Source organism: Pseudomonas sp. S3_G06, from assembly GCF_054667565.1.
The window spans coordinates 521,413-578,237 of the sequence record NZ_CP162738.1; the positions used below are offsets into that span (position 1 = coordinate 521,413).

At 60.4% G+C, this 56,825-nt stretch carries 53 protein-coding genes and 1 pseudogene (2 of these 54 only partly in view); 24 read left to right on the plus strand and 30 right to left on the minus strand.

All coding sequences use genetic code 11. The annotated features are described in order from the left end of the window. Positions 1–127, plus strand: the end of a protein-coding gene (locus AB4N47_RS02425; RefSeq protein WP_016773406.1) for a flagellar protein MotY. Its footprint begins 788 nt before the window's first position; the window shows 127 of its 915 coding nt (coding positions 789–915); its start codon lies beyond the left edge, outside the window; the stop codon is at positions 125–127. Between the two features lie 129 nt (positions 128–256). Beyond that, positions 257–1,474, plus strand: coding sequence for an argininosuccinate synthase (locus tag AB4N47_RS02430; protein WP_011335737.1), 1,218 nt, complete (start codon positions 257–259; stop codon positions 1,472–1,474). Between the two features lie 124 nt (positions 1,475–1,598). Here AB4N47_RS02430 and AB4N47_RS02435 read toward each other — a convergent pair. Then, positions 1,599–2,311 (minus strand): annotated as a pseudogene (locus tag AB4N47_RS02435) (hypothetical protein). 432 nt (positions 2,312–2,743) lie between these two features. Between AB4N47_RS02435 and AB4N47_RS02440 the strand changes: the two are divergent. Continuing rightward, positions 2,744–3,370 carry a response regulator transcription factor gene (locus AB4N47_RS02440; protein WP_016773408.1) on the plus strand — a complete coding sequence of 209 codons (627 nt, stop codon included), beginning with the start codon at positions 2,744–2,746 and terminating at the stop codon, positions 3,368–3,370. A gap of 88 nt (positions 3,371–3,458) precedes the next feature. Here the strand turns inward: AB4N47_RS02440 and AB4N47_RS02445 are convergent, their stop codons facing one another. From AB4N47_RS02445 to metG, 8 genes are all read right to left on the minus strand, one after another. Then, entirely contained in the window at positions 3,459–3,638 is a 180-nt protein-coding gene (locus AB4N47_RS02445) for a PA3496 family putative envelope integrity protein (RefSeq protein ID WP_016773409.1), read from the minus strand. 107 nt (positions 3,639–3,745) lie between these two features. After that, positions 3,746–4,384, minus strand: a complete 639-nt coding sequence (nth, locus tag AB4N47_RS02450; RefSeq protein ID WP_016773410.1) for an endonuclease III — start codon at positions 4,382–4,384, stop codon at positions 3,746–3,748. Beyond that, positions 4,381–4,953: an Rnf-Nqr domain containing protein gene (locus tag AB4N47_RS02455; RefSeq protein ID WP_125917690.1), complete on the minus strand. Its 573-nt coding sequence runs from the start codon at positions 4,951–4,953 to the stop codon at positions 4,381–4,383. Before AB4N47_RS02455 ends, nth begins: the two co-directional genes overlap by 4 nt. Beyond that, positions 4,950–5,555, minus strand: a complete 606-nt coding sequence (locus AB4N47_RS02460) for an RnfABCDGE type electron transport complex subunit G (protein ID WP_341638891.1) — start codon at positions 5,553–5,555, stop codon at positions 4,950–4,952. The genes AB4N47_RS02455 and AB4N47_RS02460 overlap by 4 nt, the downstream gene beginning before the upstream one ends. Beyond that, positions 5,552–6,535 carry an RnfABCDGE type electron transport complex subunit D gene (locus AB4N47_RS02465; protein ID WP_341638892.1) on the minus strand — a complete coding sequence of 328 codons (984 nt, stop codon included), beginning with the start codon at positions 6,533–6,535 and terminating at the stop codon, positions 5,552–5,554. The genes AB4N47_RS02460 and AB4N47_RS02465 overlap by 4 nt, the downstream gene beginning before the upstream one ends. Next, positions 6,522–7,526 (minus strand): electron transport complex subunit RsxB, encoded by a 1,005-nt coding sequence (gene rsxB / locus AB4N47_RS02470; RefSeq protein WP_341638893.1) that lies wholly within the window; start codon positions 7,524–7,526, stop codon positions 6,522–6,524. Before rsxB ends, AB4N47_RS02465 begins: the two co-directional genes overlap by 14 nt. Then, positions 7,523–8,092, minus strand: coding sequence for an Rnf-Nqr domain containing protein (locus tag AB4N47_RS02475; protein ID WP_341638894.1), 570 nt, complete (start codon positions 8,090–8,092; stop codon positions 7,523–7,525). Before AB4N47_RS02475 ends, rsxB begins: the two co-directional genes overlap by 4 nt. Positions 8,093–8,206: 114 nt before the next feature. Further along, positions 8,207–10,258, minus strand: a complete 2,052-nt coding sequence (metG, locus tag AB4N47_RS02480) for a methionine--tRNA ligase (protein ID WP_160768452.1) — start codon at positions 10,256–10,258, stop codon at positions 8,207–8,209. Between the two features lie 320 nt (positions 10,259–10,578). Here metG and apbC point away from each other — a divergent pair, with 320 nt between their 5' ends. Beyond that, positions 10,579–11,673, plus strand: coding sequence for an iron-sulfur cluster carrier protein ApbC (apbC, locus tag AB4N47_RS02485; RefSeq protein ID WP_024014150.1), 1,095 nt, complete (start codon positions 10,579–10,581; stop codon positions 11,671–11,673). 131 nt (positions 11,674–11,804) lie between these two features. Here apbC and AB4N47_RS02490 read toward each other — a convergent pair whose 3' ends face one another. Then, positions 11,805–12,563 carry an SDR family oxidoreductase gene (locus AB4N47_RS02490; RefSeq protein WP_041479858.1) on the minus strand — a complete coding sequence of 253 codons (759 nt, stop codon included), beginning with the start codon at positions 12,561–12,563 and terminating at the stop codon, positions 11,805–11,807. Between the two features lie 163 nt (positions 12,564–12,726). Here AB4N47_RS02490 and AB4N47_RS02495 point away from each other — a divergent pair, with 163 nt between their 5' ends. The 4 genes from AB4N47_RS02495 to groL all read left to right on the plus strand — a co-directional run bounded on the left by AB4N47_RS02495 (position 12,727) and on the right by groL (position 16,250). Next, positions 12,727–13,452, plus strand: a complete 726-nt coding sequence (locus tag AB4N47_RS02495; protein ID WP_341638895.1) for a HugZ family pyridoxamine 5'-phosphate oxidase — start codon at positions 12,727–12,729, stop codon at positions 13,450–13,452. Between the two features lie 71 nt (positions 13,453–13,523). Further along, the gene (locus tag AB4N47_RS02500; RefSeq protein WP_016773418.1) at positions 13,524–14,000 is read left to right on the plus strand and encodes an FxsA family protein; all 477 of its coding nucleotides are present in this window, start codon (positions 13,524–13,526) and stop codon (positions 13,998–14,000) included. A 259-nt stretch (positions 14,001–14,259) separates the two neighbouring features. Continuing rightward, entirely contained in the window at positions 14,260–14,553 is a 294-nt protein-coding gene (locus AB4N47_RS02505; protein ID WP_007916610.1) for a co-chaperone GroES, read from the plus strand. Positions 14,554–14,603: 50 nt separating this feature from the next. Beyond that, positions 14,604–16,250, plus strand: coding sequence for a chaperonin GroEL (gene groL, locus AB4N47_RS02510; protein WP_016773419.1), 1,647 nt, complete (start codon positions 14,604–14,606; stop codon positions 16,248–16,250). A gap of 188 nt (positions 16,251–16,438) precedes the next feature. Here the strand turns inward: groL and AB4N47_RS02515 are convergent, their stop codons facing one another. Continuing rightward, on the minus strand, positions 16,439–17,182 hold the full coding sequence (locus AB4N47_RS02515; protein WP_341638896.1) for a phosphatase PAP2 family protein: 744 nt from the start codon (positions 17,180–17,182) through the stop codon (positions 16,439–16,441). Between the two features lie 209 nt (positions 17,183–17,391). Here AB4N47_RS02515 and colR point away from each other — a divergent pair, with 209 nt between their 5' ends. The 5 genes from colR to AB4N47_RS02540 all read left to right on the plus strand — a co-directional run bounded on the left by colR (position 17,392) and on the right by AB4N47_RS02540 (position 21,116). Next, a complete protein-coding gene (gene colR, locus AB4N47_RS02520; RefSeq protein WP_016773421.1) occupies positions 17,392–18,075 on the plus strand; it encodes a two-component system response regulator ColR in 684 nt (227 codons plus the stop codon). After that, complete coding sequence (locus tag AB4N47_RS02525) at positions 18,065–19,348, plus strand: sensor histidine kinase (RefSeq protein ID WP_341638897.1); 1,284 nt, start codon at positions 18,065–18,067, stop codon at positions 19,346–19,348. Before colR ends, AB4N47_RS02525 begins: the two co-directional genes overlap by 11 nt. Positions 19,349–19,497: 149 nt before the next feature. After that, a complete protein-coding gene (locus AB4N47_RS02530; protein WP_071173442.1) occupies positions 19,498–20,166 on the plus strand; it encodes a class I SAM-dependent methyltransferase in 669 nt (222 codons plus the stop codon). Positions 20,167–20,169: 3 nt separating this feature from the next. Then, complete coding sequence (locus AB4N47_RS02535) at positions 20,170–20,886, plus strand: lipopolysaccharide kinase InaA family protein (RefSeq protein ID WP_341638898.1); 717 nt, start codon at positions 20,170–20,172, stop codon at positions 20,884–20,886. Between the two features lie 2 nt (positions 20,887–20,888). Then, the gene (locus AB4N47_RS02540; protein ID WP_016773424.1) at positions 20,889–21,116 is read left to right on the plus strand and encodes a hypothetical protein; all 228 of its coding nucleotides are present in this window, start codon (positions 20,889–20,891) and stop codon (positions 21,114–21,116) included. Positions 21,117–21,294: 178 nt separating this feature from the next. Here the strand turns inward: AB4N47_RS02540 and AB4N47_RS02545 are convergent, their stop codons facing one another. From AB4N47_RS02545 to AB4N47_RS02585, 9 genes are all read right to left on the minus strand, one after another. After that, positions 21,295–24,321 (minus strand): multidrug efflux RND transporter permease subunit, encoded by a 3,027-nt coding sequence (locus AB4N47_RS02545; RefSeq protein ID WP_016773425.1) that lies wholly within the window; start codon positions 24,319–24,321, stop codon positions 21,295–21,297. A gap of 13 nt (positions 24,322–24,334) precedes the next feature. Beyond that, a complete protein-coding gene (locus AB4N47_RS02550) occupies positions 24,335–25,483 on the minus strand; it encodes an efflux RND transporter periplasmic adaptor subunit (RefSeq protein WP_341638899.1) in 1,149 nt (382 codons plus the stop codon). 252 nt (positions 25,484–25,735) lie between these two features. Then, positions 25,736–26,836 carry a DUF1513 domain-containing protein gene (locus AB4N47_RS02555; RefSeq protein ID WP_341638900.1) on the minus strand — a complete coding sequence of 367 codons (1,101 nt, stop codon included), beginning with the start codon at positions 26,834–26,836 and terminating at the stop codon, positions 25,736–25,738. A 14-nt stretch (positions 26,837–26,850) separates the two neighbouring features. Further along, positions 26,851–27,915 (minus strand): imelysin family protein, encoded by a 1,065-nt coding sequence (locus AB4N47_RS02560; RefSeq protein ID WP_024014143.1) that lies wholly within the window; start codon positions 27,913–27,915, stop codon positions 26,851–26,853. A gap of 27 nt (positions 27,916–27,942) precedes the next feature. Then, entirely contained in the window at positions 27,943–29,367 is a 1,425-nt protein-coding gene (locus tag AB4N47_RS02565) for a di-heme oxidoreductase family protein (protein WP_408005059.1), read from the minus strand. 279 nt (positions 29,368–29,646) lie between these two features. Next, on the minus strand, positions 29,647–31,005 hold the full coding sequence (locus AB4N47_RS02570) for an imelysin family protein (RefSeq protein ID WP_341638901.1): 1,359 nt from the start codon (positions 31,003–31,005) through the stop codon (positions 29,647–29,649). Between the two features lie 219 nt (positions 31,006–31,224). Next, entirely contained in the window at positions 31,225–33,276 is a 2,052-nt protein-coding gene (locus AB4N47_RS02575) for a putative bifunctional diguanylate cyclase/phosphodiesterase (protein ID WP_016773430.1), read from the minus strand. Positions 33,277–33,605: 329 nt separating this feature from the next. Then, positions 33,606–34,202, minus strand: a complete 597-nt coding sequence (locus tag AB4N47_RS02580; protein WP_016773431.1) for a superoxide dismutase — start codon at positions 34,200–34,202, stop codon at positions 33,606–33,608. A gap of 176 nt (positions 34,203–34,378) precedes the next feature. Next, the gene (locus AB4N47_RS02585) at positions 34,379–34,981 is read right to left on the minus strand and encodes a LysE/ArgO family amino acid transporter (protein ID WP_016773432.1); all 603 of its coding nucleotides are present in this window, start codon (positions 34,979–34,981) and stop codon (positions 34,379–34,381) included. A gap of 96 nt (positions 34,982–35,077) precedes the next feature. Here AB4N47_RS02585 and AB4N47_RS02590 point away from each other — a divergent pair, with 96 nt between their 5' ends. The 4 genes from AB4N47_RS02590 (at position 35,078) to AB4N47_RS02605 (ending at position 39,009) form a co-directional block, all read left to right on the plus strand. Next, on the plus strand, positions 35,078–35,965 hold the full coding sequence (locus AB4N47_RS02590; protein WP_341638902.1) for a LysR family transcriptional regulator ArgP: 888 nt from the start codon (positions 35,078–35,080) through the stop codon (positions 35,963–35,965). 99 nt (positions 35,966–36,064) lie between these two features. Next, a complete protein-coding gene (locus tag AB4N47_RS02595; protein ID WP_341638903.1) occupies positions 36,065–37,057 on the plus strand; it encodes an NAD-dependent epimerase/dehydratase family protein in 993 nt (330 codons plus the stop codon). A gap of 116 nt (positions 37,058–37,173) precedes the next feature. Next, positions 37,174–38,031: an ATPase gene (locus AB4N47_RS02600; protein WP_076563987.1), complete on the plus strand. Its 858-nt coding sequence runs from the start codon at positions 37,174–37,176 to the stop codon at positions 38,029–38,031. A gap of 129 nt (positions 38,032–38,160) precedes the next feature. Then, the gene (locus AB4N47_RS02605) at positions 38,161–39,009 is read left to right on the plus strand and encodes a cache domain-containing protein (RefSeq protein ID WP_341638904.1); all 849 of its coding nucleotides are present in this window, start codon (positions 38,161–38,163) and stop codon (positions 39,007–39,009) included. A gap of 123 nt (positions 39,010–39,132) precedes the next feature. Here the strand turns inward: AB4N47_RS02605 and AB4N47_RS02610 are convergent, their stop codons facing one another. Together AB4N47_RS02610 and pobA are read right to left on the minus strand one after the other, a co-directional pair. After that, complete coding sequence (locus tag AB4N47_RS02610; protein ID WP_341638905.1) at positions 39,133–40,650, minus strand: MDR family MFS transporter; 1,518 nt, start codon at positions 40,648–40,650, stop codon at positions 39,133–39,135. A gap of 77 nt (positions 40,651–40,727) precedes the next feature. Continuing rightward, complete coding sequence (gene pobA, locus AB4N47_RS02615; protein WP_460154406.1) at positions 40,728–41,921, minus strand: 4-hydroxybenzoate 3-monooxygenase; 1,194 nt, start codon at positions 41,919–41,921, stop codon at positions 40,728–40,730. 175 nt (positions 41,922–42,096) lie between these two features. On the opposite strand from pobA, the gene AB4N47_RS02620 reads away from it, so the two are divergent. Continuing rightward, positions 42,097–42,987: a helix-turn-helix domain-containing protein gene (locus AB4N47_RS02620; protein ID WP_110603224.1), complete on the plus strand. Its 891-nt coding sequence runs from the start codon at positions 42,097–42,099 to the stop codon at positions 42,985–42,987. Between the two features lie 131 nt (positions 42,988–43,118). Here the strand turns inward: AB4N47_RS02620 and AB4N47_RS02625 are convergent, their stop codons facing one another. Then, positions 43,119–43,295, minus strand: a complete 177-nt coding sequence (locus tag AB4N47_RS02625; RefSeq protein WP_016773438.1) for a hypothetical protein — start codon at positions 43,293–43,295, stop codon at positions 43,119–43,121. 112 nt (positions 43,296–43,407) lie between these two features. Beyond that, complete coding sequence (locus AB4N47_RS02630; RefSeq protein ID WP_341638907.1) at positions 43,408–44,337, minus strand: LysR family transcriptional regulator; 930 nt, start codon at positions 44,335–44,337, stop codon at positions 43,408–43,410. Between the two features lie 113 nt (positions 44,338–44,450). Between AB4N47_RS02630 and AB4N47_RS02635 the strand changes: the two genes are divergently transcribed. Together AB4N47_RS02635 and AB4N47_RS02640 are read left to right on the plus strand one after the other, a co-directional pair. Further along, on the plus strand, positions 44,451–45,329 hold the full coding sequence (locus tag AB4N47_RS02635; RefSeq protein ID WP_341638908.1) for an MBL fold metallo-hydrolase: 879 nt from the start codon (positions 44,451–44,453) through the stop codon (positions 45,327–45,329). A gap of 45 nt (positions 45,330–45,374) precedes the next feature. Beyond that, positions 45,375–45,989 (plus strand): NAD(P)-dependent oxidoreductase, encoded by a 615-nt coding sequence (locus tag AB4N47_RS02640; protein WP_460154407.1) that lies wholly within the window; start codon positions 45,375–45,377, stop codon positions 45,987–45,989. Positions 45,990–46,147: 158 nt separating this feature from the next. Here AB4N47_RS02640 and AB4N47_RS02645 read toward each other — a convergent pair whose 3' ends face one another. Further along, positions 46,148–47,029, minus strand: a complete 882-nt coding sequence (locus tag AB4N47_RS02645) for a LysR substrate-binding domain-containing protein (RefSeq protein ID WP_341638910.1) — start codon at positions 47,027–47,029, stop codon at positions 46,148–46,150. Between the two features lie 218 nt (positions 47,030–47,247). On the opposite strand from AB4N47_RS02645, the gene AB4N47_RS02650 reads away from it, so the two are divergent. Both AB4N47_RS02650 and AB4N47_RS02655 read left to right on the plus strand, forming a co-directional pair. Then, complete coding sequence (locus tag AB4N47_RS02650; protein ID WP_341639014.1) at positions 47,248–48,885, plus strand: 5-guanidino-2-oxopentanoate decarboxylase; 1,638 nt, start codon at positions 47,248–47,250, stop codon at positions 48,883–48,885. Further along, on the plus strand, positions 48,882–50,333 hold the full coding sequence (locus AB4N47_RS02655) for an aldehyde dehydrogenase family protein (RefSeq protein WP_341638911.1): 1,452 nt from the start codon (positions 48,882–48,884) through the stop codon (positions 50,331–50,333). Before AB4N47_RS02650 ends, AB4N47_RS02655 begins: the two co-directional genes overlap by 4 nt. Before the next feature lie 246 nt (positions 50,334–50,579). On the opposite strand, the gene AB4N47_RS02660 is transcribed toward AB4N47_RS02655, so the two are convergent. Then, entirely contained in the window at positions 50,580–51,509 is a 930-nt protein-coding gene (locus tag AB4N47_RS02660; RefSeq protein WP_016773445.1) for an AraC family transcriptional regulator, read from the minus strand. A gap of 369 nt (positions 51,510–51,878) precedes the next feature. Between AB4N47_RS02660 and AB4N47_RS02665 the strand changes: the two genes are divergently transcribed. Continuing rightward, positions 51,879–52,232, plus strand: coding sequence for a putative quinol monooxygenase (locus AB4N47_RS02665; RefSeq protein WP_341638912.1), 354 nt, complete (start codon positions 51,879–51,881; stop codon positions 52,230–52,232). A gap of 43 nt (positions 52,233–52,275) precedes the next feature. Beyond that, positions 52,276–52,518, plus strand: coding sequence for a hypothetical protein (locus tag AB4N47_RS02670; protein WP_341638913.1), 243 nt, complete (start codon positions 52,276–52,278; stop codon positions 52,516–52,518). On the opposite strand, the gene AB4N47_RS02675 is transcribed toward AB4N47_RS02670, so the two are convergent. The 4 genes from AB4N47_RS02675 to AB4N47_RS02690 form a co-directional block, all read right to left on the minus strand. After that, positions 52,519–53,148, minus strand: a complete 630-nt coding sequence (locus AB4N47_RS02675; RefSeq protein WP_341638914.1) for a flavin reductase family protein — start codon at positions 53,146–53,148, stop codon at positions 52,519–52,521. It abuts the gene before it with no gap. A gap of 135 nt (positions 53,149–53,283) precedes the next feature. After that, positions 53,284–54,603, minus strand: coding sequence for an MFS transporter (locus AB4N47_RS02680; protein WP_341638915.1), 1,320 nt, complete (start codon positions 54,601–54,603; stop codon positions 53,284–53,286). A gap of 377 nt (positions 54,604–54,980) precedes the next feature. Next, positions 54,981–56,309 carry a sigma-54-dependent transcriptional regulator gene (locus AB4N47_RS02685; RefSeq protein WP_341638916.1) on the minus strand — a complete coding sequence of 443 codons (1,329 nt, stop codon included), beginning with the start codon at positions 56,307–56,309 and terminating at the stop codon, positions 54,981–54,983. Further along, positions 56,309–56,825, minus strand: the final stretch of a protein-coding gene (locus AB4N47_RS02690; protein ID WP_460154408.1) for an ATP-binding protein. The gene runs 1,244 nt beyond the window's last position; only the last 517 of its 1,761 coding nucleotides appear in the window; the start codon falls outside the window, past its right edge — the gene reads right to left on this strand; it ends in the stop codon at positions 56,309–56,311. The genes AB4N47_RS02685 and AB4N47_RS02690 overlap by 1 nt, the downstream gene beginning before the upstream one ends.

A 56,825-nucleotide genomic window follows, 5' to 3' on the forward strand; every position in this document is an offset into this window, starting at 1 on the left:
CACCAGCAAGGCCAATCGTGCGAAGAACCGTCGGGTCAACGTGAAACTGTCGCGCGTCGCACCGACTACCGCCCCGGCTCCGGCGCCGCAAGCGAGTACGCCGGCCACGGCCGCAACGACTTCCTGACTCGCCGGTCATCGTCGCGCTCTCGACAGATTCTGTCGCTTTGTCGTCTTAAGCTGTCGCGCCTCTGTAAATTATCGCGTTTGAGCGGTAGACTCCCCGGCTTTCCGTAGAACCCCGTGGAGTGATGGCATGGCGGACGTAAACAAGGTCGTTCTGGCGTATTCCGGCGGCCTGGACACTTCGGTGATCCTCAAGTGGCTGCAGGATACTTATAACTGTGAAGTGGTGACCTTCACCGCTGATCTTGGTCAAGGCGAAGAGGTCGAGCCGGCCCGCGCCAAGGCTCAGGCCATGGGCGTCAAAGAAATCTACATCGACGACCTGCGCGAAGAATTCGTGCGTGATTTCGTGTTCCCGATGTTCCGCGCCAACACCGTTTACGAAGGCGAGTACCTGCTGGGTACTTCCATCGCCCGTCCGCTGATCGCCAAGCGCCTGATCGAAATCGCCAACGAAACCGGCGCCGACGCCATTTCCCATGGCGCCACCGGCAAGGGCAACGACCAGGTGCGTTTCGAACTGGGCGCCTACGCGCTCAAGCCAGGCGTAAAAGTTATTGCCCCTTGGCGCGAGTGGGACCTGCTGTCCCGCGAGAAGCTGATGGACTACGCCGAGAAGCACGCGATCCCGATCGAACGCCACGGCAAGAAAAAATCTCCGTACTCGATGGACGCCAACCTGCTGCACATCTCTTATGAAGGCGGCGTGCTGGAAGATACCTGGACCGAGCACGAAGAAGACATGTGGCGCTGGACCGTCTCCCCGGAGAAGGCTCCCGACACCCCGCAATACCTGGAACTGACCTACCGCAACGGCGACATCGTCGCACTGGACGGCGTCGAAATGACCCCGGCCACCGTACTGGCGACGCTGAACAGGATCGGCGGCGAGCACGGCATCGGTCGTCTCGACATCGTCGAAAACCGTTATGTCGGCATGAAGTCCCGCGGCTGCTACGAAACCCCGGGCGGCACCATCATGCTGCGCGCTCACCGCGCCATCGAATCGATCACTCTGGACCGCGAAGTCGCTCACCTCAAAGACGAGCTGATGCCCAAGTACGCCAGCCTGATCTACACCGGTTACTGGTGGAGCCCTGAGCGTCTGATGCTGCAACAGATGATCGATGCTTCGCAGGTCAACGTGAACGGCGTAGTGCGCCTGAAGCTGTACAAGGGCAACGTCATCGTCACCGGTCGCAAGTCCGACGATTCGCTGTTCGACGCCAACATCGCCACCTTCGAAGAAGATGGCGGCGCTTACAACCAGGCCGACGCGGCGGGCTTCATCAAGCTCAACGCGCTGCGCATGCGCATTGCTGCCAACAAGGGCCGCAAGTTGTTCTAAGCGGCTCAGACCCACGCGCAATAAAAAAGGCGGCCAGTTCAGGGCCGCCTTTTTTTTCGGAATTTTCATCGGGTTCATCAAGCCGTTTCTCTTGTCTGCCCGCTTGCGGGATGTGCCACGCCTGTCAGCTGGTTCGCCCCAGCAGGGTAACTGTCTGTGTGCACAGGTTGTAAACGACACACAGTGTTGCACCTGAGCTTTTTTTCGCTTGTTTGATCTGTTGCAGCGAAGTATGCGCCAGAGAGTCCGAAACATGATTCGACAGAAAAACCAGCACTCGCGGATTTTTTTTACCGGCGCTCCGAAGAGTGTCGAGAATCGCATCGAACTCCCTGGACGCATCAACGTCCCGGGCGTCGATGATGTTCAGTTCGCTTATCAGCGGTGACAGTTTGATCGTCTGCACCACGGGGTTCGCTTGGCCATCGATATCGGTTGGTGGGTCAGGCGCGTTGTGAATCCTGCATGGACGCTGGAATCCGCCGCTCCCAGTGTTGCTGGACACGACGCAGCTGGTTATCTCGAAAGCGCACGATCCATCGGTTTTTCGCAACGGTACTTTTCGTTCGCTGTCGCGTTCCGAATGTTCAGCCGCCTTCAGGAAATTTTTGTCCTTGCCGAAATCCGAGGGCGAGTAGAGTGAGCGGTGGTTGAAGTTCAGCGTGATAAAAAAAGAAATAACAAGTAAAACGGAAAGCTGATCAGAAACCAGACATAAATCTCCCGGTCCTTGTTGTCGAGAAACGGCAGCGATACCGCCGCTGAAGTTTCCGAGATAATGGCGAATATCGCGATGACGGTCATTGGGTTCGTGATCTTGTTCGTTATCTTGAGCATGATTCAAGTTCTATGCTGTTTGTTTGAGGTTGAATATTTCTATATATAGCAAAAGCCTTCATTGAAGTTTCAGGCTGTTGTTTCAAGTTTTATAGAAGGGCTGCCGGTGCGTCGAATATGCAGTAGCGGCGGTTCGTTACGTCATATGTCGAATCGGCAGCCGGCAAAAGTGGTCCAGGAAATTTCAGATGGCTCGATTGGAATTCGCAGCTGCGTAGGACGTGTGCGCAGTAAACGGAAATTCGCTGCGGTCTTGAAGGACGGGAAGCAGTTGCGATGGATGCGACGGGACCTATTTGTGGGAATTATCCTCAATGCCTGTAGGGAATGTCTCTCGATGCAAATGCGTGTAAAAGTTGCCATCCCTTGAAGCAAGTGACTGGGATATCGTGCGTGTTCTAAAAATTCGAACAGCGAAAACTGGACTTGCCCATGAATAAAGTGCTGATCGTGGATGACCACCCCGTCATTCGACTTGCGGTACGTATGCTGATGGAACGGCATGGCTACGAAGTCATTGCAGAAACGGATAATGGCGTTGATGCACTACAAATTGCTCGTGAACAAATACCGGATCTTGTCATTCTGGATATTGGAATACCCAAACTCGATGGACTGGAAGTTATTGCTCGCCTGACTTCCACCGCCATGCCGGTGAAAGTGCTGGTGCTGACTTCCCAGGCTCCCGGACATTTTTCAATGCGTTGCATGCAATCGGGGGCAGCGGGTTATGTGTGCAAGCAGCAGGATCTGACCGAACTGCTGAGTGCGATCAAGGCAGTTCTGTCCGGCTACAGCTATTTCCCCAATCAGGCCCTGCACACTGTGCGTACCAGTCTGGGCAATGCGAGTGAGGCGGACATGGTTGATCGTCTGTCCGGGCGGGAAATGATGGTGTTGCAGCAATTGGCACGCGGCAAGACCAACAAGGAAATCGCAGACGGCATGTTTTTGAGCAACAAGACTGTAAGCACTTACAAGACTCGCCTGTTGCTGAAACTCAATGCGCGTTCTCTGGTTGATCTGATCGAGTTGGCGCAGCGCAACGGCCTGGTTTGAACGATTCGACAGCTGAGACCGTCATGGGCCGATCAAGCTCGGTTGTCGCAGAAAATGAAAAGCCTCCGCTTCGGGAGGCCTTCAGGTATCACAGATCAAAATCGTAATCGGCCAATTGCCTTTGCAGTCGGCGCTCCTCAAGCAGGTTGTCGATTGTGCGACGCTTGCTGAGGTTGGTCTTCGCCACCTCGACCACCGGTTCGACCTCATCGGCCTCGACGGCAATAAAATCTTCTTCTACATCCAGTTGCTCTTTGTCGGTACTCATGAAGTCAACTCCCGGCTAAGACTGCCTTTGGCGCTCCTTATATCGACATTACTGCGGCGGGTAAAAAAGATTTTTTCAATCGATGGATACGAAAAACCGATGACGGCTCAATCGTCAGAAGTTTTATGTTTGTATTCGCACAAATCTTCGATGCGGCAGCTGCCACAGCGCGGTTTACGCGCCAGGCAAACATAGCGGCCATGCAAAATCAGCCAGTGATGGGAGTCGAGCAGGAATTCTTTCGGTACAAACTTCATCAGCTTCATTTCAACTTCCACCACATTTTTCCCCGGCGCGATGCCGGTGCGATTGCTGACGCGGAAAATGTGCGTGTCGACCGCCATGGTCAATTGACGGAAAGCGGTGTTGAGCACCACGTTGGCGGTCTTGCGCCCGACGCCGGGCAAGGCTTCCAGTTCTTCCCGGGTTTGCGGAACTTCGCCGCCGTGGCGTTCAACCAGCAAACGGCAGGTTTCAATGACGTTCTTCGCTTTGCTGTTGTAGAGGCCAATGGTCTTGATGTACTCCGACAGCCCCTCTACACCCAGCGCATGAATCGCGGCGGGTGTATTGGCGACGGGAAAGAGTTTGGCCGTCGCCTTGTTGACCCCGACATCGGTGGACTGCGCCGAAAGAATCACCGCAATCAGCAGCTCGAACGGCGAAGAGTAGGCCAGTTCGGTTTTCGGCTCGGGATTGTCTTCGTGCAGTCGGCGAAATATCTCAAGACGTTTTGCAGCATTCATGGGCGATGCGTTTCCTTGATGACAGAGTTGCGGGGTGTCCACGCCTGACGTACGGCGAGAAGCAGGCCCAGTAAAACCAAAGCGCCGGGGACCAGCGTAAACAGCTGCAGCCCATCGGGGAACAAAACCAGACCTTGCCAATGCTCCGAAAGACCTCGGCCAAGGCTGCCATAACCGATGATCTCGCGCAGCCCGCCGACCACCAGCATGAGCGCGCCGAACAAGGCGCAGCGTATTAAGCTGACAGCGACGGGCTCGCGGAAGGCACCGTGGTATTCAAGCACGACGCAGTGCAAGGCGATCAGCCCTATGTAGAGCTCAGACGTCTGCTGCCATGACAAAAACCAGCGTTGCGCCATGATGTTTGCGCAACTGGTCAGCGTCGCGGCAAGTATCAGGCTAGCTAGCAACGCACGGGTGCCCGTCAGGCGTTCGCGCAGCGGCGACATGCAAACGGCAAAAACGCCAAGTACCGCGCCGAGCATCAAGGTTATCCCCAGTGCAGCGCTGAGTGTTTGTGTGGCGCCCAATAGCGGCACCAGCATCAATAAACCTACCGTGCGTTTCATGAGCCAGCCCCTAACAGCAGCGCCTGATGCTCATCGAAATAACGCAGTGCGTCATGAATCGCGTTGATGGCGGCACGGGAGGTAATGGTCGCGCCAGCGATTTGATCGAACTCCCCCTGATCCTTTTTCAGCGCCCAACCGGCGTCTGTCGGCTCAGTTCGGGATTTACCGAGGAAGGTCTGAAGCCAGGCATTCGGCCATTCACCGATGTGACCACCCAATCCCGGCGTTTCGCGCTGCTCAAGGGTTTTCACGCCTAGAACTCTGCCGTTTGCATCGATGGCTATCAGCAGTTCCAGAGTGCCTGCGTAACCTTCGCTGCGACTGCGCAACAGCACCGCAACTGTCTGTCCGGAGCGGGTCGCTCGATAGCCGCCTGACAGCGTGCTATGGCGCAAAGCAGGCTCGGCGAGCGTCAGTGGTTGCTCCAGCGGCTGATTGTCGTAGAGCGCGGCAGGCATGACATCGAGCAATTGGCGGCTATCGAGCAAGCGCTGCTCGCTGGCAATCTGCGGTGCACTGCTGCGCTGCAGCACGTATGTTGCGCTCGCGCCAATGAGTGCCAGCAGCACCAGGGTCGCGAGACTTGCTGAGCGGTTCACGCGTTCACCTTCGACTGGCGGCTGGCGGCGAAGCGCTCCAGCGTCGGCACCAGCAGATTCATCAGCAATACCGCAAACGCGACGCCGTCCGGGTAACCACCCCAAGTGCGAATCAGATAGGTGAGCAAGCCGACGCCAATGCCGAACAGCAGGCGGGCGAGGGCGCTTTTCGCGCCGGACACAGGTTCGGTCACGATAAAAAATGCACCGAGCATGGTCGCGCCGCTGAGCAGATGAAACAGCGGCGAACCATGGGAATCCGAACCCGAGCCGTTCCAGCACAACAGGCTGATGACGAACAGGCTGGCGAGCATCCCCACCGGTGCATGCCAGGAAAAGATCCGCCGCTGCAACAGCAGCAGGCCGCCGAGCAGAAACGCCAGATTCACCCATTCCACACCGCGCCCGCCGAAGCGGCCGAAGGCCGGGTTGCTGGCGAACAGCTCATCGATGGTCAGGCTTTTATTGATGCGCAGACTGTCCAGTGCCGTGGCCTGCGCCCAGGCGTCCGGTGCTGGAGCCGGGTTGAAAACCTGTTGCAACGCCGAGAGGAAATCGAGGCCATGACCGGGCCAATGGGTCATCGCTTGCGGAAACAGCACCATGCTCAGGGCAAAGCCAAGCATCGCCGGGTTGAACGGATTTCTGCCGACGCCGCCATACAGGTGCTTGCCGAACAACAAGCCTGAAGCGGTCGCCGTGACCGTCAGCCACCAAGGGCAATAAGCCGGCAGCGCAACGGCCAGCAACATTGCACTGACCAGCGCGCTGCCATCACGCAGTGCCGCTTGCACCGCTTGCCGACGCAAATGGGCGACCCCGGCTTCGACGAGCAAAGCACTGGCAACCGCCAACAGCAGATTGATCAACACGCCCCAGCCATACAGCCAGAACAAAGCGAGCAGCCCCGGCAGCGCTGCGAGCAGCACGGTATTCATCGCCTGTTGCAGGCGATCGTCCGCTGCCTCAAGGGGTGGCATGGTCTTGCACCTGGCGCTCGGCGTCAGTCACGGCTTGCTCCAGTGCTGCGATCTGCTCCGGCGCAGCCTCCGCTGCCTGAGCCTTTTTCAACTCGGCGCGGCGCATGGCCAACTGGATCTTGGCTCGCTTGAGTTCGGCGTCGTTGCTCGCAGCAGAGACGGCGGGAATCACCGGTTGGCTGCTTTCCAGCTTCGCCAGTGCTTGCTCGGCGGCTTCGAATTGTTGCTGCAGGACGATCAGTTGCGACTGCTGTTCGAACGTCGGCGGATGGCCGAAAGCTTTCAGCGATTTATGCAACTGAGCCCGACTCATCGCCACATCGACCTTGGCCTTCTTCAGCGCCGCATCGGCGTTCGCGGCTTTTTGCGCACGCACCCGCTCCAGCGCAGCCTGCACCGGGTCGGCGGTCGAGACTTGCGGTTGTGCCGCACGCGCGGCTCGCGCTTCACGTTCAGCCTGCTTTTGCTGTTCTTCACGCAGCAGGCGCTGGTTGCGGCGCTCGAAACGCTGGCGCGCATGGTCACGTTTGATCGCGCGGGCGCGCTGTTCTTCGAGATCAAATGCGAGACCGCCAACCACTGGGATCGTGTTCGCAGGCAAAGGATGCATTTCGATGCAGTCGACCGGGCACGGCGCAACGCACAGATCACAACCGGTGCACTCGTCGATCAGCACCGTGTGCATGAGTTTTGCCGCGCCGACGATGGCGTCGACCGGGCAGGCCTGAATGCACTTGGTGCAGCCGATGCATTCGGCCTCGCGGATGAAGGCGACTTGCGGCGGTGCCGGGCCACGGCTGATGTCCAGTTCCAGGACCGGTATTTTCAACAGCTCGGCCAGGGCAGCGATGGTTTCATCGCCGCCCGGCGGGCACTTGTTGATCGGCTCGCCGTCAACAATGCCTTGCGCATAGGGTTTGCATCCGGGATGGCCGCACTTGCCGCATTGGGTCTGCGGCAGCAGGGCATCGATGCGTTGAATCAGACTCATGTTTTGATCAATCCACTGAATCCGAGAAAAATCACTGCGATCAGTCCGGCGCTGATCAGGTCGATCGGCAGGCCGCGAAAGGGCAGGGGAATATCGTTGTCGACCGTGCGCTCGCGCAGGTCGCAGAACACACTCAACACCAGCCAGAAACCCAGCCCGGCGCCGAGGCTCAACGCCGTCGCGTGCAGCAGGCCTTGATCGTTTTGCGCATTGATCAACGCCAGCCCGAGTACGCCGGCATTGCCGAGCAGCAGCGGCCACAATCCTTCGAACGGCCAATCCGGCAGCCCGCGCGCCAGCAGTTTCAGCAGCGGCGCGATCAACAACACACTCAACGGCAGAAACACGAACAGGCGCAGCGCTTCAAGCTGCAACGGCAGCAGTATCCACTGCCAGATCGCCTGACCAATAACGCTGACTACCAGCATCAGGCACAACGTCGCCAATCCCAGCGCATGTACCTGGCGTCGGCTGCCCGCCAGCAGCGGAGCGACGCCCAGCGGCCAGTGCAACACGAAATTGTTGAGCAGCGCAGCACTGATCAGCGTTAACACGAGTTCGGTCATGGTTCTGCCAGCGAAACGGGCGGGTGTCTCTTAAGGGTAGGCACTATCGGGCCAGATATGAAAAATCCCACCGGCATGCAGAGCACGTCGGTGGGATCGTTTTGCGGCAACGTCTTACTTGATGCGCTGACCTGGCTTGGCGCCGCTGTCCGGGCTCAGCAGGTAGATCTCTTCACCGCCGGGGCCGGCTGCCATCACCATGCCTTCGGAAATACCGAACTTCATTTTCCGTGGCTTGAGGTTGGCGATCATCATGGTCAGGCGACCGTCGAGCTTGGACGGGTCCGGATACGCGCTCTTGATCCCGGAGAACACGTTGCGTTGCTCGTCACCGATGTCGAGGGTCAGGCGCAACAGCTTGTCCGCGCCTTCGACGTGTTCGGCCTTGACGATCAAAGCGACGCGCAAATCGATGGCGGCAAAGGCATCGAAATCGATTTCCGGCGACAGCGGATCCTTGGCCAGTTCGCCGTTGCCCGCAGGGGCGGCTGCGCCAGTGTCGGTCTGGCTGGCGGTCAGGTCTTCCTTGGAGGCGTCGGTCATGGCTTGCACTTTTACCGGGTCGATGCGGGTCATCAACGGTTTGAATTCGTTGAGCTGGTGATTGGCCAGCAGGGTGGTGTGGTCATTCCAGGTCAGCGGCGCGACGTTGAGGAACGCCTCGGCATCAGCGGCCAGCAGCGGCAGTACCGGTTTGAGGAAGATCACCAACTGGCGGAACAGGTTGATGCCGGTGGCGCAGATTGCCTGGACTTCATCCTGCTTGCCTTCCTGCTTGTTCAGCGACCACGGGGCCTTGTCGGCGATCCACGCGTTGGCGCGGTCAGCCAGGGCCATGATTTCACGCATGGCGCGGGCAAAATCGCGGGCCTCGTAGGCGTCGGCAATGCTCGGCGCGGCGGCGAGGAAAGCCTCGGTCAGCTCCGGCGCGGCATTGTTGTCGACCAGCAGGCCGCCGTTGCCTTTGTGGATAAATCCGGCGCAACGGCTGGCGATGTTGACCACTTTGCCGACCAGGTCGGAGTTGACCTTCTGCACGAAGTCTTCGAGGTTCAGATCGAGGTCATCGACGCCACGGCCGAGCTTGGCTGCGTAGTAATAGCGCAGGTATTCCGGCGACAGATGATCGAGATAAGTGCGGGCCTTGATGAAGGTGCCGCGCGACTTGGACATTTTCTGACCATTGACGGTCAGGTAGCCGTGCACGTTGATGCCGGTCGGCTTGCGGTAGCCGGCGCCTTCGAGCATCGCTGGCCAGAACAGCGCATGGAAATTGACGATGTCCTTGCCGATGAAGTGGTACAGCTCGGCAGTCGAATCCTTGCCCCAGAACGCGTCGAAGTCCAGCTCCGGCGTGCGGTTGCAGAGGTTCTTGAAGCTGGCCATGTAACCGATCGGCGCATCCAGCCACACGTAGAAATACTTGCCCGGTTCGCCCGGAATCTCGAAACCGAAATACGGCGCATCGCGGGAAATGTCCCACTGCTGCAGGCCGGCATCCAGCCATTCGGCGATCTTGTTGGCCACGGCGTCCTGCAGGGTGCCGCTGCGGGTCCAGGTCTGCAGCATCTGCTGGAAATCCGGCAGCTTGAAGAAAAAGTGCTGGGAATCCTTGAGCACCGGGGTGGCGCCAGAGATAGCCGACTTCGGATCCTTCAGGTCGGTCGGTGCGTAGGTCGCGCCGCATTTTTCGCAGTTGTCGCCGTACTGGTCTTCGGTGCCGCATTTCGGGCAGGTGCCCTTGATGAAGCGGTCGGCCAGGAACATTTTCTTTTCCGGGTCGAAATACTGGGTGATCGAGCGCTGGGCGATGTGCCCGGCGTCACGCAGCTTGAGGTAGATCTGGCTCGACAGCTCACGGTTTTCTTCGGCGTGTGTGGAGTGGAAATTGTCGAAATCGACGAGGAAGTCGGCAAAGTCGGCGCTGTGTTCAGCCTGCACGTTGGCGATCAGTTGTTCCGGGGTGATGCCTTCCTTTTCCGCGCGCAGCATGATCGCCGAACCGTGGGCGTCGTCGGCGCAGACATAGATGCATTGGTTGCCGCGATGCTTCTGGAAGCGCACCCACATATCGGTCTGGATGTATTCCAGCATGTGGCCAAGGTGGATCGAACCGTTGGCGTAGGGCAGGGCGCTGGTGACGAGGATCTTGCGTGGCTCGGACATGGGGCTTCGCTACTTGATGAAACGGAGGTCGGCCACTATAAAGCGCCGGCGCATATTTTTCACCCCTGCGCCACTGGGTACTTTGAGAGCTCGTGTGGTGAGGGGATTTATCCCCGTTCGGCTGCGCAGCAGTCGTGGATATCGTTACACACGCAGCTCCTGATGTACCGGGGGCGTAGGTTTTGGGGCGGCTTCGCCACCCAACGGGGATAAATCCCCTCACCACAGTGGCTTTTCAGCGCAAGTAATCTGTTCGCCTCAAATCGGTGTCCAGCGTACGATAGCCGCCATCTTTTCCAGTCTTGTTATCGGAGTTGCCCATGAGCGCCGTCACTCGCGCAGCGGTGGAAGCCGTCCTCAGCCAATACACCGACCCTTACCTGAACCAGGACCCGGTCAGCGCCGGGTGCGTGAAAAACATCGAGATCATCGGTGACCGCGTCAACGTGCAGCTGGAAATCGGCTACGCCGCCGGTTTGTTCAAGAGCGGCTGGGCGCAATTGCTGCAACTGGCCATCGAAAACCTCGACGGCGTGGTCATCGCCCGCGTGGAGGTCACCAGCGTGATCGCCGCGCACAAGGCCCAGGCGCAGATTCCCGGGCTGGCCAACGTCAAGAACGTCGTCGCCGTCGCGTCCGGCAAGGGCGGCGTGGGCAAATCCACTACCGCTGCCAACCTCGCGCTGGCGCTGGCCCGTGAAGGCGCCAAAGTCGGCATCCTCGACGCCGATATCTACGGCCCGAGCCAGGGCATCATGTTCGGCATTCCCGAGCGCACCCGGCCCGAGGTCAAGGATCAGAAGTGGTTCGTGCCGCTCAAGGCCCACGGTGTGGAAGTCATGTCGATGGCGTTCCTGACCGACGACAACACGCCGATGGTCTGGCGCGGGCCGATGGTTTCCGGGGCGCTGCTGCAACTGGTCACGCAAACCGCGTGGGGAGATCTGGATTATCTGGTCATCGACATGCCGCCAGGCACCGGCGACATCCAGCTGACCCTGGCGCAGAAAGTCCCGGTGGCGGGCGCGGTGATCGTCACCACGCCGCAGGATCTGGCGCTGCTCGACGCGCGCAAAGGCGTGGAAATGTTCCGCAAGGTCAACATCCCGGTGCTGGGCGTGGTGGAAAACATGGCCGTGCACATCTGCTCGAACTGCGGGCATGCCGAGCATCTGTTCGGTGAAGGCGGCGGCGAGAAACTGGCGACCCAGTACGGCGTCGAACTGCTGGCCTCGCTGCCGCTGTCGATGCTGATCCGCGAACAGGCCGACGGCGGCAAGCCAACCGTGATCGCCGAGCCGGACAGCCAGATCGCCATGGTCTATCAGGAACTGGCCCGCCACGTCGGCGCGCGGATCGTGTTGCAGGAAGCGGCCACGCCGGCGATGCCGAATATCACCATCAGCGACGATTGATCCATCGGCAGCGCTGAAAAACCTGTGGGAGCGAGCCTGCTCGCGAAAGCGGTAGATCAGACAACCAATGGGTTGAATGACACACCGCATTCGCGAGCAGGCTCGCTCCCACATTTGTTTCAGGGTGACAGTCAGATCCGCAACCCGCCATCCATCTCCAGAATCCGCCCGGTGTAGTAGTCGTTCTCGAAGATATACGCCGCTGAATGGGCAATCTCCTCAGGCTTGCCCATGCGCTTGAGCGGAATGCCCGACGTCATCTTTTCCAGCGCTTCCGGCTTCATGCCCAAAGTCATTTCGGTTTCGATGAAGCCCGGCGCAATGCCCGCGACGCGAATGCCGTAACGCGCCAGCTCCTTCGCCCAGGTCACGGTCGCCGCTGCGACGCCGGCCTTGGCTGCGGAATAGTTGGTCTGGCCGACGTTGCCCGCACGGGAGATCGACGAAATGTTGATGATCGCACCGCTGTTCTTCAGCTCGACCATCTTCGCTGCGACTTCACGGGTGCAGAGGAACACGCCGGTCAGGTTGACGTCGATCACCGCCTGCCACTGCGCCAGGCTCATCTTGGTCATCTCACCGTCCTTGACCTTCAGCAACAGACCATCGCGCAGGATCCCGGCGTTGTTGATCAGGCCGTGGATGGCGCCGAAGTCTTCCGCCACTTGCGCGACCATGTGCTCGACCTGTTCTTCATTGGCGACGTTGCACAGGTAGCTGCGCGCTTCGACACCTTTGGCTTTGCAGGCGGCCACGGCGGCGTCGAGTTTTTCCTGATTCAGATCGACCAAGGCCAGTTTCGCGCCCTTGCCGGCGAAATACTCGGCCATGGAACGGCCCAAACCCTGGCAACCGCCGGTGATAATGATTACTTTGTCGTTGAGTTGCATTCGCATGTCCCGCTGGCAGGTCTGAGTTGTTTTTGTTGTCGGCAACGCTCGATCGGCACCGGTCAGGCCTGATTGCACACGAACATTTGCCCGATGCGCGCCGGTTACTTTTCGCTGCGCGCCTGTCCGTTTTCTAGACGGAACCCATTTAAGGAGTCACAAATTGAGCGCTGAAGTGGCGAAGAATGCCCGAGAATTGCTTCTCAAGGAATACCGTGGAGTGCTGTCGACCCACTCCAAATCGATGCCGGGTTTTCCCTTTGGCTCGGTTGTGCCGTATTGCCTGGACGAGCAGGGTCGGCCGCTGATCCTGATCAGCCGCATCGCGCAGCACACGCATAACCTGCAGAAAGATCCGAAGTGCTCGATGCTGGTGGGCGAGCGCGAGGCCGACGACGTGCAGGCGGTCGGGCGGCTGACCTATCTGGCCCAAGCGCAGAAACTCGAAGACCCGGCCGCGATCGAGGCTGCCGCCGAGCGTTATTACCGCTATTTCCCCGACTCGCAGAATTATCACCAGGCCCACGATTTCGATTTCTGGGTGCTCAATCCGGTGCGCCATCGCTACATCGGCGGCTTTGGTGCGATCCACTGGATCGATAACCTGACTCTGGCTAACCCGTTCGCCGGCAAGGCTGAAATCAGCATGGTCGAGCACATGAACAGCGATCACGCCAAAGCCATTGCCCATTACGTCGAGCTGACCGGGCTGTCCAACAGCACGCCGGCGCAACTGGCCGGGATCGACAGCGAAGGCATGCACCTGCGCATTGGTCAGGCCGTCTATTGGTTGCCCTTCGCGGCACCATGTAATACGCCGACACAAGTGCGCGAGGCCTTGGTTTCTCTGGCTCACGCCCAGTCCTGGCCGAAAAAAGCGCAAAGTTAAGCTTGAATTCACGCAAGGGCGACGTCATCTAAGGCTTACTGCAAGGCATTTCTTGCGTTGAGGAAACTTTGATGCGCCCTTTTCTGTTGCTCTTTCTGCTGTTTCCAGTGCTGGAGCTGTTCGTATTCGTCAAAGTGGCAGGCTCTATCGGGTTCTTCCCGGCCCTGCTGCTGATCATTCTCGGCTCGATGTTCGGTGTGTTCGTGCTGCGCGTCGCCGGTCTGGCCACCGCATTGCGTGCCCGGGAGAGCCTGAACCGCGGCGAATTGCCCGCGCAGACCATGCTCGAAGGCCTGATGCTGGCACTGGCCGGCGGCCTGTTGATCATTCCCGGCTTCATCAGTGACGTGGTCGGTCTGGTGATGCTGTTGCCGGTCACCCGTCGTCTGCTGGCGAACAAGATGCGCCAGCGCGCTGAAGACCAGGCGATGCGCCAGCGTGCCTTCGCCGACGACCTGCAACCCCGTGGCGGCCCGGCCCCGCGCGAGCCGCTCGGTCGAGAGCCGAATGTGATCGAAGGCGAGTTCGAACATCGCGACAACAAGTGACATCAGCATCGACACGGCACCTGCGGGTGCCGTGCTCGTTTATGGCTGTTATTTACCGTGTCTGGATGAAAAATTTTTTCCGCCAGCCCTTGTAATCGGCTTGTACGCCCCTATGTATCGGTCACCGAAAGGTTTCCGGTATTCAAACCGGACAGACTTGCGCGGTTCGCTCGACGGACCGCAACCGGCGCAGGCCGGATTCGTTAAACCCGCCGGGACTACACCGGCCGATGAAAACCACAATTAGGAGAGATCGACAATGAAGCTTCGTCCTCTGCATGACCGCGTCGTCATCCGTCGCAGCGAAGAAGAAAAGAAAACCGCTGGCGGTATCGTCCTGCCAGGTTCGGCTGCTGAAAAAGCCAACCACGGTGTGATTCTCGCTGTAGGCCCGGGCAAAGCTCTGGAAAACGGTGAAGTGCGTGCACTGTCCGTGAAGGAAGGCGACAAGGTTGTGTTCGGTCCTTACTCCGGCAGCAACACTGTGAAAGTCGATGGCGAAGACCTGCTGGTAATGAGCGAGAACGAAATCCTCGCGGTTATCGAAGGCTGATATCCCCGTTCATTTTCCCGCTACTACAAAGTATTTAAGGAATATCGATCATGGCTGCTAAAGAAGTTAAGTTCGGCGATGCCGCCCGTACCAAGATGCTCAAAGGCGTCAACGTTCTGGCTGACGCGGTAAAAGCGACCCTGGGCCCGAAAGGCCGTAACGTGGTTATCGAGAAGAGCTTCGGCGCTCCAACCATCACCAAGGACGGCGTTTCCGTCGCCAAAGAAATCGAACTGGATGACCGCTTCGAAAACATGGGCGCGCAGCTGGTCAAAGACGTTGCCTCCCGTGCCAACGATGACGCTGGTGACGGTACTACCACCGCTACCGTTCTGGCTCAGTCGATCGTCAACGAAGGCCTGAAAGCCGTCGCTGCCGGCATGAACCCGATGGACCTCAAGCGCGGCATCGACAAGGCGACCATCGCCATTGTCAAAGAGCTCAAAGCCCTGTCCAAGCCATGCGCTGACTTCAAAGCCATCGCTCAGGTCGGCACCATCTCGGCCAACTCCGACAACTCCATCGGCGACATCATTGCCGAAGCCATGGAAAAAGTCGGTAAAGAAGGCGTGATCACCGTTGAAGAAGGCTCGGGCCTGGAAAACGAACTGTCGGTTGTAGAAGGCATGCAGTTCGACCGTGGCTACCTGTCGCCATACTTCGTCAACAAGCCGGACACCATGGTTGCCGAGCTCGACGGCCCGCTGATCCTGCTGGTCGACAAGAAGATCTCGAACATCCGCGAAATGCTGCCAGTGCTGGAAGCCGTTGCCAAAGCCGGCCGTCCGCTGCTGATCGTGGCCGAAGACGTTGAAGGCGAAGCCCTGGCGACTCTGGTTGTGAACAACATGCGTGGCATCGTCAAAGTCGCTGCCGTCAAGGCACCGGGCTTCGGCGACCGTCGCAAGGCCATGCTGCAGGACATCGCTGTTCTGACCGGCGGTACCGTTATCTCCGAAGAGATCGGTCTGAGCCTGGAAAGCACCACCCTGGAGCACCTGGGTAACGCCAAGCGCGTGACCCTGTCCAAGGAAAACACCATCATCGTTGACGGTGCTGGCGTGCAGGCAGACATCGAAGGCCGTATCGCTCAGATCCGCGCCCAGGTTGCCGAAACTTCCTCGGACTACGACCGTGAAAAACTGCAAGAGCGTCTGGCCAAGCTGTCCGGCGGCGTTGCAGTGATCAAGGTTGGCGCTGGTTCCGAAGTTGAAATGAAAGAGAAGAAAGCCCGCGTTGAAGACGCCCTGCACGCAACCCGCGCAGCCGTTGAAGAAGGCGTGGTACCTGGCGGTGGCGTGGCGCTGATCCGTGCTCTGGAAGCACTGACCGAGCTGACCGGCGACAATGCTGACCAGAACGTCGGTATCGCTGTGCTGCGTCGCGCTGTTGAAGCGCCGCTGCGTCAGATCGCTGCCAACTCCGGTGACGAGCCAAGCGTAGTCGTCAACGAAGTGAAGAACGGCAAAGGTAACTTCGGTTACAACGCTGCTTCCGGCGAATACGGCGACATGATCGAAATGGGCATCCTGGACCCAACCAAGGTAACCCGTTCGGCTCTGCAAGCTGCAGCCTCCATCGGCGGTCTGATCCTGACCACCGAAGCAGCGGTTGCCGACGCACCGAAGAAAGAAGGTGCAGCTGGCGGCGGTATGCCAGACATGGGCGGCATGGGTGGCATGGGCGGCATGATGTAAGCCAGCCCCGGCCCTGTAACGCAAAACCCCGCCTGTGCAAGCAGGCGGGGTTTTTTATTGCCCGAATCTCAGACTTACCCACATCCCCTGTGGGAGCGAGCCTGCTCGCGAAAGCGGTCTGTCATCCGACATACAAACCAGTTGGCCCGGCAATTCGCGAGCAGGCTCGCTCCCACAGGTGCTTTGTTTCAGGCATTGACCGGCTGTGTGTTCATCGCCGTCGAAGTCTTGCCAGCCGGGCGATACAGCACCCAGTAATAAGCCCCCAGGCAAATCAGCCAGCAAAAAATCGCCGTCCACACGTTGTGCGAAAAGAAGTGCGCGCCTTGCATCATGCGACTGATCGAGAACACCGAACCCAGCGCAAAGGCGAACACAAACGCCTGCCGCGCCAGTCGTGGACGGCGGTCACGCAGCACGAAGAACAGTGCAAACAGAGTGAACCCGGTCGCCGCATGGCCACCCGGCCAGCAACGTCCCGGCTTGTCCGTGGCGGGGCGATGCTCCATCAGTTTGCTGTAGGTCTCGTGACCGCCGAATTGCTCCAGGCTCCATGGGCACTGCACGGCGGTGACGGCTTTGACCGGCGTAACAAACGAAGTCGCCAGCCCCAGCGACAGCACCAGACAGCCCAATTCACGCTTGAACGGTTTCAGCCGTTCGATGAAAAACGCACCGATGAAACCCAGAATGGCAAACACCGAGAAGCCGATCACCAGCTGTTTCGCCCGGTCATGCAGGATGTCTTCAAGAAAATAGCTGTGCCGCCCGATGAAATCGCCGGCCACCGGGTCGTAGAACATTTGCGCCAGAACCATGTCCAGATCGGTCAGTTCGAGCAACAGCAAAATGATCGCCGCCGCTGCGGGAATGCCCAGACACAACCACCAGTTCAGCGGTCTTGAAGCGGGAAGGGCAGAGGTCGACACCATGGCAGGTTCCTTGGTCGATGAACGGAGGAGAGAGCGTAATCGCGCGGAGTCTGCGCGCACTGGCGTCGGCGATTTGTTAACCGAAAGTGAAAAAAACGTCGCAGCGCGCGCAGTGCAGGTTTATCGAAAAACGCCCCTAGCCCTGAGCCACACTTGGCCGTAAGCTGCGCGGGCCAAGACGGCCGTTACCCCGTTCGGAGGAGATGTCCATGCGAATTCTGCTGGTCGAAGACAACCGTGACATCCTGGCCAATCTGGCCGATTACCTGGGCATGAAAGGCTATACCGTCGACTGCGCACAAGACGGCTTGTCCGGTCTGCATCTGGCGGCGACCGAGCATTACGACTTGATCGTGCTCGACATCATGCTGCCCGGCATCGACGGCTACACCTTGTGCAAGCGCCTGCGTGAAGACGCCCGGCGTGATACGCCAGTGATCATGCTCACCGCCCGTGACCAACTCGACGACCGTCTGCAGGGCTTCAAGTCCGGTGCCGACGATTACCTGATCAAACCATTTGCGCTGTCCGAACTGGCCGCCCGCGTCGAAGCGGTCATGCGCCGTGCTCAGGGCGGCGGTCGCCGGGCATTGCAGGTCGGTGATCTGAGCTACGACCTCGACACCCTGGAAGTGACCCGCGAAGGCAAGCTGCTCAAGCTCAACCCGGTCGGTCTCAAGCTGCTCGCGGTGTTGATGCAGAAGAGCCCGCACGTGCTGCGTCGGGAGATTCTCGAGGAAGCGCTGTGGGGCGATGACTGCCCGGACAGCGACAGCCTGCGCAGCCATGTTCACCAATTGCGCCAGGTGATCGACAAGCCATTCGCCAAGCCACTGCTGCACACCGTGCACGGTGTCGGTTATCGCTTGGCCGAGGGGCGAGATGGAGTTTAAGCAGAGTCTTTCCCAGCGGATCATCATCGCCTTTGCGCTGATGAGCGCACTGGTCGCCGGCGCATTCGCCATGGGTATCGTCGCGACGGTGCACCTGGTGGAAGAGAAACTGATTTCCGCAGGGCTGGGCGGCGACCTGCAACGCTTGCTGCTGATGGACAACGTCTCCGACTGGAGCCATCGCCCCGAGCCGGATCAGTTGTTCTATTTCAGTGGCGGGCCGGGGGATTTCGACCTGCCCAAGGATCTGCGTCACCTCGATGCCGGTTTCCACGAGGTCTTTCGCGAGCAGCTGTCCTATCACGCCATGGTCGAAGTGGTGGATGGTCGGCGTTATGTTTTGCTGCAGGATCAAAGTGATTTCGAAGAGCGCGAGCGCGTGCTGTTTGCCGTGGTGCTGGTGGGCTTCGTGCTTAGTCTGGCGCTGGCGGTGTTTCTTGGCTGGGTGCTCGCGCGCAAGGTGATGGCGCCGGTGGTGCGCCTGGCGCGGCAGGTCCGTCATCGCGACCAGCTGCTGGGGCTGGCGCCACCCTTGGCGCCAGACTACGCGGCGGATGAAGTCGGCGAACTGGCGGTGGCGTTCGATGCCACGCTGGGGCGCTTGCGTCAGGCGCTGAACCGCGAGCGTTTGTTCACCAGCGACGTCAGCCACGAATTGCGCACGCCACTGATGGTCCTCGCCAGTTCCTGCGAACTGCTGCTGGAAAACCCCGGTATCGATCAGCGTGGTCGCGCTCAGGTCGAGCGTATTGCCCGGGCCAGCGAGGAGATGCGCGAGCTGGTGCAGACTTTCCTGATGCTGGCGCGCGCACAGAACGAAGAGGCCGGCGCCGCGCCGCAGCAGAACCTCACGCAAGTAGCCGAAAGCCTGCTGTGCCTGTGGCGCGAACCGATCGAGCGCAAGGGCCTGACGCTGATGTTCGAGCCGGGTGATCCACCGGACACACGTTACAACGCGACCTTGCTCAATGCGGTGATGGGCAACTTGCTGCGCAACGCACTGCATTACACCGAAGAGGGCTTCATTCGCCTTTCCCTTACCGCCAAAGGCTTCATCGTCGAGGACTCGGGGGTGGGTATTCCCGAGGAAAAACGCGAGGCAATGTTCGAGCCGTTTGTGCGCGGTAGCGAGAAACGTGGCGAGGGTCTGGGCCTGGGCCTGTCGCTGGTCCAGCGCATCTGCGAAAACCAGGGGTGGACAGTCAGCCTGAGCACGATGGACCCCAATGGCTGCCGATTCGAGGTAGATCTTGGCGTGAATACCGGCAAATAGTGGCTCGAGGCTACTCCCGCCCACCTGTCTAAATCCTGTATAACGTTGTAATACTTTGCAGATTTACCTGACAGAATTTTCACAATTGGATGACCTGACACTGACACACCGCTGCTTAAGGTGGTGTCATCAGAACAGGAGTCCAGATGATGGCCGACCCGATCAAGCTCGATTTTTCCGAAAAGTACGACGACCAACACGCACAACGTTACCTGCGCAAGCACAAGGAAAGCCTTGGCCGCCGCCTGTCGCACTGGCGCGACGAGCAATTGGGTCGCAAGGCTCTGGCGCTGGCGGGGGATCCCGGTCTGGTGCTGGATCTGCCCTGCGGTGCCGGACGCTTCTGGCCAATGCTCGCGGAAAAGCCCAACCGGGTAATCATCGGTGCGGACAATTCCGAGTCGATGATCAACACCGCGCTGCAAGGGCAGCCAGCCGATGTGGTCAAGCGCGTACAACCGCTGCACACCTCGGCGTTCGATATTGCTTTGCCGGATAACGCAGTCGACAGCATCTTCTGCATGCGCCTTCTTCACCATATCGGTGAAGCCGAGCACCGCAAGGTGATCCTGCGCGAATTCGAGCGGGTAACCCGTGACAGCGTGATTGTTTCATTGTGGGTCGATGGCAACTTCAAGGCGTGGAAGCGCAAGCGCGCCGAGCTCGACCGGCCGAATCGTGATTACCAGAATCGCTTTCTGATTCCGGCGGCGACGATCGAAAAAGAATTTGAACAGGCGGGTTTCCGCATTCAGGAACAACTGGACTTTATACCGCTCTATGCGATGTGGCGGGTTTACGTATTACGCAAGAGGTAGAGGATGGCAGTGCAAGCAGCGGTTGAAGCGAATATCGCTCCACAGGATGGTTTCGATTATTACTGGGCCCAGCGTGGCGATTGGGTTGAAGAGCCCAACGTGCGCCGCGGTGGCGAAAGTGGTGTGCAGCGCATCGTCGGCCGTGACGGCCAGTTGCTTTACGCCAAACGCCAGACCGGGCACATCTATCGCAGCTGGTTGCACCCCTTCGGTCGCCCGACCGTATTGCGTGAACTCGATGCGCTGACCGGCGTAAGCAAACTCGGCGTGCGTGTTCCGCAAATCGTTTTCTGCGGCGCTCAGCCTGATCCGCAACACAAGTGGCGCGCACTGCTTGTCACCAAATCCCTCGACGGTTTCCAGGAGTTGGAGCAGTGGCTGGCCGCTGCCGGTGGTCGCGATCAATGTGGCGACGTGGTTTACGAGAAAGTGCTCAAGGACCTCGCTGAAAACCTGGCGCGCATGCACAAGGGGCGCTGGCAGCACAGTTGCATCTACATCAAACACGTTTTCGTTCGCGTCACCGGTGAAGGCGAAGCGGCGCAGGTTGAAGTGGCGTTGATCGATCTGGAGAAGTGCCGCCAGCGTCTGACCCCCTATCGCGCCGCACAGCATGACATGAAGCAACTGCGTCGCCATTCGTCGTTCCGCGATGCCGACTGGAAAAAACTCGTCTACTTTTATGAGACGGCGTTTGGCAGCGCTATCAAAGGTTTATAGCGATGAAACTCGAAATTGCACGAGGTTTGTTCCTGGTCGGGGCCTTGGCAGTTGCTTCACTGGCGGTGGCTGCCTGGGAGCAGCCGCGCATGCAGGTCATAGGAGCGTCCGGGAACGACGCTCATTGTTCTGTTCCACGGGTGGCGAAAGCCTCCGTGGCGACCCAGCCCGATCATGATTTGCTGTTGTTCATGTTCGGACTGTCTCAGGGAATGAGGCCAGCCAGTTGAAACGATTGAAGCCCAAATAAAAGGCCTCGCAATTGCGAGGCCTTTTTTATTCCACAACTTTCAAAATACATATCGCCCTCTGTGGGAGCGAGCCTGCTCGCGAAGGTGTGTCAGTCGACATCAATGCAACTGAACTACCGCATTCGCGAGCAGGCTCGCTCCCACAGGGAAATGTGCACTATCTGGCATCTGGCTTAGCCAGGAAGGTATAAACACACGGCAGCACGAACAACGTAAACAACGTGCCAATCGACATCCCCGTGGCAATCACCATGCCGATATCAAAGCGGCTCACGGCGCCCGCGCCGGTGGCCAGAATCAGCGGCACCATGCCGAACACCATTGCCGCCGTCGTCATCAGCACCGGGCGCAAGCGAATCGCCGCTGCCTCCTCCACCGCTTCACGGGCGCTCAGGCCCTTGTCCTTGCGCAACTGGTTGGCGAACTCGACGATCAGGATGCCGTGCTTGCTGATCAGGCCGATCAGCGTCACCAGCCCGACCTGGGTGTAGATGTTCATGCTCGACCAGCCGAGGAACAACGGGATCAGCGCGCCGCAGATCGACAGCGGTACGGTCACCAGAATCACCAACGGATCGCGGAAGCTTTCAAACTGTGCGGCCAGCACCAGAAAGATGATCGCCAATGCCAGAGCGAAAGTTACCCACAATGCGCTGCCTTCCTGCACGTACTGGCGCGAGGCACCACCGTAGTCAAAGGCAAACCCGGCCGGTGCTTCTTCGCGGGCAATCTGTAACACGGTGTCGATGGCTTCGCCCATGCTCACCAGCGGGAAACCGGAAATCTTCGCTGCGTTGAGTTGCTGGAACTGATTGAGCTGGCGCGGTCGCGCGCGGTCGCTGACCTTGATCAAGGTCGACAGCGGCAGCAATTCGCCTTGAGTGTTTTTCACGTAGTAATTGTTCAGCCAGTCCGGGTTGTCGCGGTAGGCCCGTTCAACCTGGGCGATGACCTTGTAGCTGCGCCCGTCGATGGTGAAGCGGTTGATCTCCGCCTCGCCGAGCAAGGTCGCCAGCGTGCTGCCGAGGTCGAGCATCGACACGCCCATCTGCGCGGCCTTGTCGCGGTCGATATCCACGACCACTTCCGGCTTGTCGAACGCCAGATCGAGGTCGACAAAGGCGAACTTGCCTGACTCCATGGCGCGTTTCTCGATGCGCTCGGCGACTTGCAGCAGCAGCTCGTAGTCATTGGCGGTGTTGACCACGAATTCGAAGGGCAGACCCTCACCGGTGCCGGGCAGGGAGGGCAGGTTGAAACCGAAGATCTGCAGGCCGGGAATGCTCTCCAGTTTGCTCTGCACCTCGGGGAGGATTTCCATCTGCGTGCGGCTGCGCTCGTTCCATGGCTTGAGCAGGAACCCGCCGATACCGGCCTGCACGCCGTTGTAGCCGTTGATCTGGAACGAGGAGTAGTACTCGGGAAACTCCTTGAAGATGGTGATGAATTCGTCGGTGTAGGTGCTCAGGTAGTCGAGGTTGGTCGGCTGCGGTGCGCTGGCCATCATGAAAATGATGCCTTGATCCTCGTCCGGGGCCAGTTCCGACTTGGTGAACTTGAGAAACACCGGAATCAGGCACAGCACGATCACCGCAAACACCAGCACCACCGGCCGCGTATTGAGCGTGCCGTGGAGCATGCTTTGATAGCGGCGCTTGAGGCCTTCAAAGACGCGGTCGAGGCGATGGGCAAGGCCGCTGGGATTCTCTTCGTGGCGCAGCAGAAACGCGCACATCATCGGCGACAGCGTCAGGGCGACGACGCCGGAAATCACCACTGCGCCGGCCAGGGTCAGGGCGAACTCCTTGAACAACGCCCCGGTCAGCCCGGTGAGGAAACCGATCGGCGCATATACCGCCGCCAGAGTGATGGTCATCGACACCACCGGCATGGCAATTTCCCGGGCGCCTTCCAGGGCGGCATCGAACGGCGTCTTGCCTTCCTCGATGTGCCGGTGGATGTTTTCCACCACGACGATCGCGTCGTCCACCACCAGACCGATGGCCAGCACCATCGCCAGCAGCGTCAGCAGATTCATCGAGTAACCCATCATCTGCATGAAGAACATCACGCCGATCATCGACAGCGGAATGGTCACCACCGGGATCACTACCGAACGCAGAGCGCCGAGAAACAGGAACACCACGACGATGACGATCAGCACCGCTTCGAACAGGGTTTTCACCACCTCATCGATCGAGGCCTGAATGAACAATGTCGCGTCGTAGGCGATTTCGCTTTTCAGGTTCGGCGGCAGCTGTGCTTCCAGCTCGGGCATCAGCTTGCGCACTTCTTTGATCACGTCCAGCGGGTTGGCGCCGGGGGTGGCCTTGATGCCGATGTACACCGACGGCGTGCCACCGAACGAGCTGATCGAGTCGTAGTTTTCCGCGCCCATCTCCACCCGCGCGACATCGCGCAGCAGCACGCGGCTGTCGCCATCGACCTTGAGCGGAATCGCCGCGAAGGCTTCGGCGGATTTCAGTTCGGTGTTGGCGTTGATGCTGGTGACGGTGTACTCGCCTTTCACCTCGCCGGCGGCGGAGAGGAAGTTGTACTGGCGCACCGCCGCAGTCACGTCGGCGGCGCTGAGGCCGAAGCCGGCGAGTTTCACCGGGTCGAGCCACAGACGCATGGCGAACACCTGATTGCCGAGAATTTCCGCTTCGGCCATGCCCGGCAGCGTCGCCAGTTTCGGCTGGATGACCCGCGACAGGTAATCGGTGATCTGCGGGTTGCTCAAATCCTTGCTGAAGAAGCTGATGTACATCAGCGCCGAAGCGTCGGCGGATTCCTTGCTCAGCACCGGGTCTTCGGCGTCCTGCGGCAGCTTGTTTTTCACTTCGTTGGCCTTGGCCAGCAGTTCGGTGAACAAGCGGTCGGTGTTGGCACCGATGCGCGCGTAAATCGAAATCACCGAGAAGTTCTGGCGGCTGACCGAGGTCATGTAATCGATGCCCTCGGCACTGGCCAGGCTCTGTTGCATCGGCTGGGTGATGTAGCCCTGAATGGTTTCGGCGTTGGCCCCGGGATAAGCCGTGGTCACCGTGATCAGGGCGTTTTCCATTTGTGGGTACTGGCGCAGCGGCAGCTTGCTCCAGGCCTGGAAGCCCAGCAGCACAATCAGCAGGCTGACCACGGTGGCGAGCACCGGGCGGCGGATGAACGGATCGGTAAAAGCCATGGGAATTCCTTGATCAGTCGGCGCGAGGCGGACTGTTCTGCTCGCCGAGGGTCTTGTCGTCGCTGATGGCGATGTGGGTACCGTTGTCCAGTTTGATCTGGCCCGCTGTTACCACTTGTTCGCCGCTCTGCACGCCCTTGTTGATCATCACCAGGCCATCGCGGCGTTCACCGGTCTCGACGAAACGACGTTCGGCGATCAGCAGCGGTTGGCCGTTGTCATCCTTGGCGACGCTGCCGTCCTCGGCCTTTTTCTGCCCGACCACATAAATCGAGTTGCCGTACAGGGTGTAGGTGATCGCGCTTTCCGGCACGACGACGTGCTTTTGCGGATCAGGCAGCAGCACTTCAAGGCTGGCGAACATCCCCGGCAGCAGCTTGCCGTCGGGGTTGGCCAGGGTGGCGCGGATGAGGATGTTGCGCGTGGTGCTTTCGACGATCGGATTGATCGCGCTGATCTTGCCGACGAAGGTCTGCCCCGGATAAGCGGCGACGGTGAACTGTACGGGCTGGCCGATAGCGAGTTTCGGCACCGATTGCTCGGGCACGTAGAAGTCGGCGTAAAGACTGCTCAAATCCTGCAACGTAGCGATTTTGGTACCGCTGGCGAGGTAGTCGCCAACGTCGACCTGGCGGATGCCGATGGTGCCGCTGAATGGCGCGAGGATGCGTTTTTTCGCCAGCGACGCGTTGAGCTGATTGACCGTGGCCTTGTTCTTTTGCAGCACGGCGGAGAGGCGGTCGTACTCGCCTTTGGAGATCGCGCGGCTGTCGACCAGTTGCGCGCCACGGCCGAAGTCCAGTTGCGCCAGGCCCAGATCAGCCTTGGCGGTTTCGAGCAGGGCGGTTTCCACGGCGCTGTCGAGTTGCAGCAACGGTTGCCCGGCCTTGACCTTCTGCCCGGATTCGAATTTGAGTTCAGTGACGGTGCCGGCGACTTCCAGACTCAAGTCGACACCTTGCAGCGCCTTGAGCGTGCCGACGGTGGGCAGGCGCATCTGCCACGGCTGTTCGCCGGCAGTGGCCACGGCGACGCTGATCGGCGGCTTGGGCTTGGAAAAGCCCTGGATCATCGTGTAGATCGAAAAGGCTTTGTATCCGCCCAGTACCAGGACGATCAGCAAAACAACACCCAACATGATCAGCATGCGGCGACGCAGCATATTTCCATTTCCTTGGATAAATCATGAGACAGGCGGGCACATTACTCCGAGTCAGGTGGGGATTCCAACTGGCAGTGTTTACAGGTGCAGCGGGACACAATCCTGTGGTGAGGGGATTTATCCCCGTTGGGCTGCGAAGCGGCCCCCTGAATCCTTCAGTCATACCGCAATTGCAGTTTTAAGGGCGGCTGCGCCACCCAACGGGGATAAATCCCCTCGCCACAGGTTGATTGTCAGCCACGGGGCTTGTTGTCAGGCCATCAAGTGCAGATGGTTGTCCCAGAGCCCCGCCGGCAATTCCAGCGGCTTGGCCAGCAGCTGTTCCTGCCGGCAATCGTAGTAACGGCAACGGCCCTGACCCGAGGTCACGACAAAGCCATCCTTTACCGCACCGACGCCGGCGCAATCAGGCAAAGGCGCATCGAGGCGCAGTTCGCCGCTGTCCAGATCCCAGATAAAGAAGCGATTGCCGCGCGGCGCTGTCAACGCGACCAGACGCAGGTCGCTGTGCACCGCGACGCTGGCGGTGTAGTGCCCCATCGCCTGCAACTGATCTTCCGCTACGGGGAACGCCACGAACGCTTGCCCGGGTCGCTTGATCGCCAACAGCTCCGAGCGCTCGTGCGACGGCCCCATGAATTGCTGACCGGCAACGATGGTGCCGTCACTGGCGATGCCCAGGTGGCGCACGCTGTTCATCTGCTGGGCGAGGGTTTCCTTGCTCAGCAACGTGCCGTCGCGCTGCATCAGCACCAGGCTCGGCTCCATGGCGTTGAGGTTCATATCGACGCGGCTTTCCGCCTCGGTGCGAATCCCGCCGTTGGCCACCACCAGCGTCTCGCCGTCGGGCATCCACGACACCTGATGCGGGCCGAGGCCGTGGGTAGAGATCTCGCCCGTGTGCACCAGCCGTTCGCCCTCGAATTTGTACACGCCGAGCAGGCCACGGCCGGGATCGCTCGTGTCGTTCTCGGTGGCGTACAGGTATTCGCCGTCCTTGTGCACCACGGCGTGGCCGTAGAAGTGCCGGTTCGGCTGCGAGGTCACGGTCTGCAGCAACGTGCCGTCGCGCAGGTCGATCAGGTAACTCTCGGTACCCGGACGCCGTGCAACGAACAGCGCCAGCGGCTGCGTCGGATGATTGATGATGTCGTGGCAACGCTGGCCGACGTGGGTGGCGAACACCCGCGTACCGTCGAGCCGATAGCCGACGGCGTAATGCTTGCCGTCAGCATCGTCGCGCGCCGACAGCAACAGCGGGCTCTGATCCTTGCGTTTGAACAGCGTCCAGCCGCCCAGCGTCACTGCTCCCAGCAGTGCACTACCTAAAGTCAGAACCTGACGTCGCAGCATGGCACTTGCCCTCATCAGTCACCGTCGTTGGCGTTGAAGCCCAGTTGGATGCCCAGCGCCTTGGCCAGTTCGCCTTCGTGCAGGCGATGGACGACGTTGAGGCTGTCGTAGATGTCGTTGAGTTGCTGACGACCGGCGTCGTCTTCGAGCATTTCGCCCAGCGAGCGCTGGGTGCTGTCGAACAGCTTCAGCGACGCGGCATAGGCGGCGTCGATCTTGTCCGCCAACGGTTTCTGCTCCGCCGGCAGCAGACCGCGCAGGCCTTTGTTGTCGACGCCTTCCCACACGGTTTTGGCAGCGGCGAGGCTGGCTTCCAGCGCCGTCAGCGACGACTGGCTGCGCCACGCATCCGCCTGGAACGGCTGCGGCACGCCTTTGCTCTGACGGCCCATCGGCGTGCCGAGTTTTTTCTTCAGGGTATCCAGTGCAGTCACTTGTACGCGCAGCAGATCGGCGATCGCTTCGTGGGAGTCGGCGTAGCGCTGGTTGGGGAACTTGCTCATCTGCGCGAGCATGCCGTCGGTGTTGTTCCAGCCCTGCAGGATCTCTTCGGCCAGTTGCTTCTGGCGTTCGCCGATGGCGATCAGCAGCGGGCAGTATTTGGCTTTTTGCGCGTCGTTGGCGACGTCAGGCTTGGCGTCGAACAGGATGTATTCGTAAGCCGACAGGCCTTGCACCACGACGCTGGATTTGGCCAGTGCGGCGGCGTCGATCTGCGGCTGGGCGACGACCAGTTGCTCGACCTGACGGCCGACGAGGTTTTTCTTGTCCGGCCAGAACTGCACTTGCCACGAACGATTGCCCTCGGCCAGCGGACCGATCAGCAGCGGTTGCAGTTCGGCCCAGGCTTTCTGCGCGTGAAGGAAGTCGGCACGGGCAGTTTCCAGGCTTTCCTTGCCCTGGCAATAGGCGAGGGCGCTGACCGCCAGTTGCCGGTCGGCTTCGACCCAACGGGTGTAGGTCGGCAGGATCACCGATTTGGCGATCGCCGCCGAAGTGACCGCTTGTGGGTCCTGCGGCGAGCAGGCGCCGAGGGCGAGCGCGGCAAGGCTGGTGAACAGTAACTTGGGACGGAACATGTCGGGCTCCCGATGTTTTTTCAGTATTTAAAGTGAGTTCAGAAACGCCAGCAACGCAGCGCGCTGCTCGGCATTGAAAGACAAAACCTGTTGCTGCGCCGCCGTCGCTTCGCCGCCATGCCAGAGCACCGCTTCGAGCAGGTTGCGTGCGCGGCCGTCATGCAAAAACTGGGTGTGACCGCTGACCGCTTGCGTCAGACCAATCCCCCACAACGGCGGGGTGCGCCAGTCGCGGCCGGAGGCCTGAAATTCCGTGCGGTTGTCCGCCAGGCCTTCGCCCATGTCATGCAGCAGCAAGTCGCTGTACGGACGAATCACCTGATTGGCCAATTCCGGTTCGGCGGCATCGGCGGCGGTGGTGTATTTCGGCGTGTGGCACGACTGGCAACCGGCCTGGAAAAACAGATTTTTGCCGGCCAGCACCTGTGGATCGTTGACGCCACGGCGCGCCGGCACTGCGAGATTGCGGCTGTAGAACAGCACCAGCCGCAGGATGTTGTCGCTGACTTCCGGTTCGCCGTCCGGGCCATTGCCGTTCGGCGCCTGTTTGCAGGCAGTCTGCGCCTCGGTGCAATCGTCGAACGGCCGCAGGCTGGTGGTCAGGCCCATGTCACCCGAGAACGCATGAACATTCTGTTGATTGAGATTCGGCTGCCCGGCTTTCCAGCCGAACCGGCCGATGACGGTTTTCTGCAACTGGTCATCCCAGACACGGTTGGGCCGGCCGTTGATGCCATTGTTCTCTTTCGCCTGGGCGGTGGCGTTGGCGAGGATCGCTTGCTCAGGGATGGCTTCGAGCAGGCCCAGACCAATCATCGGCGGCGCCACCCGCGCGGAAAAACGCGTGTCCGGGTGCATCGGGCCGTAACCGAGTTGAGTGATCTGCAGGGTCGGTTTGCGCAACTCGACCTCGGTGCCGTCCTTGAAACGCACCAGCACTGGCGTGTAGTCGACACGCACTTTGCCTTCCGGGGCGACGCCGGGCACGGCCATGTCCTGGAGCTGCCCGCCATACACCGGCTCCGGAACCACGCCGAGCTGTTCGATGACTTTGGCGTAGGGCGGTGCGTCGGGAATCGACAGGCGTACCAGCATCGACACTGCATTGCTTGCATCAGGTGCCGGCGGATGCCCGCGACCGTCCTTGATGTGGCAGTTCTGGCAGGCGTTGGTATTGAACAACGGGCCGAGGCCGTCGCGCGCCGTGGTGGTCGACGGCGCGATCACCCACGGGCTGCGAAAGAAACTGTTGCCGACACTGAAATCCACGCGCCGCGAGGGCGGCAGGTTGGCCGATGGCAGGGAAAAGGCGTTCTGATCGCTCTTGCGCACAGTTGCCGCACCGCCCGAACGCGCTTCCCCCGGCTCGGCCTTGGTGAAACGCGGGGCGTCATCGCAGGCACTCAGGCCCAGGGCCAGCAACAGTGCGGACAAGCGAAGCGGCAACGACAGCATCAGACATCCTGCAAACGGGCGAAAACAAAGGCGCAAAGTCTAACAGGGCGGGGGAGTTTGAATAAGAGGAATTATCGTTTGCTTGATATCGCGCAAGCTTTGAAGCGCATGCCAACACTGTGGGAGCGAGCCTGCTCGCGAAAGCGATGCCCGACGCGCTGAAAATGCTGCGCCGGATAAAGCCTTCGCGAGCAGGCTCGCTCCCACAGGGATAGTGGTGTGCCAATAATGAAAAAGGCGACCCGAAGGTCGCCTCTTTTTGAGCGGACGCTGCGATCAGAACTCGTGATCGGCGTTGTCCGGATTCAGGTCGCTGATGCCCAGTTTGCCCGCAGCCGCTTCGATCGAGCCGGTCTGCTTGACCAGCGCGGCGATGGCGTCGCGGACCACCTGGTTGCCAGCGGTGTTGCCGGCGGCGATCAACTGGTCGTAGTGCTCACCCTTGTTGGCGTGATCGACCATGACCTGGATCTTCGCTTCGGTCGCGGCCAGATCGGCTTTCAGCGCGGTGTCGGCAGCCGGGTCGGCCTTGGCCACCAGCGACGACAGGCTGGCGCCGGTCAGCTTGGTGCCGTCAACACGGGTGTACTCGCCCAGGTAAACGTTACGCACGCCTTTGGCGTCGTAGAAGTGCGAGTAGTGGGTGTTGTCGCTGAAGCAATCCTGCTCGTCTTCCGGGGAGTTGGCTTCCAGGGAAACCTTCATGCGCTCGCCCGCCAGTTCACCCAGGGACAGGCTGCCCATGCCGAAGAGCATTTTGCGCAGGCCGGTTTCGCCTGGCTCGGCTTCCAGGGTGGCGCGGTAGTTGTCGGCCACGTTCGGCTTCCAGTTGCCGACCATTTCTTCCAGGTCGCTGACCAGCAGTTGGGTCACGGCTTTCAGGTAGGCACGACGACGCTCGTTATGACCACCGGTGGCGCCGGCGCCTTCCAGATAGTCCGAGGCCGGACGGTTGCCAGCGCCAGGGCCGGTGCCGTTCAGATCCTGGCCCCAGAGCAGGAATTCGATCGCGTGGTAGCCGGTGGCAACGTTCGCCTCGGAACCGCCCAGCTCGTTGAGGCTGGCGAGTTTTTCCGGGGTGATTTCTTTCACGTCGACTTTGTCTTCGCCGACCTGCACTTCGGTGTTGGCGATGATGTTGGCGGTGGCGCCCGGGTTACCCAGTGCGTGCTCGTAGGATTTGTCGACGTAGTCGATCAAGCCCTCGTCCAATGGCCAGGCGTTAACCTGACCTTCCCAATCGTCAATGATGGTGTTGCCGAAGCGGAATACTTCGCTCTGCAGGTACGGCACGCGCGCGGCAACCCAGGCAGCCTTGGCGGCTTTGAGGGTGTCGGCGTTCGGCTTGGCGAGGAACGCGTCGACCGCGCTCTGCAGGGTTTTCGCGGTGGATTCGGCATCGCTGTAAACGGCGAAGACCATGTCGGCGTAGTGCGCGACCACAGCCTTGGCGGCGGCATCGTCAACTTTACCGGCGGCAGGAGCAGGTGCAGCGGCAGGGGCTGGAGCTGGAGCAGCACTGCTGGAAGCCGGAGTCATTTCGGAGGCTTTTTCTTTGTCCTTGCCTTCGCCGCAACCGGCGAGGGAAATAGCGATGGCCAGCAGACTGGCGGTAGCCAGAGGCATACGAATCATGGCGAACATCCTGCTTCGGTAGTTGAGTGGACTGGCGCCGGTGGCGCGCAAAACTGCGACATAATGCAAATCTTTCGCATTATGTGTAAAGGCGTGCTTGGAAATATTTCTTATTTGCGCAAGAAGATCAAAAGATCGCAGCCTCGTTTCACTCGTCGGCTCCTACAGGGGGAACGCATTTCAAATGTAGGAGCTGCCGAAGGCTGCGATCTTTTCGCTTTATAAAATAGCCGCGTTGCTGCGTTGCGCCTGCTTGAGGTAAATACCCAGCTCCCGCGCCGGCAGCGGTTTGCTGTAGTGGTAGCCCTGACCTTCGTGGCAACCCTCGGAAATGATGTAGGTTTCCTGCTCGGCGGTTTCCACGCCTTCGGCAATCACCTGCATGCCCAGGCTCTTGCCCAGTTGGATGATCGCGCGGACGATGGTCGCGTCATCGTCGTCATCGAGCAGGTCCTGCACGAAGCTCTTGTCGATCTTGATCTTGTCCAGCGGCAGGCTTTTCAGATAACTGAGGGACGAGTAGCCGGTGCCGAAGTCGTCGATCGCAATCAGCGCACCGGAGCGGCGCAGGCTGAGCAGATGCTGGGCGGCGGTGGTGATGTCTTCCATCAGGCCGGTTTCGGTGACTTCCAGTTCCAGGCTGCGCGGCGGCAGGCGGTACATCTGCAGCAGGTTGTTGACCACCCGCGGCAGCTCGGCATGATGCAGTTGCACGGTGGACAGATTGACCGCCATGCGCAGATCGACAAAACCCTGATCGTGCCACTCGCGCAATTGCTTGCAGGCCTGATCGAGCACCCACTCGCCGATGGCGATGATCGTGCCGTTCTGTTCGGCCAGTGGGATGAACAGGTCCGGCGGCACCAGCCCGTGTTCCGGATGTTGCCAGCGGATCAGCGCTTCGACGCCGACCACGCGGTGATCGCGATAACTGATCTGCGGTTGGTAGACGAGGTAGAACTGGTCGCGGATCAGCGCATCGCGCAGGTCTTTTTCCAGCTCGCGACGACGGCGCATCTCGCTGTCGACGCTGGCGATGTAGAACTGATAGCGATTGCGCGAGCGGGTCTTGGCCAGGGTCATGGTCTGCTCGGCTTTCTGCAACAGCTTCTCGGTGCTGTCGCCGTCCTCCGGAAACAGGGTGATGCCGATGGTCGCGCGCAGGCGGATCTCCTGATCGTCGAGGGCGAAGGGCGCCTCGAGGTCATCGAGAATGCTTTGCGCCAGTTCTGCTGCTTCGTAAGGTTGTTCAATGTCGGCCTGCACCAGCGCGAACTGATCGCCGCCCAGGCGAGCGAGGGCGCCGAGACGACCGCTGTGGGCACGTAAGCGATCGGCCAGGGCCAGCAGCAATTGGTCGCCGGTCTGGTAGCTGAATTGCTCGTTGATGCCCTTGAAGTCATCCAGGCCGACGCACAACACCGCGACGCGGCGCTGCAATTTGCCGGCATCGACGAGAATCTTGTCCAGTTGCTGCTGCAATTGCTGGCGATTCGGCAGGCCGGTGAGGAAATCGTACTGGGCCATGCGCAGCAGGCTGTTTTCCGCTTCGTGGCGCAGGTGGGTGTTGCGTTCGATGGACTCGAGCAACTGGTTGGCGGTGTTGATCCACAGGCCCAGCTCGTTTTTTTCGTGGCCCTTGATCTGCGGAATCTTGTGCTCGCTGGGACGATCGGGGTTGATCTCGGTGAGGTGCTCGATGATTCGCGACAGCGGTTTGGTCAGCAGCCAGTGATAGACCAGATACAGCACCAGCCCCAATGCCAGCGCACGCAGTACGCCGGAGATGAAAATGATCACCGAGCTGACGATAAACCCTTCGCCATAAGTGGCGGTGTCGAGTGTGATGCTCAGGTCGCCGTAGTACTCGCTGTAAGGGCCACGGCCGACCAGCTGCGTGGTGAAGGTGCGTTCCTGGCCGAGAATCAGGTCGGTCAGCCAACGGCTGTTGGAATGCTGCAGCTCGCGGGATTTCTGCGCCAGCATGGCTTCGTTGGGGTGGCCGATGGAGGCCTGACGCACGGCGTCGTCCTGGAACAGCCCTTCGATCACCTGCATGCCCATTTCCCGATCCAGGCTGTACACGGCCTGGGTCGAGGGATCGCGGAACATGTCGAGGATGCGCTCGGCGTCGCCGGCCACAGCCTGACGGGTCTTGTAGGCATCGAAGACAATCTGCGCGCAGCTCAAGACTACGCCTACGATCAATGCCGACAGGAGCACGACCCGGAGCAACTTCACCGACAAGCTGTTCTTGAGTTCCAGCTTCAAAGGGTTATTCCTTGTTCCGTGCGGGTAGCGTCAAGTTGCCATGAGTATTGGCAATCCCGGGTTGGCAGTCAAAGGGACAATCGGGCACGGGAAAAGTCGCCGTGATCCTGGCCGCAATGTCGTCATTTGAGTAATAGCTCTGAATTAACTGTGTCGGTTGCAGTTGCCTTCAACTTGAGCACTGGGTCAAAGATTTTTTCCTGCCTGTGATGGTAGTCGGCTGGGGGCTGGCGGCAAACGGCGCGAAGCTGCTTTTATCGTGCGAGAAACGCCATGCGCCGGGCATAAAAAAACCCGACCGAAGCCGGGTTTCTCGTCTGGCGCGAAGCTTAAGCGGTGAAGGTCTTGCCTTCGAACTGCTCGGCCACGAACTTCCAGTTGACCAGGTTCCAGAACGCTTCAACGTACTTCGGACGCAGGTTGCGGTAGTCGATGTAGTAAGCGTGTTCCCAGACGTCGCAGGTCAGCAGCGGGGTGTCGCCGCTGGTCAGCGGGTTGCCGGCGCCGATGGTGCTGGCCAGGGCCAGGGAGCCGTCAGCCTTTTTCACCAGCCAGCCCCAGCCGGAACCGAAGGTGCCGATCGAGGTTTTGCTGAATTCTTCCTTGAACTTGTCGAACGAACCGAACGCTGCGTTGATGGCATCTGCCAGGGCGCCGGTTGGCTGACCGCCGGCGTTTGGCGCCAGGCAGTTCCAGTAGAAAGTGTGGTTCCAGACCTGAGCGGCGTTGTTGAAGATGCCGCCCGAAGAAGTCTTGACGATTTCTTCCAGGGTCTTGCCTTCAAACTCGGTGCCTGGCACCAGGTTGTTCAGGTTCACGACGTAGGTGTTGTGGTGCTTGTCGTGGTGGAACTCCAGGGTTTCCTTGGAGATGTGCGGCTGCAGGGCATCGTGTGCGTAAGGCAGCGGCGGCAATTCGAAAGCCATGATGATTCTCCTAATCAGGTCTGTTGCGGTGAGCGCAAGGCCGATCACGGGCGGCCGGAAATGCACCGGCGAGTTTTTACTCTTTGCGGCGCAGGGTTCGGATCATAGCACCGGGGTCGCGCCTTAACCACGCAACAACTGTGTGGGATAGAGGTTCCAGAGCCTTTGGCAATTATTCATCCGGCGATGATCAGCTGTGCGGCCACGGCGAACATCATTAACGCCACCACCAGATCGAGAATGCGCCACGTGCTCGGGCGTGCCAGCCATGGTGCCAGCCACGCCGCGCCGAGGGCCAGGGTGAAAAACCACAACAGCGAGGCACTCGCCGCGCCGACCACATAAGCCCCGGGCACCGATTGCTGCGCGCCCAGCGAGCCGATCAGCAAAACCGTATCGAGATAAACGTGGGGGTTGAGCAAGGTCACCGCCAGCGCGCTGAGCATGACCGCTCGCAGCGAGCGCACGGTCTGGTTCTCGCCTTGCTCAAGGCTCTGTTTCGAGCAGGCCCGGCGCAGTGCCTGGCTGCCGTACCAGATCAGAAACGTCGCACCGCCCCAACGGGCGATCGCCAGCAGGGTCGGGTTCTGCGCGAGGATCGTCGCCAGGCCGAACACCCCGGCCGCGACCAGAATTGCGTCACACACCACGCACAATGCCGCCACCGGCAAATGGTGTTCACGGCGCAGGCTTTGCGCCAAGACAAAAGCGTTCTGCGTGCCGATCGCCATGATCAGGCCGAACGCCACCAACAGGCCGTTTACATAGCTTTGCCACATGAGAGAAATCCTTGAAAGAGAGTACTTGCTGGCTATTCTCCGGTGTGACGCTGTATAAGAAAAACCAATAGTGCTGATCGCCCATTAGGAAAACTGATGTTCGACTATAAATTGCTTTCCGCGCTCGCCGCTGTGGTCGAGCAGGCCGGATTCGATCGCGCTGCACAGGTGCTGGGCCTGTCGCAGTCGGCGATCTCACAGCGCATCAAATTGCTTGAAGCGCGGGTCGGTCAGCCAGTGCTGGTGCGCGAAACACCGCCAGCGCCGACCGAAATCGGCCGGCGTCTGCTCAACCATGTGCAACAGGTGCGGTTGCTTGAGCGCGACCTGCAATCGGTGGTGCCGGCGCTGGACGAAGAAGGCCTGCCCGATCGCCTGCGCATCGCCCTCAACGCCGACAGCCTCGCCACATGGTGGGCCGAGGCCGTCGGCGATTTCTGCGCCGAGCAGCATTTGTTGCTCGACCTGATCGTCGAAGACCAGACCGTCGGCCTCAAACGCATGCGTGCCGGTGAAGTGGCCGCGTGTCTCTGCGCCAGCGAGCGCCCGGTGGCCGGCGCACGCAGCGTATTGCTCGGCGCAATGCGTTATCGGGCGCTGGCCAGTCCAGCCTTCATCGCCCGGCATTTTCCCGATGGCGTGCGCGCCGAACAGCTGCCGCGCACCCCGGCGCTGGTGTTCGGCCCGGACGATTTTCTCCAGCATCGCTATCTGGCGCTGTTGGGCGTCGACGGCGCGTTCGAGCATCACTTATGCCCGTCTTCCGAAGGCTTCATTCGCCTGACCGAAGCCGGTCTGGGCTGGGGCCTGGTGCCAGAGTTGCAGGTGCGCGAGCAATTGCAACGAGGGGTGCTTCGCGAATTGCTGCCAGATAAACCGATCGACGTGCCGCTGTACTGGCATCATTGGCGCAATGGCGGCCAGTTGCTCAATCTACTGACCGAACAACTGCTGCGCTCCTCAAAGCAATGGCTAGTGGCTTGAACGCAGCTGCAAGCGTCAAGCTGCAAGCGGCAAGAACACGCACCGTTTCAACTTGCAGCTGAAAGCTCGAAGCTTGCAGCTGCTTCCCTGGAGTTTTTGATGAAGATTTTGGTTACCGGCGCCAGCGGCTTTATTGGCGGGCGCTTTGCGCGTTTCGCCCTGGAGCAGGGCCTTGAAGTGCGGGTCAACGGTCGCCGGGCCGAGAGCGTCGAGCATCTGGTGCGCCGAGGCGCGGAGTTCGTGCCGGGCGATCTGACCGACGCCGATCTGGTGCGGGATCTGTGCAACGATGTCGAAGCCGTGGTGCATTGCGCCGGTGCTGTCGGTGTGTGGGGGCGTTATCAGGACTTTCATCAGGGCAACGTCGAAGTCACCGAAAACGTCGTCGAAGCGTGCCTCAAGCAGCGGGTGCGGCGGCTGGTGCATCTGTCGTCGCCGTCGATCTATTTCGATGGCCGCGACCATCTCGGTCTGACCGAAGAGCAAGTGCCCAAACGCTTCAAGCATCCCTACGCCGCGACCAAATATCTGGCTGAGCAGAAGGTCTTCGGCGCACAGGAATTCGGTCTGGAAACCATCGCCCTGCGCCCGCGTTTCGTCACCGGTGCCGGCGACATGAGCATCTTCCCGCGCCTGCTGAAGATGCAGCGCAAGGGCCGCCTGGCGATCATCGGCAATGGCTTGAACAAGGTCGATTTCACCAGCGTGCAGAACCTCAGCGAAGCCATGCTCAGCAGCCTGTTGGCGCAAGGTTCGGCGCTGGGCAAGGCCTACAACATCAGCAACGGCACGCCGGTGCCGCTGTGGGACGTGGTCAATTACGTGATGCGGCGGATGGACGTCGATCAGGTGCGCAAATATCGCTCCTACGGTCTCGCGTACAGTGTTGCGGCGCTCAACGAAGGCGCGTGCATGCTCTGGCCGGGACGCCCTGAGCCGACCCTGTCGCGCCTGGGCATGCAGGTCATGAAGAAAAATTTCACCCTCGACATCAGCCGCGCCCGGCATTATCTCGACTACGATCCGAAAGTCAGCCTGTGGGCTGCCCTCGATGAGTTCTGTGCGTGGTGGAAAGCCCAGGACATCCGTTGAAACGATTCGGCCGGGCGGCAATGAACCGCCTTGCGGGTTGAGGGTCAATGCCTGCGGCTGCGGCGGTTATACTTCGCAGCATTTAGCCATCACCGCGTTTGCCAAAGGTTGCCTCAATGTCCATGCGAAACGATGCCCACGACGACGATTTCGACAACGTGCCAAGCCTGCGCGCCGACCCGTTCGATGACGATGACATCGCGCCCGGCCCCCGCACTTCCGTGCATTCGCGCAGCGCGCCAGTGGTCAAGGTCAAGGCCGCCAGCACCGGGCCGCTGTGGGCGCTGGTCGGCGCGTTGTTTTTTGCCTTCATCGGTCTGGCCTGGTGGAGCTTCCAGCAGATTTCGTTGATGGAACAGCAACTGGTCGCCACCCAGGAAAGCTTCGCCCGCATCAGCGAGGAAGCGGCGGGGCGCCTGCAGGATATTTCCGGCAAGGTTGTCGCCAGCCAGAGCAACGTCAGCAGTGACAGCGAAGCGCTGAAGCTGCAAATCAAGCAACTCGAAGGCAAGCTGCTCGACCAGAGCAAGCAGCAGCAAGGCGTGGCTGGGCAGGCCAGCGAACTGGACAAGCGTCTGGCGCAGATGACCGCGCAGACCACCGAACAACAGAACGCCAATACGCAGTTGCAGGCTCAGGTCAAAGCCTTGAGTGCCGAGTTGGCGACCATCAAAAGCACTCCGGCCGATACCAGCAAGGTCGATGCGCAGTTGAAAGCCTTCGACGCCCAGTTCAAAAGCCTCGGCGCCGATATCGCCGCGCTGAAGAAACAGGGCAATCCGAGCGCGGCGATCGATCGTCTGGAGCAGGACATCGTGGTGTTGAAAAGTCAGCAGGACAACCGCCCGGCAGCGCCACAGGGTGGCGGCAATACCGCCGAGTTCGATGCGTTCCGCGCGCAGATGACCCGCAACCTCAACACCTTGCAGGCGCAGATCCAGAATCTCCAGCAGCAGATCAATTCCCGCCCGTAAGCGCTGAGCGAGGCTGGCGAGCGTTGCTTGCCAGCTTCACGGCGCAATGTTCAGAAACGCTCTGAATATCTCTACATGACCGCAAGCCGTCTACGCTCTTGAAACACCAAAAAGAACGAGGGATGCGCTATGGGGTTTTTGCATAAAGTGGCCTGGCTCGGCCTGATGTTGTTGGCCGGCTTCGGCCAGGCCAGCGCCGCCACCGCCGCCAAGGATGACAGTCAGGCCGCCATTGCCCTGCTGGAAAAAGCCTTGGCCTACTACCACGACAATGGTGACAAGGCGTTCGCCGCGTTCAGCCGCCAGGGTGAGTTCGTCGACAAGGATCGCTACGTGTTCGTCCTCGACACCAAAGGCGTCATGCTTGCCAGTGGCGGGCCGTCGTCGGCGCTGATCGGTCGTGATGTCAGCGAAGTGCTCGGGCCGGATCTGCAGAAGGCGTTCAAGGATGCGCTGAAAGTGCCGGAAGGCAACGGTATCCAGCAGGCCGAATACCGCTGGCAGAACTGGGCCGACGGCAAGGTCGAGCGCAAGCATGTGTTCTACCAGCGCGTCGGGCAGCGCATTCTCGCGGTGGGTTACTACCTGCCACGGGCCTCAGCTGAGCAGGCCAAGGCCTTGCTGGACAAAGCCGCGACGGATCTGACCAAGAACGAGAAGGGCACGCTGACCGCGATCAACTCACTCAAGGGCGGTTACTTGCAGGATGACCTGTATGTCTTCGTGGTCGATCTGAACAATCAACGCTACGTCGCCCACGGCACCAATCTACGCTTGATCAACACTGATTTTGGCAAGGTCAAGGACCCGGAAGGCAAACCGGTGGGCGAGCCGATTCTGGCGCTGATCGGCAAACAGGATGAAGGCGAATACGAATACCGCTGGAAAAACCCGGTGACCGGCAAGATCGAGGACAAGCATGCGTACCTGAAAAAGGTCGGGCACTTTCTCGTCGCGGTGGGCTACTACAGCCCTTGAGCGAACACTGTTCCCTTGTGGGAGCGAGCCTGCTCGCGAAGCAGTGTGTCATTCAGCTATGTGTCGGCTGACACCGCGCCTTCGCGAGCAGGCTCGCTCCCACAGTGGTATTTGTTGCGGCAATTATTTCGCGCCGTGTTCGCGCCCGCGCAACAGGTTGTTCGGCATGGCAATCGCCGCCGCCAGCCCCAGCAACGACACTGCCGTGCTGACCCAGAGCAAGTGGCGGAAGGTCACCAGCAGCTCCGCGCGCAAGGCGTTCTGCGCTTCGCCGGGTGCTGCGTTCAGGCCATCGAGCAGAACGTTGCCCGAATGCCCTTCGCTGATCAGCGAGCTGCTCGCAAGGTGGGCAAAACTGGAATCGTGCAGCAACGCCAGCAGCAGCGCCGACATCAACGCCACGCCCACCGCGCCGCCCAGTGAGCGGAACAGGTTGGTGGTGCTGGTGGCGACGCCGATGTCGCGTTGTTCCACCGAGTTCTGCGTGCCAACCAGCGAGGTCGGGAACTGCATGCCGCCAGCGATGCCGCTGAGCAGCATGAACAGACCGCTGAGCAGTGTCGCTTGTGGCGGACTGAAGGCCATGCCGAGAATCGAGATCGGCATGAGGATCGCCCCGGTGAGAATCTGCGGTTTGTAGCGTCCGGTGATCGAGGTGCGGCGGCCGGCGAAATAGGCGCCGATCGGCAAGCCCATCGCCAGTGGCAGCAAGTGCAACGCGGCGCTGTCGGCGCCGGCGCCGGTGACGCTTTGAAAGCGCAACGGCATCAGCACGATCAGCGAGATGGCCTGGAAACTGGTGAAGAAAATCGTGCACCAGCACAACAGGGCATTGCGGTTGGCGAACAGGTGCATCGGCAGCAACGGCTCCCGCGCCCGGCGTTCATGCCAGACGAACAGCGCCAATACCACCACGGCACAAGCGAACAGGCCGAGCACTTCGCTGCTGCGCCATGAATGACCCTGGCCGACTTCGGTGATGCCGAGCAGCAACGCGGTCAGGCCGATGATCATCAGCACCGTGCCGAGGTAATCGATCACCGGTTTGCGTTGCGGAATCGGCAAGCCGCGCAGATTGCGCCGAGCCACCCACCAGGCGCCGAGGCCCAGCGGCAGGTTGATCAGAAACACCCAGCGCCACGACAGGTATTCGGTCATGTAGCCGCCGAGCACCGGGCCGGCAACGCTGGCCACGGCGTACATGCTGCTGAAATAACCCTGATAGCGCCCGCGTTCACGTGGCGGGACGATGTCGCCGATGATCGCCTGACTCACCGAGATCATGCCGCCGGCGCCGATGCCTTGAAGGATTCGTGCCAGCACCAGTTGTTCCATGCTCTGCGCCATGCCGCAGAACAGCGAGGCAAGGGTGAACAGGCCCATGCCGAACAACATCAGTTTGCGCCGCCCGTAAAGGTCACCGAGCTTGCCGTAGATCGGCACCGCCACGGTCATCGCCACCATGTAGCCGGAAATCACCCAGGCCAGCAGGCTGACGTCCTTGAATTGCGCGGAGATCGCCGGCATCGACACGGCGACGATGGTCTGGTCCAGCGCACCGAGGAAGATCGCCATCATCAAGGCGACCAGCACGCTGCGAATGGCCGGTTTGGGCGTTTCAGGCTGATTGAGAGTGGTCACGGAAAACCTGCGGGCAGTGATGGACCCGCGCGGCCTTCGCGCGCGGGTGGATGCTCGCAGTGTAAGTCGGTAGGAAGCTATTCGATAGCCTCGTACGGAAGCCCGACGTAATTTTCTGCAATGGTTTTTTGCCCTGCTTGCGAGCTGACAAAGTAGTCCAGTTCCGACGCGCTGATGCGCTGGCTGAATTCATCGTGCTCGTCGAAGCGATGCAGCATCGACGTCATCCACCAGGAAAACCGTTCGGCTTTCCATACTCGGCGCAGGCAGATCTCCGAGTATTTTTCCAGCAGATCAGTGCGATCTTCGCGATAGACCTTCAGCAGAATATTGAACAACGTGCTGACATCGCTGGCGGCCAGGTTCAAGCCCTTGGCGCCAGTGGGCGGTACGATATGGGCAGCGTCGCCGACCAGAAACATCCGGCCGTATTGCATTGGTTCGACGACAAAACTGCGCAGCGGCGCGATGCTTTTTTCGATCGAAGGACCGGTCACCAGTTTTTCCGCGAGGGCATCCGGCAGGCGTTTTTTCAACTCATCCCAGAAACGCTGATCGCTCCAGTCATCGACGTTTTCATCCGCCGGCACTTGCAGGTAATAGCGGGTACGGGTGGCCGAACGCATGCTGCACAAAGCGAAGCCGCGTTCGTGGCGGGCGTAGACCAATTCATCGTGGACCGGCGGTGTGTCGGCAAGAATGCCCAGCCAGCCGAACGGGTAGACCCGCTCGAAAATCTTCAGGCAATCGGCCGGAATCGACTGCCGCGCGACGCCATGGAAACCATCGCAACCGGCGATGTAATCGCCATCAACGCGCCAGCTTTCACCGTCCTTTTCGAAGGTGACAAAAGCTTCGTCGCTTTTCATGCCATGGGGAACGACATTGCTCGCTTGATAAATTGTTGGCGCGCCGGCCTCCCGACGAGCGGCCATCAGGTCGCGGGTGACCTCGGTCTGGCCGTAGACCATTACTGTTTTGCCGCCGGTAAGCGCATGCAGGTCGATGTGCACCTGACGCCCGTCCAGCGCCAGATCGAAGCCGCCATGAACCAGACCTTCGGCATCCATTCGCTGACCGACGCCGGCCTCACGCAGCAGCTCTACCATGCCTTGTTCAAGCACACCGGCACGGATGCGCCCAAGAATGTAATCGGGCGTCTGGCGTTCGAGGATCAGGGTGTCGATGCCAGCGTTGTGCAGCAACTGGCCGAGGAGCAGTCCGGAAGGACCGGCGCCGATAATGGCGACTTGGGTTTTCAGGGTTTTCATTGTTTTTATGACTCGCAAGCTTCACGCAGCAACAACCGGTGAATGATTTTATGGATCGAGTGCTTGCATTTTTCCCTTGCGGGTCTGTCAATTGAAGGTGAAAACTGAGCCGATACCTGTACATTCTGCCAATCGGTGCGATTATCGCCCAAAAACCAGAGGCCTGGATTGAAGTATGAACAAGCCTGCCCTGCCTTCGATTCCGGTGTTCAAGCTCTATGGTGAAAGCCTGGACTGGCCGACCCCGGACTTGCTGCACTGTGAAACCATTTCCTCGCGCAGTCGCGAACATCAATGGGAAATCAAACCTCACCGCCACGCGGATCTGTGCCAGCTGCTGTTCGTTTTCAAAGGTCAGGCAGAGCTCGAAATCGAAGGCCAGCGCACGCAACTCGAGACTCCGGCGATACAGGTGCTGCCACCGTTGTCGGTGCACGGCTTTCGTTTTTCCGAGGATGTTGAAGGCTTCATCGTCACCTTGGCCACGCCGCTGATCAACCATTTGCAGGCGCAACTGGGCGATTCGGTACACGCGTTGGCCCGGGCGGAAAACTACCCGGCCGGCAAGGATGGCGATTATCTCAACAGCCTGTTTTCAGCGTTGCAGGCCGAGTACAACGGCCATCAACCGGCGCGGGAAATGCTCATGCATTCGCTGGTCAGCGTGATCATGGTCTGGGTCAGCCGCCAGGCGATCGTTCGTCACAAGGCCAGCCAACGGCCGCAACGCCAGCGCGAATACCTCAACGGTTTCATTCAGTTGGTGGAAGAGACTTACCGCCAGCACGTCAAGGTCGAAGACCTCGCCCATCGCCTGGGCATCTCCGTGTCGCACCTCAACGGCACCTGCCGTGAACTGGCCGGGCAACCGGCGTTGCAGATCATGCACGAGCGTCAGTTGCTGGAAGCCAAGCGCCTGCTGACCTACACCAGCATGACGATTTACGAGATGTCGGAGCTTTTGGGTTTTTCCGACCCGACCAACTTCACCCGGCTGTTCCGCCGCCGCGTGGGAATTTCGCCAAAGGCGTTCCGCGACCGCTTGAAGGCCGAGCAACAACCTTAAAAGCACCACCCAACACCTGTGGGAGCGAGCTTGCTCGCAAAGGCGGAGTGTCATCCAACAAACAGGCTGACTGACCCACCGCTTTCGCGAGCAAGCTCGCTCCCACAGGGTTGCATTCCAGCTCAGGTCTATCAGCGCAATGCGTTCAGCGTGGCATTGTGCGGAATACACCGCTCGTAGTTGCAGCTCGCATACTCGCGCGGCAGCTGGCGCAACTGCTCGACCCGCCAGGCAGCGGTGCCGTACAGCGCCAGCGTGGCGGCGCAGGTGATGAAGATGGCGGCGTACCTTTTTGTTTTGATGTTCATGGTGTTCGACCTCTGAACGTCTACCTTGCGGTATTACTTTGAGCATAGGTCAGGCAGGCGCAGCTGCAAGCTTTAAGCGGCAAGCGGCAAGCGGCAAGCTGTCACGACGCGGTCAACTTGGCGCTTGTGGCTTGAGGCTCGCAGCTTCATCCCACGCGGGATTTTCAGGAAAGCGCCGAACCAGAAAGTCGAGCATGCTGCGCAGTGCCGCCGGCATGTGTTTACGTGAGGCGTACACCGCGTAGATATTCATCTGGCGCGGTTCTGCGTGTGGCAGCAAACGAAGCAGCTCGCCGTTGTGAATATGCACGCCAGCCTGGTAGGTCGGCAGCATCGCCACGCCCGCGCCGGCCAGGGTTGCGCGCAGAAGGGTGCTGGCCTCGTTGGCGCTGATATTGCCCTGCACCGGTACCGAAACCGGTTCGCCATCCTCCTCGAAATGCCACAGGCTTTTGCCGAAATAGGAATGGGTCAGGCAGTTGTGTCGGCTCAAATCCTCAACCGTCTGCGGCGCCGGATGCTCAAGCAGATAAGCCGGCGCTGCGCAGACCACCGAGCGGCACACGGTCAGGCGCCGGGCGATCAGATTCGGATCAAGATCATTGCTGGTGCGAATCGCCAGATCGATGCGTTCATCGACCAGATTCACCGTGCGGTCGAGCATTTGCAGATCGATACTCACGCCGGGGTAAAGCTTGACGTATGCCGCGACCGCATCGGCCAGTTGCGCCTGGCCAAACGAGGTGCTGACGCTGATCCGCAGCAATCCGCGCGGCGCGTCATCGGGTTCGCTGACGGCGGCCTGCATGTCGTGCGACAGGTCGAGCATCTGCCGGCAGCGCGGGAGGATTTCACTGCCAGCGGCGGTCAGGCTCAATTTGCGCGTGGTGCGGTGCATCAGCCGCGCGCCGACCCAGTCTTCCAGCTCCGCCAGATAGCGCGACACTACCGGCCGCGACAGGTCGAGGTGGTCGGCCGCCGCCGACTGGCTGCCCAGGTCCACCACCGTGACGAATACCCGCATTGCTTGAAGCCGATCCATGATTTGCCCGCTTTCAGAAACAAACTATGTCCAAGCATCGCATTTTTTGTACTGAGTCTGGCAACTAAGCTCTGTTGCATCGCCAGACTGGCATTCGTAATCCGGAGCAACAAATGATCGGCTTCACCCCCTTCAAACGCGTTCTGCTCGCCGCAGCATTTTTCGGCTTTGCCGCCCAGGCATCCGCCGCCGAGCTGAGCCTCGATGTCTACAACCCGGGCACCGAGGCGATTTTCCCGGTCAGCTCGGTGCTGGTCAGCGGTGAGAAAGAAGCGATTCTGGTCGATGCGCAATTCGGCAAATCCCAGGCCAAACAGGTGGTGGAGAAGATCCGCGCCAGTGGTAAACAGTTGACCACCATCTACATCAGCCACGGTGATCCGGATTACTACTTCGGCCTCGACACCCTGACCAAAGCATTCCCGCAGGCGAAAGTATTGGCTTCGCAGCCGACCGTCGATCACATCAAGCACACCGTCGACGGCAAACTGGCCTACTGGGGGCCGAAAATGGGCGCCGATGTGCCGGCGAAAACCATCGTCCCGGACGTGCTCAAGGGCGACAGCCTGACCCTCGAAGGCAAGCAATTGCAGGTGATCGGCCTCGACGGCAAGCAACCGGATCGCAGCTTCGTATGGATCCCGTCGCTCAAAGCAGTGGTCGGTGGCGTAGTGGTCGCCGAGAACATTCATGTGTGGATGGCCGACACCCAGACCGCGCAATCCCACGCCGACTGGCTGCACACCCTGCACGCCATCGAAAGCCTGAAACCGCAAACCGTAGTACCCGGCCATTTTCTGGGCGACAGCAGCCGCTCGCTGGCCAGCGTGAAATTCACCGCTGATTACATCAAGGCCTTCGATGCCGAAACCGCCAAGGCCAAAGACTCTGCTGCACTGATCGCAGCGATGAAAAAACGCTATCCGCAACTCGGCGAGGAAAGCTCGCTGGAGCTCAGCGCGAAAGTCGCCAAGGGCGAGATGCAGTGGTAAGCCGAACCTGAACACGCAGCATTTTCAAGCCAACTGGAGAATGTCATGAGCAAGATTGCAATCATTGGTGCCACCGGCCGTGCCGGTAGCCAACTGCTGGAAGAAGCCGTGCGTCGCGGCCACAGCGTCACCGCCATTGCCCGCGATACCTCAAAGGTCGGTGATCGCGCCGGTGTCGTCAGCAAGAGCCTCGACGTGCTGGATTCGGCGGCGCTGCAAGCGGCGGTGGCCGGTCACGACGTGGTGATCAGCGCAGCGCATTTCGCCACCGTCCCGGCCTCGGCGATTGTCGGACCGGTGAAGCAGGCAGGCGTGAAGCGCTTGCTGGTGGTCGGCGGCGCCGGTTCGCTGTTGCTGCCGGATGACACGCGAGTGATCGACAGTGCCGGTTTCCCGGCCGAATACAAAGCCGAGGCGAACGCGGGGGCGGCGTTTCTTGATGCGTTGCGTCAAGAGCAGGAACTGGACTGGACTTTCCTGTCGCCGTCGGCGGAATTTGTCGAGGGTGAACGCAGCGGCCAGTATCGCGTCGGCAAGGATCATCTGTTGGTCAGTGGCGATGGGCGTAGCTGGATCACCTTTGCCGATTACGCGATTGCAATGATCGACGAAGTGGAAACGCCGAAGCATTCGCGCCAGCGTTATACCGTCGGTTACTGATCAGAAATGCTGTCCCTGTAGGAGCAGCCGAAGGCTGCGATCTTTTGATTTTGCTTTTCAAGATCAAGATCAAGATCAATTTCAAGATCAAGATCAAGATCAAGATCAAGATCAAAAGATCGCAGCCTTCGGCAGCTCCTACAGGGGTATAGCGGTGTTCAGCGGGTATGTGCCTGCTCAACCAGCCAGAGCATCAGCTCCTCAAGTTGCGGCGAGGGTTCGGCTCCAGCAGGCATTACCACGTAATACGCCAACCCCGTCTTCACCTTCAACGCAAACGGCATCACCAGCCGCCCGGCGTTCAGATCATCGCCAATCAGCGACCAGTCTCCGATCGCCACGCCCGTGCCATGGGAAGCCATCGACATCGCCTGATCCAGCGTTTCGAAATGCTGCCCGCTGCCAAGGTTGCCCAGGCGCAATCCCGCTGCATCGAGCCATACCGACCAGTCCTGAATGTCGTGGGTCGGGTGCAGTAACAGATGCTCTTGCAAATCCTGCGGTGAATTCAGCGCGGGCGAACCCTTGAGTAATTGCGGCGAGCAGACCGGTGTCAGTTGCTCGTCGAACAGATGCAGCGCGCCTGGCGAATGGTCCGGCGGCGGGCCGTAGATCACGGCGGCGTCGAATTGCTCGCGCTGGAAATCCACGCCGTGTTGCAGCGACGCCGTCAATTTGACCGGCACCTCCGGGCGTTCCTTCTGCCATTGCAGCAGACGCGGCAGCAGCCAGCGCATCACGCAGCTCGGCGCCTTGAGTTGCAAGGTTTGCCGCGTCAGACCGATCTGCTCGGTCGCTTCACTGATCAGCCCGAAGACCTTTTCCACTTGTGGCAGCCATTCGCGGCCTTCGGCCGTCAGCGCCAGACCTCGGGCCAGACGAATGAACAACGGATAACCGAGCTGTTCTTCGAGCCCGGCGATCTGCCGGCTCACCGCGCCCTGAGTGATGTGCAACTGCTCGGCGGCGCGAGTGAAATTGCAGCATTGCGCGGTGATCCAGAACGTATGCAGAGCGGGCAGGGGTGGCAGGCGTTTCATGGCGATCCGAGGTATGACGTGGCGACATGGCTAGTATGACTTTTAATCGATTGTTGCTGCCAGTTGCGCACCGTTCCAATGGGCACTCCACGGACCCTGTGGGAGCGAGCCTGCTCGCGAAGACGGTTCAAGGTTCGACACGGATGTTGGCTGGACCGCTTATTCGCGAGCAGGCTCGCTCCCACAGGGAGTGTTCAGTGAATGAAAGGGCAATCAACATGGCAACGTGCGGCGAAGTACTGGTCAAGCTGTTGGAGAATTACGCGGTCGAGCAGGTGTTCGGCATTCCCGGTGTGCACACCGTCGAGCTGTACCGAGGCCTCGCGCGCTCAAGCATCAACCACGTCACGCCTCGTCATGAACAGGGCGCCGGGTTCATGGCTGACGGCTACGCGCGTACCAGCGGTAAACCCGGTGTGTGTTTCATCATCACCGGCCCGGGCATGACCAATATCACCACGGCCATGGGCCAGGCTTACGCCGATTCGATTCCGATGCTGGTGATTTCCAGCGTGCAGTCGCGCAGTCAGTTGGGCGGTGGGCGCGGCAAGTTGCATGAACTGCCGAACCAGAGCGCACTGGTCGGCGGCGTCGCAGCGTTCTCGCACACGCTGATGTCCGCTGCCGAACTGCCGGTGGTGCTTGCTCGCGCTTTCGCGCTGTTCCAGGCCGGGCGACCGCGTCCGGTGCATATCGAAATTCCGTTGGACGTGCTGGTGGAAGAGGCCGATGAGTTGCTCGCCAGCCTGCCGGTGAATATCGATCGCGCCGGCGCCGCACCGGCTGCCGTGGCCCGCATGAGCGAACTGCTAGCCACCGCGCAACGTCCACTGATTCTCGCCGGCGGCGGTGCTATCGACGCAGCGCCCCAGCTGACCCGACTCGCCGAATTGCTCGACGCTCCAGTGGCGCTGACCATCAACGCCAAAGGCATGCTGCCGACCAGCCATCCATTGTTGATCGGCTCGACGCAAAGCCTGGTCGCCACCCGCGCACTGGTCGCTGAAGCCGACGTGGTGCTGGCGATCGGGACCGAGCTGGCCGAGACCGATTACGACGTCACTTTCGCCGGCGGCTTCGAGATTCCCGGCAAGCTGCTGCGCATCGACATCGATGCCGATCAGACCGTGCGCAACTACCCGCCGCACGTCGCACTGGTCGCTGATTCGCGCAACGCCGCGCAAGCATTGCTCAGCGCCTTGTCGCACCAACCGCTGGCCGAGCGCCGCAATGATTGGGGCCAGGTCCGCGCCGCGCGTCTGCGTAACGAATTGGCGGCGAGCTGGGATTCGCCAACGCTGGCGCAGACGCGTTTGCTTGAAACCGTGCTGCACGAATTGCCCGAAGCGGTGTTCGTCGGCGATTCCACGCAACCGGTGTATACCGGCAACCTCACCTTCAACCCCGAGCGTCCGCGCCGCTGGTTCAACGCATCCACCGGTTACGGCACCCTCGGCTATGCGTTGCCGGCGGCGATTGGTGCGTGGCTCGGCGGCCAACTCGACAACGGCGCGCGCCCGCCGGTGGTGTGCCTGATCGGCGACGGCGGCTTGCAATTCACCCTGCCGGAACTGGCCAGCGCCGTTGAAGCGCGGGTGCCGGTAATCGTCCTGCTGTGGAATAACCAGGGTTACGAGGAGATCAAAAAGTACATGGTCAACCGCGCCATCGAACCGGTCGGCGTGGACATCTACACCCCGGATTTCGTCGCCGTGGCCAAGGGCCTCGGTTGCGCCGCGCAAGCCATCAGCAGCATCGCCGAATTGCGCGCAGCGCTGCGCGAGGCGACGGACCGGCAAGGCCCGACGCTGATTGAAATCGACCAGAACCAGTGGATGCAGGCGGTGGCCCAATGATCAGTTTTCCAACCACACTCGACGGGCTCTACATCAACGGTCAATGGTCGTCGGGCCGCGAGCATCTACGGGTGATCAATCCCGCTACCGAAGCGCTGCTGACCACCGTCAATGGCGGTGACGAACACGCCGTCGACCAGGCGATCAGCGCGGCGACCGAAGCGTTCGAACACTGGTCGAAAACCACCGGCGCCGAACGCGCTGCGATCCTGCGCAACATTGCCAACGGCGTGCGCAACGGTCGCGATCACTTGATGAACCTGCAGTCGAGTAACAACGGTAAACCGCAGTTCGAAGCGGCCATCGATGTCGATGACGTGATCGCCACTTTCGACTATTACGCCGAACTCGCCGAAGGCCTCGACGCCGGGCAGGACAGCAACGTGCCGCTGCCCAGCGATGACTTCAGCGCACGCCTGCGTCGTGAGCCATGCGGCGTGGTCGGGCTGATCGTGCCGTGGAATTTCCCCATGGTCACCACCGCATGGAAACTGGCGCCAGCGCTCGCCGCCGGTTGCTGCGTGGTACTGAAACCCTCTGAAGTGACGCCGCTGCCGGAGCTGGAACTGGCCGCGATCATCGCTGCATCCGGGCTGCCCGACGGCGTGTTCAATCTGGTCTGCGGCACCGGGCTGGCGGTGGGCGCGCCGTTGTCTGCCGATCCTCGCATCGCCAAGATCTCCTTTACCGGCAGCAACGCTGTGGGTGTGCAGGTGATGCAACGCGCTGCTGAAACCGTGAAGGGTGTGAGCCTGGAGCTGGGTGGCAAATCTTCCTTGCTGGTGCTGGCGGATGCCGATTTGGATCTGGCGGTGGAACTGGCGTGTGGTGGGGCGTTCTTCAACGCCGGGCAAATGTGCTCGGCCACCAGTCGGGTGCTGGTTGCCGAGGAATTGATGGATGAATTTCTTCAGCGCCTGCAAAAACGTGCGGAGGCGATCCGAGTCGCTGATCCGTTTGATGCGGAAGTGGAGATGGGCGCGCTGGTCAATCAGGCGCAGTACCAACGAGTGCTTGGGCATATTGATCGCGGTTTGAGCGCCGGGGCGAGGTTGGTGTGCGGCGGTAATCGACCGGCGCATTTGCCGCGCGGTTATTTTCTGCAACCGACGGTGTTCACCGACGTGCCGCTGGACAGCGCGTTATGGCGTGAAGAGATTTTCGGTCCGGTGGTGTGTGTGCGCAGTTTCGCCAGTGAGAGCGAGGCGATTGCGCTGGCCAACGACACGCAGTTCGGCCTGGTCGCGAGTGTGGTGACACGCGATGCTGCAACGGCGGATCGCGTGGCCAATGCCTTGCAGGCAGGGCTGGTGTGGATCAATGCTCCGCAGGTGATCTTCCCGCAGACGGCGTGGGGCGGTTACAAGCAGAGCAGCGTCGGCCGCGAACTGGGGCCTTGGGGGGTGGCGGCGTTTTTGGAGATCAAGCACGTCGTGCGAGCGGTGTAGAAGCCTGCCCTCACCCCAGCCCTCTCCCGGGGGAGAGGGAGCTGACCGAGGTGTCTTGCGTTCTCCGTCGACCTGAAAAACCGAGTCGATTATGGATTTGAAGGTCATCAACCCAACGCTGGGTTGGCCTGGCTTGGCTGATTCCGGATTCAGCACCGATATCGCAAATCGATGAACCTCTTCAATATCCCCCAATCGGTTCCCTCTCCCTCTGGGAGAGGGCTAGGGTGAGGGGCTTCTATGGAGTTACACCGACAGCCGCAACCGCGCCAGATCCCGCAACGGCGGCGCGCCAAACAGTCGGCTGTACTCACGGCTGAACTGCGACGGACTTTCATAGCCCACCCGATACCCCGCCGCCGAGGCTTCCAGCCCTTCGGTCAACATCAGCCGCCGCGCTTCTTGCAGGCGCAGCTGCTTCTGATATTGCAACGGACTCATCGCGGTCATCGCCTTGAAGCGGTGATGCAGGGTCGACACGCTGAGGTTCACTTCCCGCGCCAGATCATCGATGCGCAGCGGCTGCTCGAAGTTGCCGTTGAGCCATTTGATGGCCTGGCTGATGCGATGGCTCTGACTGTTGGCAATCGCAATCTCATACAAACGATGACCCTGCGGACTACGCAGCAGGCGATAGAGAATCTCCCGGCGAATCAGCGGCGCGAGCATGGCGATGTCTTTCGGCGCGTCGAGCAGCCGCGCCAGACGCAGCACCGCGTCGAGCATGGCGCTGTCGATTTTTTCCACGTACAGACCACGTCCGGTCGGCCGCGTCGGTACGCCCATCGGGCCGGCGTCGGCGATCAGCGCGGTGATTTCGGTCGGGTCGATATCCAGGCGCACGGCGAGGATCGGTTCCTCTGGCGAGACGTTGACCACGCGGCCGCTGAGTGGCATCGAAACCGACACCACCAGATAGTTCAGCGGGTCGTAGTTGAAAAACTCGTCGGCCAGGCGGACCTCTTTGCGCCCCTGCGCCATGATGCACAGCGCCGGCTGCGCGAGTACCGGGGCAAAGTCATGGGACTGGGTGTGGCGCGACATCACCAGCGAACCGATCGCGGTCTGGTAGCTGCCATCGTCGCTGGTGTTGCGGCGGATGATCGCCGCCAGCTCCGCACGCTGCTTTTCCATGTCGGCGCTGGGTTCGGCTTGAAAACGATCGAATGACGTCATGCACGGCATCCTCGGCAAGTGAGGGGGGAATGCAGCAGAGCATATGTTTGTGCAAGCAGCAGCGGTAGACACATTCTGCCAAATGCTTGCCTGATTCTGCATCGCGATATCCATCAGCATCGACGCGATGCCTGTGTGTAGGAGCTGCCGAAGGCTGCGATCTTTTGATTTTTGTTTTTCAGATCAAAAGATCGCAGCCTTCGGCAGCTCCTACAGGGCAGCGGCGCCGGCCGGGGTTTTGGCAAGTCTCGCAGGATTGTGCAACGCGAAGGCAGGAATCGACTAACGGCGCTGCGGCCCCGGCCCTTAATCTTTGCTTCAGTCGCAGCCCGTCCCCCGGCTGCCACGCGATTTCATGGAGGGTTGATCATGTCCAAGCAAATGCCTGTCAGTCATATGGCCTTCGTTCGTGCCCAGGCCGGGCGTTCGGCGGAACTCGGCGTGCGCCTGAGCGCGTTGATCGAGGTCTCGCGCGCGGCGCCCGGCTGCCTGAGTTTTTCCCTGCAACAATCGCAGTGCGACGCCGACCTGTGGCTGGTCAGCGGCTACTGGAGCAGTCAGCAGATGATGACGACTTATTTCAACAGTCCGTCAATGGAAGTCTTCGCCGAGCTGGTGCAGGACCTGGTGGTCAACAGCCTCGACTTCCACACCTTCAGGGACGTTTCCGCCGTGCAGGCCCTCGGTCAATGCGCCGCGCCGATACACAAACTCGCCGGTTGAGGGTTTAATGTCCGGCTTATTTGATTGAGCCAGGATCCGCGACATGGCACGTAAAGAGTTTGAACGCTTCGAAGCAGTCTCCGCAGTCGTCCCCGTCGAGCTGGGCGGCAACAAGGGTTATTACGCGGCGATCGCGGTAAAGGCCCTGGTTGATGGCGGTGCACCACGTTTTCACAAATTGCTCAACGAGCAGGTGTTTGCCGGCGCCATCGCTGCCGATGAAGCAGCGATCAACGAGCTGGTTAAACTCAAGGGCGTCACTGATGACGCCGAGCTGATCTGGTAGTTATTTCTGCACCCCGGGGCGCCACATCTTGAACAGAGCCTCAGGCCCCAGCTGGAAATAATCTGCCGGCCCACCGCCGCGCAAAATCGGTTGTGCGGCGGCGGTGTCGTAGATGCCGTCCTTCAGCAGCCATTTGGCGATGTGCACCGCAACCACCTCACCGAGGATCAGCCAGCTCGGTACGGTTTCGCCATCGGCGCGTTGCAGCTGGATGATCTGCGTGACCTTGCACTCGAAGGACACCGGGCTTTCGGCCACCCGTGGTACTGAAATCACCTTTGACGCCACGGTCGTCAGCCCCGCCAGTTCAAACTCGTTGACCTCAGGCGCAACCATCGCGCAGCTCTGGTTCATCTGCTCGGCCAACGGGCGCGTGGCGAGGTTCCAGACGAATTCGCCGGTCTGTTCGATGTTGTTCAGACTGTCTTTGCGCCCGACGCTGGAAAAACCAATGATCGGCGGCACGTAGTTGAAGGCGTTGAAGAAACTGTATGGCGCGAGATTGAGCCGGCCTTCGGCATCCTGGGAGGAAATCCAGCCGATGGGCCGCGGGCCGACGATGGCGTTGAACGGATCGTGAGGCAGGCCGTGGCCGTTGGCGGGTTCGTAGAAGTGGATGTCATCGGGCATGGGGAGCGGATTCCTGAGCTGCATTCGGATGCAGCCATAGTGCAAGGACCCGGCGCATATTTCCAGCCAGACGCGAGACCCCGTAGGGTTCGTGGCAGGACACAGATTTTGTGGCCTGCCAGCGAAGTAGCCCTATCAGTCAGTCACGATCCGCGAATGCTTCTGGGTGTCTTTCATGGTGATGTACACCAGCAGCGACACGGCAATGCACGCGGTGACGTACCAGTAGTAACCGGTTTCCATGCCGATGCTCTTGAACCACAGCGCGATGTATTCGGCAGTGCCGCCGAAGATCGATACGGTCAGCGCGTACGGCAGGCCAACGCCCAGGGCGCGGATTTCGGTCGGGAACAATTCGGCTTTGACCACCGCGTTGATCGAGGTGTAGCCGCTGACGATGATCAGCGCCGCCATGATCAGGAAGAACGCGCCCCACCAGGTCTGGATGGTGTGCAGGGTCATCAGGATCGGCACGGTGAAGATCGTACCGAGCACGCCGAACGCGATCAGGATCGGGCGACGACCGATCTTGTCCGACAGGCCACCGATGATCGGTTGCAGGCACATGAACAGGAACAGCGTGGCGGCGGAAATGGTGGTCGAGTCGGAGATGCTCATGCCGACCGTGTTCACCAGGTATTTCTGCATGTAGGTGGTGTAGGTGTAGAACGCCAGGGTGCCGCCCATGGTCAGGCCGACCACGGTCAACAACTCTTTCGGGTGGCGCATCAAGGTGCGCATCGCGCTTTCCTTGGATTTTTCTTTCTTGGTGAACGACTCGGTTTCTTCCATGCCGCGACGCAGGTACAGCGCCACGACCGCACACAGCGCACCGATGGCGAACGGGATACGCCAGCCCCACGCGTAGAGCTGTTCGGTGGTCAGCATGTTTTGCAGCACGATCAATACGCCGAGGGCGATGAGCTGCCCGGAGATCAGGGTCACGTACTGGAAGCTGGAGAAGAAGCCGCGACGTTCCTTGGTCGCCATCTCGGACAGATAAGTCGCCGAGGTGCCGTACTCGCCGCCGACCGACAGGCCTTGCAGCAGGCGGGCGAACACCAGCAGGACCGGCGCGCCGATGCCGATGGTTTCATAGTTCGGGCTCAGGGCGATCAGCAGCGAGCCGAAGCACATCAGGTACACCGAGGCCATCAGCGCTTTCTTGCGCCCGACCTTGTCGGCGTACATGCCCATCAGCCAGCCACCAATCGGACGCATCAGGAAGCCCACGGCGAAGATCGCAGCGGTGTTCATCAGTTGCGCGGTGGTGGAACCGGCGGGGAAAAAGGTTTTCGCGAAGTACAGGGAGAAGGCGGCATACACATACCAGTCATACCACTCGACCATGTTGCCGACAGAGCCGCTGAAGATCGATTTGATCCGGCTGGCGGTGGTTCTCGGTTTGGCCGGCACGGCAGCCGACCCAAGGGGCAGGGCGTTGGAGTTATCCATTGAAGGATCCTTCGTTTAATTGTTTTTGTGGAGCGCGTCGGAACGCAGCCTGCCAGGGCTATAGCAGGAGGTGTGCCAAGGGGTGAGGGGCCGGTTTAGAGGGGGTGGCGGGGAGGAGTGAGCGGATTTGTGCCGACTGATTGGGCTGAGTGAGCGGATTTCCGCTTACCGCGTGAAGATCAAAAGCCCCTCACCCTAGCCCTCTTCCAGAGGGAGAGGGGACTGACCGAGGTGTTCTTGTGGGTTACATCGACCTGCAATATCGAGTCGAATACAGATTCGGGAAAGCATGGAGATCGGCTCCCTTCCCCCTCGCCCCCTGGGGGAGAGGGCTGGGGTGAGGGGGATGGATTTCAGCTACACCACAAATCTCTGCCTCACTCCGCCAGAAACATCTCCCGACTCAACCCATGCCGCTGCATCTTTTCATTGAACGTACGGCGCGGCAGTTGCAGTTCTTCAAGCACCGCTTTCACATCACCTTTGTGCCGGGTCAACGCCGCGCGCAGGCATTGCGCTTCGAACGCTTCCTGCTGCGCCGCCAGCGATTGCCCTGGATCGATTCCGGCGACCGGTTCATCAAGCCGCAGTACCTGACGCTCGGCAACGTTGGCCAGTTCGCGCACGTTGCCCGGCCAGTCATGGCTGAGCAGGTGACTGAGCTGCGCACCGGTCAACGGCGGAAAGGTCCGGCCCAGACGCTGGGCGGCATTCTGCGCAAAGGTCTCGAACAGCAACGGAATGTCTTCGCGGCGATCGCGCAGCGGCGGCAAGCGCAGTTCGGCGACGTTGAGGCGATAAGCCAGGTCCTCACGAAAACGCCCGGCGCGGGCTTCATCGAGCAGGTCCGGTTTGGTCGCCGCGACGATACGCAAATCGACGCGAATGCTCTGGTTCGACCCCAGCCGTTCAAGCTTTTGCTCCTGCAAGACCCGCAGCAATTTCACCTGCTGGGCCAGCGGCATGCTTTCGATCTCGTCGAGAAACAGCGTGCCGCCATCGGCGTATTCCAGCTTGCCGATGCGCTTGCCCGAGGCGCCGGTAAACGCGCCGCTCTCATGGCCGAACAGTTCGGCCTCGAATAGTTGCTCCGGGATCGCCGCGCAGTTCAGCGCCACGAAAGGTTTGCCGGCGCGCGGGCCGAAATCATGCAGGCAACGCGCGACCAGTTCCTTGCCGCTGCCGGTTTCACCACGGATCAGCACGTTGACCGGCAACGTCGCCAGATCCAGCACTTGCCGACGCAATGTCTGCAAGCCGCGGGACACGCCGAGCAGCGTCGCATCGAGCTTTGCGCGGTTGTCGGCCAGTTCGTGCAGGGCACGGTTTTCCAGAACCAGGCGGCGTTTGTCCAGCGCCCGGCGCAGGCTGCCGAGCAGGGTTTCCGGGCTGAACGGTTTTTCCAGAAAGTCGTAGGCGCCGTCGCGCATGGCTTCGACCGCCATCGGCACATCGCCATGGCCGGTAAGCAGAATCACCGGCAGATCGGCGTCGCGCTGTTGCACTTGCGCGAGCAATTGCAAACCGTCCATGCCGGGCATGCGCACGTCGCTGAGGATCACCCCGGCAAAATGTTCCGGGAGCGCGGCGAGGCATTCTTCGGCACGGCTGAACAATTGCACCTGAAACCCCGACAGGCTCAGCCACTGTTCAACGGCGTCGCGAATGCTGCTTTCGTCGTCGACCACCATCACCGAATTGAGCATCAGATGTGTGCCTCCAGATCGATTGGCAGGGTCAGGCTGAACACCGCGCCGTGGTCGCCATTCTCGACGCTCAGGCGCCCGCCGGATTCATGCACGATGGCGAAGGATACTGCCAGCCCCAGGCCCAGACCATCGCCCACCGGTTTGGTGGTAAAGAACGGATCGAACACCTGGCCCAGATGTTCCTCGGCAATGCCGCCGCCGTTGTCGCTGACGCTGAGCCGCCACAATTGCTCATCGGCCTCCAGACGGATTTCCAGGCGCTTGCAGGCTTTACCCTGCATTGCATCCAGCGCATTGCGCAGCAAATTGATCAACACCTGTTCCAGACGAATCGCGTCACCGCGCACCCACGCCGGGCGGGTCAGATGCAGCACCAGGCTGACCTGTTCGTCACGCAGCCGCGCATCGAGCAGTTGCAGCGACTGATCGACAACCGTCGCCAGATCCAGACGTTCGCGCAGGCCGCTCGGGCTCTTGCGGGCGAAAGTCTTGAGGTGGCCGGTGAGGGCAGCC

Bases quoted from the DNA above. Each gene is read 5' to 3' on its own strand.
- AB4N47_RS02560 (WP_024014143.1), bottom strand. From the start codon at position 27,915: ATGTTCCGTCCCAAGTTACTGTTCACCAGCCTTGCCGCGCTCGCCCTC.
- AB4N47_RS02545 (WP_016773425.1), bottom strand. From the start codon at position 24,321: ATGGCTTTTACCGATCCGTTCATCCGCCGCCCGGTGCTCGCCACCGTG.
- AB4N47_RS02475 (WP_341638894.1), bottom strand. From the start codon at position 8,092: ATGACCGAACTCGTGTTAACGCTGATCAGTGCTGCGCTGCTCAACAAT.
- AB4N47_RS02445 (WP_016773409.1), bottom strand. From the start codon at position 3,638: ATGAGTACCGACAAAGAGCAACTGGATGTAGAAGAAGATTTTATTGCC.
- AB4N47_RS02600 (WP_076563987.1), top strand. From the start codon at position 37,174: ATGTCCATGCGAAACGATGCCCACGACGACGATTTCGACAACGTGCCA.
- AB4N47_RS02655 (WP_341638911.1), top strand. From the start codon at position 48,882: ATGATCAGTTTTCCAACCACACTCGACGGGCTCTACATCAACGGTCAA.
- AB4N47_RS02625 (WP_016773438.1), bottom strand. From the start codon at position 43,295: ATGAACATCAAAACAAAAAGGTACGCCGCCATCTTCATCACCTGCGCC.
- AB4N47_RS02620 (WP_110603224.1), top strand. From the start codon at position 42,097: ATGAACAAGCCTGCCCTGCCTTCGATTCCGGTGTTCAAGCTCTATGGT.
- AB4N47_RS02555 (WP_341638900.1), bottom strand. From the start codon at position 26,836: ATGCTGCGACGTCAGGTTCTGACTTTAGGTAGTGCACTGCTGGGAGCA.
- AB4N47_RS02675 (WP_341638914.1), bottom strand. From the start codon at position 53,148: ATGCCCGATGACATCCACTTCTACGAACCCGCCAACGGCCACGGCCTG.
- AB4N47_RS02455 (WP_125917690.1), bottom strand. From the start codon at position 4,953: ATGAAACGCACGGTAGGTTTATTGATGCTGGTGCCGCTATTGGGCGCC.
- AB4N47_RS02640 (WP_460154407.1), top strand. From the start codon at position 45,375: ATGAGCAAGATTGCAATCATTGGTGCCACCGGCCGTGCCGGTAGCCAA.
- AB4N47_RS02525 (WP_341638897.1), top strand. From the start codon at position 18,065: ATGGAGTTTAAGCAGAGTCTTTCCCAGCGGATCATCATCGCCTTTGCG.
- colR (WP_016773421.1), top strand. From the start codon at position 17,392: ATGCGAATTCTGCTGGTCGAAGACAACCGTGACATCCTGGCCAATCTG.
- pobA (WP_460154406.1), bottom strand. From the start codon at position 41,921: ATGAAAACCCTGAAAACCCAAGTCGCCATTATCGGCGCCGGTCCTTCC.
- AB4N47_RS02550 (WP_341638899.1), bottom strand. From the start codon at position 25,483: ATGCTGCGTCGCCGCATGCTGATCATGTTGGGTGTTGTTTTGCTGATC.
- AB4N47_RS02595 (WP_341638903.1), top strand. From the start codon at position 36,065: ATGAAGATTTTGGTTACCGGCGCCAGCGGCTTTATTGGCGGGCGCTTT.
- AB4N47_RS02605 (WP_341638904.1), top strand. From the start codon at position 38,161: ATGGGGTTTTTGCATAAAGTGGCCTGGCTCGGCCTGATGTTGTTGGCC.
- AB4N47_RS02530 (WP_071173442.1), top strand. From the start codon at position 19,498: ATGGCCGACCCGATCAAGCTCGATTTTTCCGAAAAGTACGACGACCAA.
- groL (WP_016773419.1), top strand. From the start codon at position 14,604: ATGGCTGCTAAAGAAGTTAAGTTCGGCGATGCCGCCCGTACCAAGATG.
- AB4N47_RS02440 (WP_016773408.1), top strand. From the start codon at position 2,744: ATGAATAAAGTGCTGATCGTGGATGACCACCCCGTCATTCGACTTGCG.
- nth (WP_016773410.1), bottom strand. From the start codon at position 4,384: ATGAATGCTGCAAAACGTCTTGAGATATTTCGCCGACTGCACGAAGAC.
- apbC (WP_024014150.1), top strand. From the start codon at position 10,579: ATGAGCGCCGTCACTCGCGCAGCGGTGGAAGCCGTCCTCAGCCAATAC.
- AB4N47_RS02535 (WP_341638898.1), top strand. From the start codon at position 20,170: ATGGCAGTGCAAGCAGCGGTTGAAGCGAATATCGCTCCACAGGATGGT.
- AB4N47_RS02670 (WP_341638913.1), top strand. From the start codon at position 52,276: ATGGCACGTAAAGAGTTTGAACGCTTCGAAGCAGTCTCCGCAGTCGTC.
- AB4N47_RS02570 (WP_341638901.1), bottom strand. From the start codon at position 31,005: ATGATTCGTATGCCTCTGGCTACCGCCAGTCTGCTGGCCATCGCTATT.
- AB4N47_RS02540 (WP_016773424.1), top strand. From the start codon at position 20,889: ATGAAACTCGAAATTGCACGAGGTTTGTTCCTGGTCGGGGCCTTGGCA.
- AB4N47_RS02630 (WP_341638907.1), bottom strand. From the start codon at position 44,337: ATGGATCGGCTTCAAGCAATGCGGGTATTCGTCACGGTGGTGGACCTG.
- metG (WP_160768452.1), bottom strand. From the start codon at position 10,258: ATGTCCGAGCCACGCAAGATCCTCGTCACCAGCGCCCTGCCCTACGCC.
- rsxB (WP_341638893.1), bottom strand. From the start codon at position 7,526: ATGAGTCTGATTCAACGCATCGATGCCCTGCTGCCGCAGACCCAATGC.
- AB4N47_RS02505 (WP_007916610.1), top strand. From the start codon at position 14,260: ATGAAGCTTCGTCCTCTGCATGACCGCGTCGTCATCCGTCGCAGCGAA.
- AB4N47_RS02650 (WP_341639014.1), top strand. From the start codon at position 47,248: ATGGCAACGTGCGGCGAAGTACTGGTCAAGCTGTTGGAGAATTACGCG.
- AB4N47_RS02645 (WP_341638910.1), bottom strand. From the start codon at position 47,029: ATGAAACGCCTGCCACCCCTGCCCGCTCTGCATACGTTCTGGATCACC.
- AB4N47_RS02500 (WP_016773418.1), top strand. From the start codon at position 13,524: ATGCGCCCTTTTCTGTTGCTCTTTCTGCTGTTTCCAGTGCTGGAGCTG.
- AB4N47_RS02465 (WP_341638892.1), bottom strand. From the start codon at position 6,535: ATGCCACCCCTTGAGGCAGCGGACGATCGCCTGCAACAGGCGATGAAT.
- AB4N47_RS02515 (WP_341638896.1), bottom strand. From the start codon at position 17,182: ATGGTGTCGACCTCTGCCCTTCCCGCTTCAAGACCGCTGAACTGGTGG.
- AB4N47_RS02580 (WP_016773431.1), bottom strand. From the start codon at position 34,202: ATGGCTTTCGAATTGCCGCCGCTGCCTTACGCACACGATGCCCTGCAG.
- AB4N47_RS02590 (WP_341638902.1), top strand. From the start codon at position 35,078: ATGTTCGACTATAAATTGCTTTCCGCGCTCGCCGCTGTGGTCGAGCAG.
- AB4N47_RS02585 (WP_016773432.1), bottom strand. From the start codon at position 34,981: ATGTGGCAAAGCTATGTAAACGGCCTGTTGGTGGCGTTCGGCCTGATC.
- AB4N47_RS02635 (WP_341638908.1), top strand. From the start codon at position 44,451: ATGATCGGCTTCACCCCCTTCAAACGCGTTCTGCTCGCCGCAGCATTT.
- AB4N47_RS02660 (WP_016773445.1), bottom strand. From the start codon at position 51,509: ATGACGTCATTCGATCGTTTTCAAGCCGAACCCAGCGCCGACATGGAA.
- AB4N47_RS02680 (WP_341638915.1), bottom strand. From the start codon at position 54,603: ATGGATAACTCCAACGCCCTGCCCCTTGGGTCGGCTGCCGTGCCGGCC.
- AB4N47_RS02490 (WP_041479858.1), bottom strand. From the start codon at position 12,563: ATGCAACTCAACGACAAAGTAATCATTATCACCGGCGGTTGCCAGGGT.
- AB4N47_RS02685 (WP_341638916.1), bottom strand. From the start codon at position 56,309: ATGCTCAATTCGGTGATGGTGGTCGACGACGAAAGCAGCATTCGCGAC.
- AB4N47_RS02665 (WP_341638912.1), top strand. From the start codon at position 51,879: ATGTCCAAGCAAATGCCTGTCAGTCATATGGCCTTCGTTCGTGCCCAG.
- AB4N47_RS02430 (WP_011335737.1), top strand. From the start codon at position 257: ATGGCGGACGTAAACAAGGTCGTTCTGGCGTATTCCGGCGGCCTGGAC.